37 protein-coding genes and 2 pseudogenes (1 of these 39 only partly in view) are annotated in these 40,436 nt (G+C 58.5%); 19 read left to right on the top strand and 20 right to left on the bottom strand.

Annotated features, from left to right (window positions below; all coding sequences use genetic code 11):
* From CJF39_RS22835 to CJF39_RS12600, 12 genes are all read left to right on the top strand, one after another.
* Positions 1–134 (top strand): hypothetical protein (locus CJF39_RS22835; protein WP_141232187.1); only part of this gene is annotated, 134 nt, incomplete at its 5' end.
* 106 nt (positions 135–240) lie between these two features.
* A complete protein-coding gene (hutH, locus tag CJF39_RS12650) occupies positions 241–1,773 on the top strand; it encodes a histidine ammonia-lyase (protein WP_094993724.1) in 1,533 nt (510 codons plus the stop codon).
* Between the two features lie 74 nt (positions 1,774–1,847).
* Positions 1,848–3,251, top strand: a complete 1,404-nt coding sequence (locus tag CJF39_RS12645; RefSeq protein WP_094993723.1) for an amino acid permease — start codon at positions 1,848–1,850, stop codon at positions 3,249–3,251.
* 28 nt (positions 3,252–3,279) lie between these two features.
* Positions 3,280–4,485, top strand: coding sequence for an imidazolonepropionase (hutI, locus tag CJF39_RS12640; protein WP_094993722.1), 1,206 nt, complete (start codon positions 3,280–3,282; stop codon positions 4,483–4,485).
* A gap of 11 nt (positions 4,486–4,496) precedes the next feature.
* Positions 4,497–5,303: an N-formylglutamate deformylase gene (gene hutG / locus CJF39_RS12635; RefSeq protein WP_094993721.1), complete on the top strand. Its 807-nt coding sequence runs from the start codon at positions 4,497–4,499 to the stop codon at positions 5,301–5,303.
* Positions 5,304–5,492: 189 nt separating this feature from the next.
* Positions 5,493–6,464 (top strand): prolyl aminopeptidase, encoded by a 972-nt coding sequence (pip, locus tag CJF39_RS12630; protein WP_094993720.1) that lies wholly within the window; start codon positions 5,493–5,495, stop codon positions 6,462–6,464.
* A complete protein-coding gene (gene dtd / locus CJF39_RS12625; RefSeq protein ID WP_094993719.1) occupies positions 6,461–6,898 on the top strand; it encodes a D-aminoacyl-tRNA deacylase in 438 nt (145 codons plus the stop codon). The genes pip and dtd overlap by 4 nt, the downstream gene beginning before the upstream one ends.
* Positions 6,899–7,185: 287 nt before the next feature.
* Positions 7,186–8,853, top strand: coding sequence for a glucan biosynthesis protein G (locus CJF39_RS12620; RefSeq protein ID WP_170942679.1), 1,668 nt, complete (start codon positions 7,186–7,188; stop codon positions 8,851–8,853).
* Positions 8,846–11,398, top strand: a complete 2,553-nt coding sequence (mdoH, locus tag CJF39_RS12615; RefSeq protein ID WP_094993718.1) for a glucans biosynthesis glucosyltransferase MdoH — start codon at positions 8,846–8,848, stop codon at positions 11,396–11,398. The genes CJF39_RS12620 and mdoH overlap by 8 nt, the downstream gene beginning before the upstream one ends.
* A 246-nt stretch (positions 11,399–11,644) precedes the next feature.
* Complete coding sequence (locus CJF39_RS12610) at positions 11,645–12,442, top strand: transporter substrate-binding domain-containing protein (protein ID WP_094993717.1); 798 nt, start codon at positions 11,645–11,647, stop codon at positions 12,440–12,442.
* Between the two features lie 145 nt (positions 12,443–12,587).
* Positions 12,588–13,547, top strand: coding sequence for an amino acid ABC transporter permease (locus CJF39_RS12605; protein WP_432760245.1), 960 nt, complete (start codon positions 12,588–12,590; stop codon positions 13,545–13,547).
* Positions 13,540–14,274: an amino acid ABC transporter ATP-binding protein gene (locus CJF39_RS12600; RefSeq protein ID WP_094993715.1), complete on the top strand. Its 735-nt coding sequence runs from the start codon at positions 13,540–13,542 to the stop codon at positions 14,272–14,274. Before CJF39_RS12605 ends, CJF39_RS12600 begins: the two co-directional genes overlap by 8 nt.
* Before the next feature lie 45 nt (positions 14,275–14,319).
* Here the strand turns inward: CJF39_RS12600 and CJF39_RS23700 are convergent, their stop codons facing one another.
* From CJF39_RS23700 to ubiE, 13 genes and pseudogenes are all read right to left on the bottom strand, one after another.
* On the bottom strand, positions 14,320–15,033 hold the full coding sequence (locus CJF39_RS23700) for a methyl-accepting chemotaxis protein (protein WP_432760244.1): 714 nt from the start codon (positions 15,031–15,033) through the stop codon (positions 14,320–14,322).
* Positions 15,034–15,177: 144 nt separating this feature from the next.
* Positions 15,178–16,236, bottom strand: a pseudogene (locus CJF39_RS23695) (methyl-accepting chemotaxis protein); the annotation flags it as partial.
* A gap of 227 nt (positions 16,237–16,463) precedes the next feature.
* A complete protein-coding gene (locus CJF39_RS23690; RefSeq protein WP_414860399.1) occupies positions 16,464–17,327 on the bottom strand; it encodes a methyl-accepting chemotaxis protein in 864 nt (287 codons plus the stop codon).
* Positions 17,319–18,380 (bottom strand): annotated as a pseudogene (locus CJF39_RS23685) (methyl-accepting chemotaxis protein); the annotation flags it as partial. The gene CJF39_RS23690 and the pseudogene CJF39_RS23685, both read right to left, overlap by 9 nt.
* 226 nt (positions 18,381–18,606) lie before the next feature.
* Positions 18,607–19,317, bottom strand: a complete 711-nt coding sequence (locus CJF39_RS12585) for a 16S rRNA (uracil(1498)-N(3))-methyltransferase (RefSeq protein WP_094993712.1) — start codon at positions 19,315–19,317, stop codon at positions 18,607–18,609.
* Positions 19,314–20,108: a twin-arginine translocase subunit TatC gene (gene tatC / locus CJF39_RS12580; protein ID WP_094993711.1), complete on the bottom strand. Its 795-nt coding sequence runs from the start codon at positions 20,106–20,108 to the stop codon at positions 19,314–19,316. Before tatC ends, CJF39_RS12585 begins: the two co-directional genes overlap by 4 nt.
* A 4-nt stretch (positions 20,109–20,112) precedes the next feature.
* Positions 20,113–20,529 (bottom strand): Sec-independent protein translocase protein TatB, encoded by a 417-nt coding sequence (tatB, locus tag CJF39_RS12575; protein WP_094993710.1) that lies wholly within the window; start codon positions 20,527–20,529, stop codon positions 20,113–20,115.
* Between the two features lie 10 nt (positions 20,530–20,539).
* Positions 20,540–20,818, bottom strand: a complete 279-nt coding sequence (locus tag CJF39_RS12570; protein ID WP_019825245.1) for a twin-arginine translocase TatA/TatE family subunit — start codon at positions 20,816–20,818, stop codon at positions 20,540–20,542.
* A 23-nt stretch (positions 20,819–20,841) separates the two neighbouring features.
* The gene (locus CJF39_RS12565) at positions 20,842–21,174 is read right to left on the bottom strand and encodes a phosphoribosyl-ATP diphosphatase (RefSeq protein WP_048364568.1); all 333 of its coding nucleotides are present in this window, start codon (positions 21,172–21,174) and stop codon (positions 20,842–20,844) included.
* The gene (hisI, locus tag CJF39_RS12560; protein ID WP_094993709.1) at positions 21,167–21,568 is read right to left on the bottom strand and encodes a phosphoribosyl-AMP cyclohydrolase; all 402 of its coding nucleotides are present in this window, start codon (positions 21,566–21,568) and stop codon (positions 21,167–21,169) included. The genes CJF39_RS12565 and hisI overlap by 8 nt, the downstream gene beginning before the upstream one ends.
* A gap of 78 nt (positions 21,569–21,646) precedes the next feature.
* Complete coding sequence (ubiB, locus tag CJF39_RS12555; protein WP_094993708.1) at positions 21,647–23,251, bottom strand: ubiquinone biosynthesis regulatory protein kinase UbiB; 1,605 nt, start codon at positions 23,249–23,251, stop codon at positions 21,647–21,649.
* Complete coding sequence (locus CJF39_RS12550; protein ID WP_094993707.1) at positions 23,248–23,871, bottom strand: ubiquinone biosynthesis accessory factor UbiJ; 624 nt, start codon at positions 23,869–23,871, stop codon at positions 23,248–23,250. Before CJF39_RS12550 ends, ubiB begins: the two co-directional genes overlap by 4 nt.
* Entirely contained in the window at positions 23,871–24,641 is a 771-nt protein-coding gene (gene ubiE, locus CJF39_RS12545) for a bifunctional demethylmenaquinone methyltransferase/2-methoxy-6-polyprenyl-1,4-benzoquinol methylase UbiE (protein ID WP_047272976.1), read from the bottom strand. Before ubiE ends, CJF39_RS12550 begins: the two co-directional genes overlap by 1 nt.
* 110 nt (positions 24,642–24,751) lie before the next feature.
* Between ubiE and CJF39_RS12540 the strand changes: the two genes are divergently transcribed.
* The 4 genes from CJF39_RS12540 to CJF39_RS12525 all read left to right on the top strand — a co-directional run bounded on the left by CJF39_RS12540 (position 24,752) and on the right by CJF39_RS12525 (position 27,589).
* Positions 24,752–25,027, top strand: coding sequence for a polyhydroxyalkanoic acid system family protein (locus tag CJF39_RS12540; RefSeq protein ID WP_047272977.1), 276 nt, complete (start codon positions 24,752–24,754; stop codon positions 25,025–25,027).
* 275 nt (positions 25,028–25,302) lie between these two features.
* Positions 25,303–25,620: a hypothetical protein gene (locus CJF39_RS12535; protein ID WP_094993706.1), complete on the top strand. Its 318-nt coding sequence runs from the start codon at positions 25,303–25,305 to the stop codon at positions 25,618–25,620.
* A 764-nt stretch (positions 25,621–26,384) separates the two neighbouring features.
* Complete coding sequence (locus CJF39_RS12530; protein WP_094993705.1) at positions 26,385–26,666, top strand: polyhydroxyalkanoic acid system family protein; 282 nt, start codon at positions 26,385–26,387, stop codon at positions 26,664–26,666.
* Positions 26,667–26,854: 188 nt separating this feature from the next.
* The gene (locus tag CJF39_RS12525; protein WP_094993704.1) at positions 26,855–27,589 is read left to right on the top strand and encodes a phasin family protein; all 735 of its coding nucleotides are present in this window, start codon (positions 26,855–26,857) and stop codon (positions 27,587–27,589) included.
* Between the two features lie 151 nt (positions 27,590–27,740).
* Here CJF39_RS12525 and CJF39_RS12520 read toward each other — a convergent pair whose 3' ends face one another.
* The 6 genes from CJF39_RS12520 to CJF39_RS12495 form a co-directional block, all read right to left on the bottom strand.
* The gene (locus tag CJF39_RS12520; protein WP_432760243.1) at positions 27,741–28,112 is read right to left on the bottom strand and encodes a gamma-butyrobetaine hydroxylase-like domain-containing protein; all 372 of its coding nucleotides are present in this window, start codon (positions 28,110–28,112) and stop codon (positions 27,741–27,743) included.
* A 124-nt stretch (positions 28,113–28,236) separates the two neighbouring features.
* Positions 28,237–29,571, bottom strand: a complete 1,335-nt coding sequence (gene hslU / locus CJF39_RS12515; protein WP_094993702.1) for an ATP-dependent protease ATPase subunit HslU — start codon at positions 29,569–29,571, stop codon at positions 28,237–28,239.
* Between the two features lie 67 nt (positions 29,572–29,638).
* Positions 29,639–30,169: an ATP-dependent protease subunit HslV gene (gene hslV / locus CJF39_RS12510; RefSeq protein ID WP_016783176.1), complete on the bottom strand. Its 531-nt coding sequence runs from the start codon at positions 30,167–30,169 to the stop codon at positions 29,639–29,641.
* A 175-nt stretch (positions 30,170–30,344) separates the two neighbouring features.
* Positions 30,345–31,037, bottom strand: coding sequence for an SPOR domain-containing protein (locus CJF39_RS12505; RefSeq protein ID WP_047272983.1), 693 nt, complete (start codon positions 31,035–31,037; stop codon positions 30,345–30,347).
* A 1-nt stretch (position 31,038) separates the two neighbouring features.
* Complete coding sequence (gene argS, locus CJF39_RS12500; protein ID WP_094993701.1) at positions 31,039–32,775, bottom strand: arginine--tRNA ligase; 1,737 nt, start codon at positions 32,773–32,775, stop codon at positions 31,039–31,041.
* Positions 32,776–32,984: 209 nt separating this feature from the next.
* Complete coding sequence (locus CJF39_RS12495; protein ID WP_094993700.1) at positions 32,985–35,204, bottom strand: primosomal protein N'; 2,220 nt, start codon at positions 35,202–35,204, stop codon at positions 32,985–32,987.
* 217 nt (positions 35,205–35,421) lie between these two features.
* Here CJF39_RS12495 and rpmE point away from each other — a divergent pair, with 217 nt between their 5' ends.
* The 3 genes from rpmE (at position 35,422) to CJF39_RS12480 (ending at position 37,932) form a co-directional block, all read left to right on the top strand.
* The gene (rpmE, locus tag CJF39_RS12490) at positions 35,422–35,649 is read left to right on the top strand and encodes a 50S ribosomal protein L31 (protein ID WP_047272986.1); all 228 of its coding nucleotides are present in this window, start codon (positions 35,422–35,424) and stop codon (positions 35,647–35,649) included.
* 5 nt (positions 35,650–35,654) lie between these two features.
* Positions 35,655–36,482 (top strand): thermonuclease family protein, encoded by an 828-nt coding sequence (locus tag CJF39_RS12485; protein WP_094993699.1) that lies wholly within the window; start codon positions 35,655–35,657, stop codon positions 36,480–36,482.
* 181 nt (positions 36,483–36,663) lie between these two features.
* Positions 36,664–37,932: a malic enzyme-like NAD(P)-binding protein gene (locus CJF39_RS12480; RefSeq protein WP_094993698.1), complete on the top strand. Its 1,269-nt coding sequence runs from the start codon at positions 36,664–36,666 to the stop codon at positions 37,930–37,932.
* Between the two features lie 141 nt (positions 37,933–38,073).
* Here the strand turns inward: CJF39_RS12480 and CJF39_RS12475 are convergent, their stop codons facing one another.
* Positions 38,074–40,436, bottom strand: the 3' portion of a protein-coding gene (locus CJF39_RS12475) for a penicillin-binding protein 1A (RefSeq protein WP_432760242.1). It continues 61 nt past the right edge of the window; only the last 2,363 of its 2,424 coding nucleotides appear in the window; the start codon falls outside the window, past its right edge; it ends in the stop codon at positions 38,074–38,076.

The raw sequence follows: 40,436 nt of genomic DNA, 5'->3' as shown, positions 1-40,436 counted from the left end.
CGGCCGAACGCATTGCCCGCGTGCTGCACAACGACCCGGCCACCGGGGTGATGCGCCACGCCGACGCGGGGTACGACATCGCCATTGACTGCGCCAACGAGCAGGGTTTGAACCTGCCGATGATTAACGGCTAAGCCGTATGTTGATGACGCGCGTGCGCAGGCGTGGATGCGTCCCCCTGCGAGCACGTCAGCCCACAATAAAAACGTCATTTATCAACACGCGTGAAGGAGTATTAACGTGCTTGAGTTAAACCTGATTCCCGGCCAATTGAGCCTTGCCCAGCTGCGTGACATTTATCAGCAGCCAGTGGCCCTCACGCTGGATGAAAGCGCATCGGCGCAGATCGATGCCAGTGTTGCGTGTGTTGAACAGATCCTTGCGCAAAACCGTACCACCTACGGTATCAACACCGGTTTCGGGCTCTTGGCATCGACGAAAATCGCCAGTGATGACCTCGAAAACCTTCAGCGTTCTCTGGTGTTGTCCCACGCTGCGGGGATTGGCGAGCCGATCAGTGACGACCTGGTGCGCCTGATCATGGTGCTCAAGGTCAATAGCCTGAGTCGCGGCTTCTCGGGTATCCGCCGCGTGGTGATCAACGCATTGATCGCCCTGATCAACGCCGAGGTGTATCCGCACATTCCGCTCAAGGGATCCGTGGGTGCATCGGGCGACCTGGCGCCATTGGCGCACATGTCGCTGGTGCTGCTGGGCGAAGGCAAAGCGCGCTACAAAGGTGAGTGGCTGGACGCACGCACTGCCTTGAAACAGGCCGGTCTGGAGCCGCTGACGCTCGCTGCCAAAGAAGGGCTGGCGTTGCTCAATGGTACGCAAGTGTCCACCGCATTTGCGTTGCGTGGCTTGTTTGAAGGCGAAGACCTGTTTGCCGCTGCCATGGCCTGTGGCGGCCTGACGGTTGAAGCGGTGTTGGGTTCACGCTCGCCGTTCGACCCGCGCATTCACGCAGCGCGTGGCCAGCGTGGGCAAATAGATGCAGCAGCCATTTATCGCGACCTGCTGGGTGAAAGCAGCGAAGTGTCGCTGTCCCACAAGAACTGCGACAAGGTCCAGGACCCGTACTCGCTGCGCTGTCAGCCGCAGGTCATGGGCGCTTGCCTGACCCAGTTCCGTCAGGCGGCCGAAGTGCTGGGCATCGAAGCCAATGCGGTTTCGGATAACCCGCTGGTGTTCGCCGAGCAGGGCGACGTGATTTCCGGGGGTAATTTCCATGCCGAGCCCGTGGCCATGGCTGCCGACAACATGGCGCTGGCCATCGCTGAAATTGGCTCGCTGAGCGAGCGTCGCATCTCGCTGATGATGGACAAGCACATGTCGCAATTGCCGCCGTTCCTGGTGGCCAATGGCGGGGTCAACTCCGGTTTTATGATTGCTCAAGTGACCGCCGCCGCGTTGGCCAGCGAGAACAAGGCGTTGTCCCACCCCCACAGTGTCGATAGCATTCCGACGTCGGCCAATCAGGAAGACCACGTGTCTATGGCACCTGCTGCGGGCAAGCGTTTGTGGGAAATGGCTGAAAACGTGCGCGGTGTATTGGCTGTTGAGTGGCTGGCGGCCTGTCAGGGACTCGACTTGCGCGATGGCCTGAAAACCTCTCCGAAGCTGGAAATCGCACGCACCACGTTGCGTGAAAAAGTGGCGTTCTATGAAAAAGACCGTTTCTTCGCCCCTGACATTGATGCAGCCATGCAATTGCTGGCGTCGCGTTGCCTGAACGCGCTGGTGCCTGCGCGGATTCTGCCAAGCCTGTAATCACGTCGCCGCAGAGGGCGTTTAGCCCTCTGTGCGGTGGTGTGCGCCGACAAAAATAATTAAGGACGCGCGAAATGCACAAGCAAGCTCAAGGTTTGAAGCGCGGGCTGACGGCTCGCCACATCCGTTTCATGGCGCTGGGTTCAGCGATCGGGACGGGTTTGTTTTACGGTTCGGCGGCGGCCATTCAGATGGCCGGGCCAGCGGTTTTGCTGGCGTACCTGATAGGTGGCGCGGCCGTGTTCATGGTTATGCGCGCATTGGGCGAAATGGCCGTGCGCGATCCGGTTTCAGGGTCGTTTGGCCATTACGCCAGTACTTATTTGGGACCGATGTCGGGGTTTATCCTTGGCTGGACCTACGCATTTGAAATGATCATCGTGTGCCTGGCCGACATCACGGCGTTCGGCATTTACATGGGGTTCTGGTTCCCCGACGTGGCGCGCTGGATCTGGGTGCTGGGCATCGTGCTGCTGATTGGCGGCCTGAACCTGTGCAGCGTCAAAGTCTTTGGTGAGATGGAGTTTTGGCTGTCGCTGCTCAAAGTTGCCGCTATCGTCGCGATGATCCTGGCCGGTTTCGGCATCATGCTGTTTGGCATCGGCAGCGCGGGCAGTGCAGACGCCGCAGCTACCGGGATCAGCAATTTGTGGTCGTTCGGCGGGTTTATGCCCAACGGCGTAGGCGGGTTGATTGCCTCGTTTGCCGTGGTGATGTTTGCCTTTGGCGGTATTGAAATCATTGGCATCACAGCTGGCGAGGCCAAAGACCCGCAACGTGTCATCCCGAAAGCCATCAATGCTGTGCCGTTGCGTATTTTGCTGTTCTACGTGCTGACCCTGTTCGTGCTGATGGCCATTTACCCTTGGACGCAGATCGGCAGCCAGGGCAGCCCGTTTGTACAAATTTTCGACAGCCTGGGCATCAGCTCGGCAGCGACGATCCTGAACATTGTGGTGATTACAGCGGCGGTGTCGGCAATCAACAGTGACATCTTCGGGGCGGGTCGCATGATGTTTGGCCTGGCCCAGCAAGGCCAGGCACCCAAAGGCTTCGCGCAGATCTCGCGCCATGGCGTGCCGTGGATGACTGTGCTGGTGATGGGTGTGACGTTGCTGGCCGGTGTGGTGCTGAACTACCTGATCCCGGAAGACATCTTCCTGGTGATTGCCTCGATTGCGACGTTCGCCACGGTGTGGGTGTGGCTGATGATTCTGGTCACGCAAATCGCCATGCGCCGCTCGATGACGGCCGAAGAAGTGGCACAGCTCAAGTTCCCGGTGCCGTTCTGGCCGTATGCTCCAATCGCGGCCACCGTGTTTATGGTGTTTATCTTCGGCGTGTTGGGCTATTTCCCTGACACCCGTGCGGCACTGATTGTGGGCGCAGTCTGGATTGCATTCCTGGTCGTGGCGTACCGGTTGTGGGTAAAACCGTTGGCTGCGCATGCGGTCAAACCCCAGCCTGAGTTGTCCTGATCCCAACGATTAACTGCGGAGTGAGTGAATGAAAACGCTTTGGCAACACTGCAATGTCGCAACCATGGCCGGTGGTGCGTACTCGATCATTGAGGACGCAGCCATTGTTACCTGTGAAGGCTTCATTGAGTGGATCGGCCCTCGGTTGCACGCTCCGCAAGGTGCGTACAGTCACACCTATGGCCTAGAAGGTGCGTGGGTGACACCGGGGCTGATCGATTGCCACACGCACACGGTGTTTGGCGGTAACCGCAGCGGCGAGTTCGAACAGCGCCTGCAAGGCGTGAGTTATGCCGAAATTGCGGCAGCAGGGGGCGGAATCGCCAGCACTGTGCGTGCAACCCGTGCAGCCAGCGAGGAGGAATTGTTCGCCAGCGCACGTCAGCGGCTGATGTGTTTATTGCGCGAAGGGGTGACCAGCGTCGAAATCAAATCCGGCTACGGCTTAAGTCTTGAAAGCGAGCGCAAAATCTTGCGGGTGATTCGCCGCCTGGGCCAAACGCTGCCGGTCACGGTACGCAGCACCTGTCTGGCGGCGCATGCGTTACCGCCGGAGTTCAAGGACCGCGCGGACGACTACATTGACCTGATCTGTAATGAAATGCTGCCCGCGTTGGCGGCTGAAGGGTTGGTGGACGCGGTGGATGCGTTCTGTGAATACCTGGCGTTTTCCCCGGCGCAGGTGGAGCGTGTGTTCAAGGTTGCGCAGGCCTTGGGATTGCCGGTCAAGCTGCATGCAGAGCAACTGTCGTCGCTGCACGGTTCCAGCCTTGCAGCACGTTATCAGGCGTTGTCGGCGGATCATCTGGAGTTCATGACCGAAGAAGACGCCATGGCCATGGCCGCGTCCGGTACGGTCGCGGTGCTGCTGCCGGGTGCGTTTTATTTCCTGCGTGAAACCCAGCTGCCGCCGATGGAAGCTCTGCGCAAGCACGGTGTGAGCATCGCCATTGCCAGCGACCTCAACCCCGGCACCTCGCCTGCGTTGTCATTGCGTTTGATGATGAACATGGCCTGCACGCTGTTTCGCATGACGCCTGAAGAAGCGTTGGCCGGCGTCACGTTGCACGCGGCCACGGCGCTGGGCATGGGCGAGACCCATGGTTCGCTGGAACCGGGAAAAGTGGCCGATTTCGTGGCCTGGAACATTGATCGTCCGGCGGATCTGGCGTACTGGCTGGGTGGCGATCTGGACAAACGTGTCGTGCGCAACGGCGCCGACGTAGTGCTTTAGGAGAAAGGCGTGTGGAGAAGGTTCTGACATTCAAACAAGGCCGCGTGCCATTGCTGATCAGCATGCCCCACGCGGGGCTGCGCCTGATGCCTGAGGTCCGGGCCGGGTTAATCCCCGAGGCGCTCAGCCTGCCGGACACGGACTGGCACATCCCCAAGCTCTATGAGTTTGCAACCGAGCTGGGGGCCAGCACGCTGGCGGCCGAGTATTCGCGTTTCGTGATTGACCTCAACCGCCCGCAGGACGATGCACCGATGTACGTTGGCGCGACCACGGGTTTGTTTCCGGACACGCTGTTTACCGGAGTGCCGTTGTTTCGCGAAGGGCTGGCGCCTTCAAAGACAGAGCGGGCCACGTACCTTGAGCAGATCTGGAAGCCCTATCACCAGACCTTGCAGCAAGAGCTGGCGCGGCTGAAGGACGAGTTTGGCTATGCATTGCTGTTTGATGCGCACTCGATCCGTTCATTTATCCCGCATTTGTTTGACGGCAAACTGCCGGATTTCAACCTGGGAACATTTAATGGCGCCAGTTGTGATCCGCAACTGGCCAGCGATCTGGAAGCAATTTGCGCGCAGCACCCTCAATACAGCCATGTGCTGAACGGGCGCTTCAAGGGAGGGCACATCACCCGCCATTACGGGAACCCGGCTGCCAACATTCATGCCGTGCAACTGGAGTTGGCCCAGAGTACGTATATGGAGGAGTTTGAACCGTTTGATTACCGCGAAGATCTGGCGAAGCCCACGCAGGTGGTGCTGAGGCAATTGCTGGAGCGGATTATTGCGTGGGGACAGGCGCGCTATGGGCGTGCCTGAATTCACAGGGCCTCAGCCACAAGCATCAGGAAGATAGACGGGGTTGGGGAGCGCGGCAGGGAAACGCCGCTGATCTTCAACCCTTGTTTCTATAAGGACATGCTCATTGCCGCGAATCGGGTTTATGATGCCGGACGGCAACATTTTTGAAGTCCCCCCAGGGATGACCTCAACCCCATGGAGTGCGCAATGCAGACCTTGTTCCCGCAGATCAAACCCTACGCCCGGCACGATCTGGCTGTCGATGAGCCGCATGTTCTTTATGTCGATGAAAGCGGCACGCCAGATGGCCTGCCGGTGGTCTTCATCCATGGGGGCCCGGGCTCGGGCTGCGATGCCAACAGTCGTTGTTATTTCGACCCCAACAAGTACCGCATCATCACGTTCGACCAGCGCGGGTGCGGGCGCTCCACACCGCACGCCAGCCTTGAAAACAACACCACGTGGGATTTGGTCGCCGACATGGAGCGTATTCGCTCGCATCTGGGGATCGACAAATGGGTGCTGTTCGGTGGTTCGTGGGGCTCTACGCTGGCACTTGCCTACGCCCAAAGCCACCCGGACCGAGTGCATGGGCTGATTCTGCGCGGAATCTTTCTGGCCCGGCCACAAGAAATTGAATGGTTCTACCAGGCAGGGGCTAGCCGACTGTTTCCCGATTATTGGGAAGACTACCTGGCGCCTATCCCTGAAGACGAACGCCATGATTTGCTCTCGGCTTATTACAAGCGCCTGACCGGCAATGATCAGATCGCGCAACTGCACACCGCCAAAGCCTGGTCGACATGGGAAGGGCGCACGGCCACCCTGCGGCCCAATCCGCAGGTAGTAGACCGTTTTTGTGAGACCCAGCGCGCGTTGTCGATTGCGCGCATTGAATGCCATTACTTCACCAACAACGCCTTCCTTGAACCCAACCAACTGATTCGCGACATGCACAAAATCGCGCATTTGCCCGGTGTGATCGTGCATGGCCGTTATGACGTGATCTGCCCGCTGGATAACGCATGGGCGCTGCACCAGGCCTGGCCGGACAGCGAGCTGCAAATCATCCGCGAAGCAGGGCATTCGGCCACTGAACCTGGTATTACCGATGCACTGGTCAGGGCCACCGATGAGATGGCGCGTCGTTTGCTCAACCTGCAACCGGATGAAGCATGAAGGGGCTTTTACAACGGGTTACCGGCGCGCGGGTTGACGTGGCGGGGGAGACAGTCGGTTCGATTGATCAGGGTTTGATGGTGCTGGTGGCCGTCGAACCCGGCGACACCGAGGCCAATGCCGCCAAGCTGTTGCACAAGCTGCTCAATTACCGCGTGTTCAGCGATGCCGAAGGCAAAATGAACCTGTCACTGATGGATATCGGTGGCGGTTTGCTGCTGGTGTCTCAGTTCACACTGGCCGCCGACACCAAAAGCGGGCTGCGGCCGAGTTTCTCTACGGCCGCGCCGCCAGGCCTGGCCGAGTCGTTGTTTAACCACCTGCTGGACGAAGCAAAGCGGTTGCACACGAACGTGGCATCAGGACAATTTGGTGCCGATATGCAGGTCCATTTGGTCAATGATGGCCCTGTGACATTTCTGCTACAAACCTAAAACCCTGAAAAAACGCGTTTTCGTCAGAAAACAGGGTTTTTTAAGCACAAATACTTGCTGACACTAGATGCGTTGTAACGCGGCCTACTAGATAATCGCGCGCTACACAGAGACTAATCCGATGCGTTCGGGGAATCATTCATTCCTTTGAAGGTCGGAACAGTGCTCGCCAACCCGGCATTCAATCGCTGGCGGTTGGTTTCATCATCTGTATTCGGCGAGGTTTGCTCGTGATTGTTAGTCCCTTTAATGCACCAAAAAAGTCTGCCAAGCGGTTACGCAACGCACTGGTGACGGGCTCTGCGCTCTTTTGCTTGTTCGGTGCGGGTCAACTGTGGGCATTCAGTCTGGATGACGTGGCGGCGGAGGCTAAAACCCTCGCCGAGCAGAAGTACCAGGCTCCGCGCAGCAATCTGCCTAACGAATTCCGCGACATGAAGTTCGCGGACTACCAGAAGATTCGTTTCCGCAACGAGAAAGCGCAGTGGGCTGACGACAAAACGCCTTTCAAATTGTCGTTCTATCACCAGGGCATGCATTTCGACACACCGGTGAAAATCAACGAAGTCACCGCCACCAAGGTGGAAGAGATCAAGTACGACGCCAGTCGTTTCGATTTCGGCGATGTGCAATTTGACCCTAAAGCCACCGAGAACCTCGGTTGGGCAGGCTTCCGTGTCCTGTATCCACTGAACAAAGCCGATAAGCAGGACGAAGTCCTGACCATGCTCGGCGCCAGTTATTTCCGTGTTGTCGGTAAGGACCAAACCTACGGCCTCTCGGCCCGTGGTCTGGCGATCGACACGGCCTTGCCGTCCGGCGAAGAATTTCCGCGTTTCACCGAGTTCTGGATTGAACGCCCGAAAGCCGGTGACAAGCACTTGGTGATTTTCGCCCTGCTGGATTCGCCACGTGCGACCGGCGCATATCGCTTCACACTGCGGCCGGGTGTCGACACGGTGGTCGACGTCAAAGCGCAAATGTTCCTGCGTGACAAAGTCGGCAAGCTGGGCATCGCTCCGTTGACCAGCATGTACCTGTTCGGCGCCAATCAGCCGTCGAAGGTCCTCAACTACCGCCGCGAACTGCATGACTCGTCGGGTCTGGCCATTCATGCCGGTAACGGTGAGTGGATCTGGCGTCCGCTGAACAACCCGAAACATTTGTCAGTGAGCAACTTCTCGGTTGAAAACCCGCTGGGCTTTGGCCTGCTGCAACGCGGCCGTGATTTCAGCCATTACGAAGACCTTGACGACAACTACCACAAGCGTCCAAGTGCCTGGATCGAGCCACAGGGTGACTGGGGCAAAGGTACGGTGGACCTGGTCGAAATTCCGACCGCTGACGAGACCAACGACAACATCGTTGCTTTCTGGAGCCCGGAAACCCAGCCTGAGCCGCTCAAGCCTTTCGATTTCGCCTATCGCCTGCACTGGACGATGGACGAAGCCGCCCTGCACCCTAAAGACAGCGCCTGGGCCCAGCAAACGCTGCGTTCGACCGGTGACGTCAAGCAGTCCAACCTGATCCGTCAACCGGACGGCAGCGTGGCGTACCTGATCGACTTCGAAGGCCCGTCCCTTGAGAAGCTGCCTGCAGACGCCGCCGTACGCAGTCAAGTCAGCGTGGGCGACAACGCCGAGCTGGTGGAAAACAACCTGCGCTACAACCCGGAAACCAAGGGCTGGCGTTTGACGCTGCGCCTGAAGGTCAAAGACCCGGGCAAATCCACCGAGCTGCGTGCCGCGCTGGTCAAAGATGAAGAGCCTGCCCCGGCGGCTCCGTTGACCAAGGCTGAAAAAGCCGCCGCCAAGGCTCAGGAAAAGAAAGACCAGCAAAAAGCCAAAGACGCCAAAGCGCCTGCGGGCGAGGCTGCCCCTGCCACCCCAGCGCCAGTCAAGACTGAAAAGGTTTTGACCGAGACCTGGAGCTACCAGTTGCCAGCCGATGAGTAATGCTCAAGCACAGTCAGTCTCGCTCAGCGAGTACCTGGCGCACCTTCCGCTGAGCGATGAGCAGCGCGCCGAACTGGCGAACTGCGCATCCTTCGAGGAGTTGCATGAGCGCCTCTCGGCCCGTCCTGACGCGAACACCGCCGAGGCCGCTCAGGCGTCGGTGGGTTCGCGCCTGAAGCTCAGCACGGCTCAAGCCCTGGAAGACGCCGAAATGCTCGGCGTCGATGCCAGTGGCCGGGTCATGCTCAAGGCCACGCCGCCGATTCGTCGCACCAAAGTGGTGCCCGAGCCGTGGCGCACCAACATTCTGGTCCGTGGCTGGCGGCGTCTGACCGGGCGCAGCAACCCACCCGCACCGCCGAAAGATGAACGCGTGTTGCCCAAGGCGCGCTGGCGTACGGTGGGGTCTATCCGCCGTTATATCTTGCTGATCCTGATGCTCGGCCAGACCATCGTCGCTGGCTGGTACATGAAAGGCATCATGCCGTACCAGGGCTGGTCGTTTGTCGATCTGGACGAAGTGATTCATCAGCCGTTGCTGCAAACCGCGCAACAGGTGCTGCCGTATGCGCTGCAAACCAGCATCCTGATTCTGTTCGGGATTCTGTTTTGCTGGGTGTCGGCGGGTTTCTGGACGGCCCTGATGGGTTTTCTGGAACTGTTGACCGGTCATGACAAGTACCGCATCTCGGGCGCCAGCGCCGGCAATGAGCCGATCCCGCAAGACGCCCGCACCGCCTTGGTCATGCCGATCTGTAACGAAGACGTGACCCGCGTGTTTGCCGGTTTGCGTGCGACCTACGAATCAGTGGCGGCCACCGGTGACCTGGACCGTTTCGATTTCTTCGTCCTCAGTGACAGTAACGACCCCGACATCTGCGTGGCTGAACAGCAAGCCTGGCTTGACGTGTGCCTCGAGACCGAAGGCTTCGGGCGGATTTTCTATCGCCGTCGCCGTCGCCGTGTGAAACGTAAAAGCGGCAACCTCGACGACTTCTGCCGTCGCTGGGGCGGCGATTACAAGTACATGGTGGTGCTCGACGCGGACAGCGTGATGAGCGGCGAATGCCTGACCAGCCTGGTGCGCTTGATGGAAGCCACGCCGGACGCGGGGATCATTCAGACCGCGCCACGGGCGTCGGGCATGGACACGCTGTATGCGCGCATGCAGCAGTTCGCCACGCGGGTCTACGGCCCTCTGTTTACGGCCGGTCTGCACTTTTGGCAGTTGGGTGAATCCCACTACTGGGGCCACAACGCCATCATCCGCATGAAGCCTTTTATCGAGCATTGCGCCCTCGCGCCATTGCCGGGTAAAGGTGCGTTTGCGGGTGCGATTCTGTCCCACGACTTTGTTGAAGCCGCGTTGATGCGCCGTGCGGGTTGGGGCGTGTGGATTGCCTACGACTTGCCGGGCAGTTATGAAGAATTGCCGCCGAACTTGCTGGACGAACTCAAGCGCGACCGTCGCTGGTGCCACGGTAACTTGATGAATTTCCGTCTGTTCCTGGTCAAAGGCATGCACCCGGTTCACCGGGCCGTGTTCCTGACGGGCGTGATGTCATACCTGTCGGCGCCGCTGTGGTTCTTCTTCTTGCTGCTGTCGACAGCGTTGTTGGCGGTCAACACGCTGATGGAACCGCAGTACTTTATGGAACCGCGTCAGCTGTATCCGTTGTGGCCTCAATGGCACCCGGAAAAAGCCGTGGCGTTGTTCTCGACCACCATCGTGCTGCTGTTTTTGCCCAAGTTGCTGAGCATCATCCTGATCTGGGCCAAAGGCGCGAAGCAGTTTGGCGGCAAGTTCAAAGTCACGCTGTCGATGCTTCTGGAGATGTTGTTCTCCATGCTGCTGGCGCCGGTGCGCATGATCTTCCACACCCGTTTCGTATTGGCCGCTTTCTTGGGCTGGGCCGCGACGTGGAACTCGCCACAACGTGACGATGACTCTACGCCCTGGAGCGAAGCCGTGCGCCGCCATGGTCCGCAAACCCTGCTGGGTGCGGCCTGGGCAGCGTTGGTGTTGTGGTTGAACCCGAGCTTCCTGTGGTGGCTGGTGCCGATTGTGGGCTCGTTGATGTTGTCGATTCCGGTGTCGGTGATTTCCAGCCGGGTGAAGCTGGGCCTCAAGTCCCGTGACGCCAGCCTGTTCCTGATCCCTGAGGAATATGCGCCGCCCCGTGAATTGTCGGCCACCGCCGAATACACCCACGAAAATCGTTACCACGCGTTGCACGACGGGTTTATCCGTTCCGTAGTGGACCCGCAGCAGAACGCGTTGGCTTGTGCACTGGCGACCTCGCGTCACCGTCAGGCCGAACCGATTGAGTGGTTGCGTGCCGAGCGGGTGCGTCATGCCTTGAAAGTGGGGCCTGGCGGGCTTAACAACAACGAGCGCATGGCGCTGCTGAGCGACCCTGTTGCTCTGGCACGCTTGCACGCGTTGGTGTGGGACGAAGGCCACGAAGACTGGCTCAATGCCTGGCGCGAGTCGATCGCCGCCGACCCTCATGCGCCGCTGTTGCCGTTACAACCGGCCGCCTGATGCAGACAAACCCCACTTCGGTGGGGTTTTTTTTGGTTATCGCACAGGCCATGGCGCTATGTTCAACAGCAATCGCGGATATATATCCCGATGCGCACAACGCTTTTCTTACGCAAAACCTTTGTGCTCCCTCTGCTCTGAGTTAGCATCCGTCTCCGAGTGGGCGAATGCCCGGCTGTGTTGGCTTTGAGTATCGGGCCCGCCGTTGGCCAACGCCTTTTTTAAGTAGTTTCCGGGGAGTTGATGATGAAGAAGTTTCTGTCGAAACTGATGTTCGGTGTCACTGCACTACTGGCGGTCAGCGCAGCCCACGCAGGCGCTATTGATGATGCGGTCAAACGCGGTACGTTGAAGGTGGGCATGGACCCGACTTACATGCCGTTCGAAATGACCAACAAACGCGGTCAGATCATTGGTTTCGAAGTCGACTTGCTCAAAGCCATGGCCAAGTCCATGGGCGTCAAGCTGGAGCTGGTTTCCACCGGCTATGACGGCATTATCCCGGCGTTGATGACCAATAAGTTCGACATGATCGGCAGCGGCATGACCCTGACTCAGGAGCGCAACCTGCGCCTGAACTTCAGCGAACCCTTCATCGTGGTCGGTCAGACCCTGCTGATCCGCAAGGAACTGGCTGACAAGGTCAAGAGCTACAAAGACCTCAACGATCCGCAATACCGCCTGACCTCGAAGTTGGGCACCACGGGCGAAATGATCGCCAAAAAGCTGATGTCCAAGGCCCAGTATCACGGCTATGACAATGAGCCTGAAGGTGTGCTGGACGTGGTTAACGGCAAGGCCGATGCCTTTGTTTACGACGCGCCTTACAACGTGGTGGCCGTTAACAAGTTCGGTGACGGCAAACTGGTGTTCCTCGATCAGCCCTTCACCTACGAGCCGTTGGCCTTCGGCCTGAAGAAAGGCGACTACGACAGCATCAACTTCATTAATAACTTCCTGCACCAGATCCACGAAGACGGCACCTACGATCGTATCCATGACAAGTGGTTCAAAGACACCACTTGGCTCAAGGACATGGAATAAACGCGGTCTCCTGTAGTCGCTGCCCAAGGCTGCGATAAGGCCCGAGGGCCTTCTGACACCTGGGCTGGCGCGCAGCCCATCGCAGCCTGCGGCAGCGACTTCACACAGTCTGCCGCGCTGACCTCGACGGAAATATTGCAACGTGATCAAACAAAAAAAAGCACAGTGGCCCTGGCATGTGTTGACCGTGCTGGTGCTTATCGGCCTGGCTGGCGCGCTGTATTACGCCACCTCGCTGATGTCCTACGAGTGGCGCTGGAACCGAGTCCCGCAGTACTTCGTCTATCAGGCGGAGGAAGCTCAGCGGGCAGCTGAAACCTCGACGGTGATTGAACTGGTACGCAAAGGCGATCAGGCCGAAGTGGTCTTGCGCGCCGACGATGGCACCGAACAACGCCTGACGGTGGCCGATAACAGCGTGCAACTGGCTGAGGGCGACGACGTTGCCGAAGGCGATGTGATTGGCGTCACCCGACATTGGGCCGCTGGCCCTTTGCTGCTGGGGTTGTGGACCACGGTGTGGTTGTCGCTGGTCTCGGGGGTGCTGGGGCTGATCATTGGCCTGACCACCGGCCTGTGCAGGCTGTCGAATAACCCGACCCTACGCGACCTGTCGACGCTGTATGTCGAGCTGGTACGTGGTACGCCACTGCTGGTGCAGATTTTCATCTTCTACTTCTTCATCGGCACCGTACTCAACCTGTCCCGCGAGTTCGCCGGGATTGCAGCGCTGTCGCTGTTCACGGGCGCGTACGTGGCTGAAATCATACGTTCTGGCGTGCAGTCCATTGCCCGCGGGCAAAACGAAGCGGCGCGTTCATTGGGGCTCAATGCCACCCAGTCGATGCGTTACGTGGTGTTGCCGCAAGCCTTTAAACGCGTGCTGCCTCCGCTGGCCGGGCAGTTCATCAGCCTGGTCAAGGACACTTCGCTGGTGTCGGTGATCGCGATTACCGAGCTGCTCAAGAGCGGGCGCGAAGTCATTACCACCTCGTTCTCGCCGTTCGAGATTTTGTTCTGTGTGGCGGGCCTGTACCTGTTGATCAACCTGCCGCTGTCCAACCTGGCCAGCCGTTTTGAGCGGAGGCTCGCGCAAAGTGATTGAAGTCCGCGAACTGGTAAAAGTCTTCGACACCCGTGGGCAGATTGTCCGCGCGGTGGATAACGTCAGCACCACGGTCGCCAAGGGCGAAGTGCTGGTGGTGATTGGCCCGTCCGGGTCGGGCAAGTCGACGTTTTTGCGGTGCTTGAATGGCCTGGAAGATTTCGACTCGGGCTCGGTCAGCATTGACGGGGTCGACCTCGCCAACCCCAAAACCGACGTAAATGCTTACCGCCGAGAAGTCGGCATGGTGTTTCAGCATTTCAACCTGTTTCCACACATGACCGTGCTTGAAAACTTGTGCCTGGCACAGAAAGTCGTGCGTAAGCGGGGCAAGGTCGAGCGCGAAGCCAAGGCCCGTGCACTGCTGGAAAAGGTCGGTATCGGCCAGAAAGCCAATGAATACCCGTCGCGCCTCTCGGGCGGGCAGCAGCAACGGGTGGCGATTGCCCGGGCGCTGGCGATGGAACCCAAGGTTATGCTGTTTGACGAGCCCACCTCGGCGCTCGACCCGGAGATGGTCGGCGAAGTGCTGGACGTGATGAAAACCTTGGCGTTGGAAGGCATGACCATGGTCTGCGTGACCCACGAAATGGGCTTTGCCCGGGAAGTGGCGAACCGCGTGCTGTTCTTTGACCATGGCAAGTTGCTGGAAGATTCTGCCCCGGAGGACTTCTTCAATTCGCCAAAAGACCTGCGTGCCCAAGCGTTTTTGCGGCAGGTGCTGTAAGTACACGTTGCCCTCTGCCCGTGACAGCGGCAGAGGGCAAGCGGCCTACACTTTGAAACGGCCCACCAACCCTTGCAAATGCGTGCCCAGTCGCGCCAATTCAATGCTCGAAGCAGCCGTTTCCTCACTGGCTGCCGAGGTCTGCTCTGACACGTCGCGCACGTTCAAGACGCTGCGGTTGATCTCCTCGGCCACTGCACTTTGCTGCTCGGCCGCTGCGGCGATCTGCTGGTTCATGCCTTGAATCGTCGAGACCGTACGTGTGATGTTGCCCAGCGACTCACCCGCGCGGCGGGTCAGCTCGACACTGCTGTCGGTCAGGCTGCGGCTGCTGTCCATGCTATTGGCGACTTGCAAGGTGCCACTTTGCAGGCCCGCAATCAGTTCTTCGATTTCTTCGGTTGATTGCTGGGTGCGTTGCGCCAAGCTGCGCACTTCATCGGCCACCACGGCAAAACCGCGTCCCGCTTCGCCCGCCCGGGCCGCCTCAATGGCTGCGTTGAGGGCCAGCAAGTTGGTTTGCTGGGCCACCGATTTGATCACGTCCAGCACGCTGCCGATCTTGTCGCTTTCGCGTTTGAGGTGGCCCATGGCCTCGGTGGAGTGACCGACTTCAATCGCCAGTCTCTCGATCTGGGCGATGGCTTCTCCCACCACCTTGTCACCTTCACGCGCCTGTTGATCGGCGGCAACAGCGGCTTCTGATGCCTCTTCGGCATTGCGCGCTACTTCCTGCACGGTAGCGGCCATTTCATGCATCGCGGTGGCCACTTGATCGGTTTCGACCTTTTGGCTGTTGACCCCGGCGCTGGTCTGTTCGGTGACGGCGGACAGTTCCTCGGCCGCACTGGCGATTTGCGTCACGCCATCGGTAATGCCGCTGATCAACTCCCGCAGGCCCACGGTCATGCGCTGAACGGCGCGTTGCAACTGGCCCATTTCGTCGCGACGCGGTGTGTCGTAGTTGTGTGTCAGGTCGCCTGCGGCCACGCGCTCTACGGTTTCCAGGGTCTGGCGTAGCGGAATCACAATCTGGCGCGTGATGCTCCAGGCCGCGATAGCACCCAGTAGCAGCGCCAGCACAGTGCAGCCGAACAACAGGTTTTTCGCGTGCTGGCTGTCACTGTCGCGCTTGGCAGTTTGCATGCCCGAGAGTTGCTTGCTCAAGTCGATCAGCGTGTTGCCCAGAGCGTGCATGCGCTCGAGCACTTGAGTATTGGCGACCTGAGCGTCACGGAAGCTGGCAACGGCCGCGCGGTAACTTTGCAGCGACTGGCTGGCCTGTTGCAGGTTGGCGATGTGTTCGCCTGGAAGCCGCGCGGGCAGGCTGTCGATTTCTTTGAGGGCGTTGTCGATTGCGTCCAGCGCCGGTTGTTCGGCCTCCGGTTTTGCGCTGTAGGTGTAACCGCGCACTTGGAAACGGGCTTGTTGCAGCAGTCTGCTCAGTTCAACCACGCTGTTGAACTGCGCCACGCTGTCGCCTTGCAGCAGGGCTTTTTCGATGTCTGCCACTTTGGCTACCGCGTTGTCAGCGGTCGCTCCCAGCTGGGTTCGGCTGTTCTCGCGCGCCTGGGTGGCCTGGGTGATGTCAGCCACGGCGCGGCGATAGTCAGCCACGGCTGCCAATTGCTGTTGCACCAGTTCGATATCTGCTGGCTGCGTCAGTTGCCGACGCGACGTCTCCAATGCGTCGTCCAGCCCGGCCAGACTGGCGTTGAGTTCGCCAGGGCCATGTTCGCCCCTGTCTCGCTCGTAATCCAGCCGCGCGATGCGCAAGTCTTTGGTCAGCGCGATGATTTTAGAAATATTCGCCAGCTTATCGCCGCGGTCGATCACAGACACCAGACCGTTCCAGCCTGTGGCGGTAATCAGCAGCGTCAATAGCAACACCAGGCCGAAGCCCAGACTGAGTTTACGATTGACGCTGACATTGCCTAGCGTGTGGGCTAACCAACGGTACATGGCGCAGCTCCTTTTTTTTGACCGACTCGACTCCATAAGAGGCTGTCCCATGTATCGCGGTCTTTTTATTGGTTATCAGGCCATCGGCGCCGCGCCCCATAACTGAAGGCGCAGTTGCTCAGAGTGTGATGGACATCGCAGGCTTTATGCCATCACGCAGTGTAGTTGCTGCCGAACAGCAGCGAGGTTGCGAGTAGGCCGCTGCAAGCAGCCCCTCGCGGCAGGATTTAAACCTTGAACCGGCGTACCAGCCCTTGCAGGTGAGTACCCAGCCTCGCCAGTTCGACACTGGAGGAGGCGGTTTCTTCGCTGGCGGCGGCCGTTTGCTCAGACACGTCGCGCACGTTGAGCACGCTGCGATTGATCTCTTGCGCCACGCTGCTTTGCTGTTCGGCGGCGGCGGCGATTTGTTGGTTCATGCCCTGAATGGTCGACACCGTGCGGGTGATGGTGCTCAGCGATGCACCGGCGCGGCGCGTCAGTTCGACACTGCTGTCGGTCAGCACGCGGCTGTTGTCCATGCTTGCAGACACCCGCTGTGTGCCGTTTTGCAGGCCAACGATCAGCTCTTCGATCTCCTCTGTGGAGGCCTGAGTGCGTTGGGCCAGGCTGCGCACCTCATCGGCCACCACGGCAAAGCCGCGCCCGGCTTCGCCTGCACGGGCGGCCTCAATCGCCGCATTAAGCGCCAGCAGGTTGGTCTGTTGCGACACTGACTTGATGACATCAAGCACGCTGCCGATCTTGCCGCTTTCCTGGCGCAGGTGCGTCATCGCCTCCGTGGATTTCTCGACTTCGGCGGCCAGATGTTCGATTTGTTCCATGGCCTGAGCCACGACCGTGTCCCCTTCACGCGCTTGCTGGTCGGCTGCGACGGCGGCAACCGACGCGTCTTCGGCATTGCGGGCCACTTCGTGCACGGTGGCGGCCATTTCATGCATCGCCGACGCGACTTGGTCCGTTTCGATTTTCTGACTGTTTACCCCGGCGCTGGTCTGTTCGGTCACGGCGGACAACTGTTCGGCGGCGCTGGCGATCTGGGTCACGCTGTCGCTGATGCCGCCGATCAGTTCACGCAGCTCGCCGGTCATGCGCGCAATGGCGTGTTGCACCTGCCCCAGCTCGTCGCGGCGTTGGGTCGGGTGATCCTGGGTCAGATCGCCAGCGGCCACCGCTTCGACAATGCGCAACGTGTGTTGCAGCGGGTTAACGATTTGCCGGGTAATCAGCCACGCCGCCAGCGAGCCGAGCACCAGCGCCAGGACGGCGCACAGCGCCAGCGCGGTTTTGGCATATTGCGCGTCGCTGTCACGTTTTTCGGTTTGCGATTGAGCCAATTGATTGCTCACGTTCACCAGGCTGTCACCCAAGGCTTTGAGCTTGTTTTGTTGTTGGTCGCTGAGCACTTGCGAGTCACGAAACTGCGCAAATGTGTCGCCATAGCGAGTCAGCGCTGTTTTGACTTGTTGCAGCTGCGGGGCGTATTCGGTTGGCAGGGTGCTCGACAGGCGGGTGAGTTCACTTTGGGCGCGGCTGATGGCGTCCAGTGCGGGTTGAGCCGCCTGTGCTTCACCACTGTGGGTGTAGCCGCGCACTTGATAGCGCGCGTTTTGCAGTTGGCGCAGCAACTGATCGACCCGGTTGAGCATGGCCAGGTCATTGCCCTTGAGCACGTCCTGCTCAATGGTGTCGATATGCGCGACGGCACTGTCGGCGCTGGTGCCCAGCAGCGCACGGCTCACTTCACGGGCCTGAGTGGCCTCGTCGATCTGGCTGAAGATTTTTTTGTATTCACCGATGGCTTTCACTTCTTGAGTGATCATCGCCACATCTTGAGACAAGACCAGTTGTGTCCTGGCTTGCTTGAGGTTGTCTTCGATCCGGTTCAACAGATCGTTGACCTCGGTGGGGCCATGTGCGCCATTGTCGCGGTCATAAGAGACGCGGGCGATTCGCAGGTCTTTGACCAGTGCGACGGTGTCGGAAATGGTGCTGAGCTTGTTGCTGCGATCAATGATCGATGCCAGCCCGAGCCAGCCTGTGACGGTAATCAACAGCGTCAGCACCAGCACCAGGCCGAAGCCGAGGCCAAGTTTACGATTGACGCTGATATTGCCCAACGTGGTAGTCAACCAAGTGTTCATGGTGATGCTCCTTATCTGATCGATTCACATCGATACAAGCCGTCCATGGCCACTGAGTATCTTTTTGCGGAGCCTGTCTATCGGCTGCCTGCGGGGCAACTTGAGGGATATGTACGAATTGTATTTATTGCAGGATGTTTTCCAGCAAACGAAACCGTGTTGGATGCCGCTGCATGGGCAGGAGCTGCAATCGGGTGCGAGGCACCCGCAAACAGTGATGAACGCCTTAAAAAAGACGGGCGAGGAGGGCGGTGACGGCAGTTTCGACCCGCAGGATGCGCGGCCCCAGTTGCACCGGTTGCAGGCCGGCGTTGGTCAATAAATCAATTTCGTAAGGGATCCAGCCACCTTCCGGACCGATGGCCAGGGTCACGGCTTCGTCCAGCCCGCGCGGGCATTCAGGGTAATTGCCCGGATGGCCCACCAGCCCCAGCGTGCCTTGCACCAGGGCGGGCAGGCGATCCTCGACGAACGGTTTAAAGCGCTTTTCGATGATGACTTCAGGCAGCACGCTGTCCCTGGACTGTTCCAGCCCGAGGATCAGTTGCTCGCGAATTGCGTCAGGCTCTAGGAACGGGGTCTGCCAGAAGCTTTTTTCAACCCGGTAACTGTTCACCAGTACCACGTTGGGGACGCCCATCGACGCCACGGTTTGCAGCACACGGCGCAACATTTTCGGGCGAGGCAGGGCCAGCAACAGGGTCAGGGGCAGTTTGGCCGGTGGCGGCTGGTCGAGACGGTGGATGACCAGCTCCGCCTCTTTGGCTTCAAGGCGCACCAACTCGGCAGTGCCCATCAACCCGCCAATCCGACCGACTCGCAGGCTGTCGCCAACAGCAGCGCGGTGAACGTCTTGCATGTGTGTCAGACGTCGATCGCGCAGGATCACGCGGTCGGCGGCGATGAAATCAGCCTCTTCGAGGAGCAGCAGGTTCACGCGTGTGGCGCTGGCGGTTGGGCGTTTTGATCGGCCGGTTGATCGTCTGCGTCGCCGCGTTTGTTTTTGCTCACGAGGCTGCCGAACAGAATGCCGATTTCAAACAGCATCCACATCGGGATCGCCAGCAGGGTCTGGGAGAAGATGTCCGGCGGGGTCAGGATCATGCCGACCACAAAGCAGCCGATGATCACGTATGGGCGGATCTTGCGCAGGTAGCTGACGTCGACGATGCCGATCCACACCAGCAGCACCACGGCCACCGGGATTTCAAAGGCGACACCGAAGGCGAAGAAGAGGGTCATGACGAAATCGAGGTAGCTGCTGATGTCGGTCATCATGGCCACGCCTTCCGGGGTGGCGGCGGCGAAGAACTTGAACACCAGCGGGAACACCAGGAAGTAAGCAAAGGCCATCCCGGCGTAGAACAAAAAAATGCTGGAGATCAGCAGCGGCACGGCGATGCGTTTTTCGTGCTTGTACAGGCCGGGCGCAATGAAGCCCCAGATCTGGTGCAGGATCACAGGGATCGCAATGAACAGCGAAACCATCATGGTCAGCTTGAGCGGCGTCAGGAAGGGCGAAGCCACGTCGGTGGCGATCATCGTGGCGCCAACCGGAAGGTATTCGCGCAGCGGCGTGGAAACCAACGTGTAGATCTGCTGCGTGAAGGCGAACAAACCGGCGAAGATGATGAAAATCGCCGCGATGCAGCGCAACAGGCGGGTGCGCAGCTCGGTCAAGTGCGAGACCAGCGGCATCGGCTGGTCATTTTCAGGAATGTCGCTCATGCGCTTAAGGGGCTCGCGGTGGCAGGGTTGGGTCGTGTGGCGCTGCCGGTTCAGGCGCAGGCTCGGACGCGGTTTTGCTCAGGCTCACAGGCGCGGGGCTGGCGGGTTCGGCAGGCGCGGCCGCCACGGGAGTCGCAGGCGGCTCCACCGGTGTGACCGGCTTCACCGCGTCTTGCACAGGCGCCATGATCTTCTTGGCTTCCTCTTCCATCGACAGGATATGTTCGTTGTGCAGTTGCCGACGGATTTCGTCGGCCCCGATTTCACGTTCAACTTCCTGTTTTATCGCGTTGAAACTGCGTTTCAGGCGCCCGACCCACAGACCTGCCGTGCGTGCGGCCCCCGGCAGCCGCTCGGGACCGAGCACCAGCAAGGCCACGAGGCCGACGAGCAGCAGTTCACTGAAGCTGATACCGAACATGGGTTTTGGCTCACACGTCTTTGCGGGTTGGCTCTTCGACTTTTTGTGCCTGCACGTCGATGGTGTGCGGCTCGTTCAAGGTCGACGTGGTGTGCGGCTGCGGCGCGGCAGTAGGCTGCGCAGGCGGCACCACAGGCTCGGCCGGCTTCTCGTCATCGTTCATCGCCTTGCGAAAGCCTTTGATCGACTCGCCGACGTCAGTGCCCAGGTTTTTCAGTTTTTTGGTGCCGAAGACCAGTACCACGACTACCAGAATGACGATCCAGTGTTTCCAGTCAAAAATGCCCATGATCTGTTCCTTTGCAAAAGAGGTTAGGCGGACGGCCGCGAGGCTTTTTCCACGTGGCCGGAGGTGCCGATGCGACGCTCCAGTTCATCCAGCACAGCCTGGGGATGCTGCCCCAATTGGGCGAGCATGATCATGCTGTGGAACCACAAGTCAGCGGTTTCGTAGATCACATCGCTGCAATCGCCGCTGATGGCGGCGTCTTTGGCGGCAATGATGGTCTCTACCGATTCTTCACCGACCTTTTCCAGAATCTTGTTCAAGCCCTTGTGGTACAGGCTGGCGACATAAGAACTGCCTGGTTCGGCATTTTTACGTTCTTCAATGACCTGGGCAACGCGGCTCAAGGTGTCAGTCATGGGAGTGCCCTGCTTGGTAAATGGCGTGCGGGTCTTTAAGGACCGGATCAACGGTCTTCCACTCAGCGTTTTCATACACGCGGTAGAAGCAACTCTGACGTCCGGTGTGGCAGGCGATGTCGCCAATTTGCTCAACCATCAAGATGATGACGTCGGCGTCGCAGTCCAGGCGCATCTCGTGCAACTTTTGCACATGCCCTGATTCTTCGCCCTTGCGCCACAGCTTGCCACGGGAACGTGACCAGTAAATGGCACGGTTCTCGGCCGCAGTCAGGCTCAGTGCTTCGCGGTTCATCCAGGCCATCATCAAGACGCGCCCGGTTTTATGGTCTTGGGCAATCGCCGGCACCAGGCCGTCGCTGTCCCATTTGATCTCGTCCAGCCAGTCTTTCATGTTTGACTCCGACAACGGGCCCGAACCTGATGGCCCGGACCGGCGAATGCACAGTTTGCCAGCCTCACCTGGGGCTGGCTATCGGCGCACGATCAGATACAAGCCCACGGCCAGCATGATGCCAGCGGGCCAATAGCCGAGGGTGTGCAGGGGGCCAACGGAGGCCAGCAAAGCACCTGCGGCCAAATGTCCCGCCCCGAGCAAGCGCAAGAACCAGCTATCCCGAGGTTCAGTGACCACCAGTTTCTGGTTTTTCGCGTGAGGCTGCGAGAGGCGCTCCAGCAGGTCGCGGGTCATGCCAGCCAGATGCGGAATTTGCTCGACCTGGCTGTGCAAGTTGCGCAACAGGGTTTTGGGGCTGACGCGTTCACGCATCCAACGCTCAAGGAAGGGTTGCGCCGTGCTCCACAGATCGAGGTCGGGGTAAAGCTGGCGTCCGAGGCCCTCGATGTTGAGCAGGGTTTTTTGCAGCAACACCAACTGCGGCTGGACTTCCATGTTGAAACGTCGCGCCGTCTGGAACAGGCGCATCAGCACCTGACCAAAGGAAATTTCTTTCAGCGGTTTTTCGAAAATCGGTTCGCACACCGTACGTATGGCCGCTTCGAACTCATTGAGTTTGGTGTGTGCTGGCACCCAGCCCGAATCAATGTGCAATTGCGCCACACGGCGGTAGTCACGCTTGAAGAACGCGAACAAGTTGCGTGCCAGATAGTCCTGATCTTCAGGCGTAAGGCTGCCGACGATGCCGCAGTCGATGGCAATGTACTGCGGGCTCCAGGGGCTCACAGTGCTGACGAAAATATTGCCGGGATGCATGTCTGCGTGGAAGAAGCTGTCGCGGAACACCTGGGTGAAGAAAATCTCGACGCCGCGTTCAGCCAGCAGTTTCATGTCGGTGCGCTGATCGGCGAGGGCGGCCAGGTCCGTGACCTGAATCCCGTAAATGCGCTCCATGACCAAAACTTTCGGGCGACACCAGTCCCAATAAATTTGCGGTACATACAACAGTGGCGAGCCTTCGAAATTACGCTTGAGCTGACTGGCATTGGCCGCTTCGCGCAACAGGTCGAGTTCGTCGTAAATGGTTTTTTCGTAATCGCTGACCACATCCACCGGGTGCAACAGACGGGCATCTGCGCTCAGACGCTCGGCGGTCTTGGCCAGAATGAACAGCCATGCCAGATCAGAACCGATGATCGGCTTGAGACCCGGGCGAACGACCTTGACCACCACTTCTTCGCCGGTCTTGAGCTTGGCGGCGTGCACCTGCGCGACGGATGCCGAAGCCAGCGGTTCGATATCGAAGCGGCTGAACACGTCACTGATTTTGGCCCCCAACTGCTCCTCGATCAGTTTCACGGCCAATTGCGGGTCGAACGGCGGTACGCGGTCTTGCAGCAGCATCAACTCGTCCGCGATGTCGGGCGGCAGCAAATCGCGACGGGTGGAGAGGATCTGCCCGAATTTGATAAAAATCGGCCCCAAATCCTGCAACGCCAGGCGCAACGCAGCGCCTCGGCTGAGTTCAAGCTTTTTGCGCGGGAACCAGCGCCACGGCAACACATAGCGCAGCGACAGCATCCACCATGGCAACGGCAGGGCGAACAGCAGGTCATCCAGTCGGTAACGAATGACAACGCGCTGGATGCGAAACAGACGACGAATGGCAAGCAGCTTCATGCGGGATCGCTGGAATTGAGGGATCGAGAAAGGCGCTCAACGCGCGCTTCCAGTCGGTCCAGGTCGAGTTTGAGTTGGTCCAGTTCGTTAAAGCGCGCTTGCGCTTCACGTTCTCCGACCAACGTGCGGGCTTCTTCGCTCAGGTATTCGGCCAGGTTCTGATTAAGGCTGGCGAACCCGTGTTGATACCAGTTGGCGCGGCTGCGCACATGACCGGCGATCAGGGCGGTCGCGACCGGGCCGATCCAGCGTGAGAGCTCGAACTCCCAGTCCAGCTCCAGATCTTGAAGGATTGCCGCCAGTTCCATCAGCACGTGGCTGTCGCCTTCGAGGTCGACCAGCGGGCCATGTAACACAGCGGTTTTGTCTTTGCTCAAGGCCAGGCGCAGCAAGCTGGACGCCGGGGCGCGCAGGGTGCAATCGGCGTCAGCGGCCCATTGGCCAGCCAGCAGCAATCCTTCATCGCTGGGCAGGATGAACAGCTGCAGCGCGGGGCTCGCGCATTCAACCGCAATAACCTTGCCGGTCAAAGGTCGCATGCGCGCCAGTGCAGTGCTGTCCAGGCGCAAGACACGGTTTACACCGCTCTCGACGCTGGCGAGAAGGCCGCTGAGCAGCATCAGGGCTTGATGCCGCGGTGCAAGGCAACAATGCCCGAGGTCATGTTGTGGTACGTCACACGGTCAAAACCGGCTTCGACCATCATTGACTTCAGGGTCTCCTGATTCGGGTGCATGCGGATCGATTCAGCCAGGTAGCGGTAGCTTTCCGGGTCGTTGAGCACCAGCTTGCCGACCATGGGCATGAACGCAAACGAATAGGCGTCATAGACCTTGGACATCAGGGCGTTGGTCGGTTTCGAGAACTCCAGCACCAGCAGGCGACCACCGGGTTTGAGTACGCGCAGCATCGAGCGCAGGGCGTCCTCTTTGTGGGTCACATTGCGCAAACCGAAAGCGATGGTCACGCAATCGAAGTAGTTGTCCGGGAACGGCAGCTTTTCAGCGTCGGCCTGAACAAACTCGATATTGCCGGCCACACCTTTGTCCAGCAGGCGGTCACGGCCGACTTTGAGCATCGAGGCGTTGATATCGGCCAAGACCACCTGACCGGTGGGACCGACCAGATGCGAAAACTTGCGCGCCAGATCGCCCGTGCCGCCAGCGATGTCGAGCACCTTGTTGCCCGGACGAACACCCGACAGCTCGATGGTGAAACGCTTCCACAGGCGGTGCATGCCGCCTGACAGAACATCGTTCATCAGGTCATATTTGCCAGCTACGGAATGGAATACCTCGGCGACTTTTTCCGCTTTCTGGCTTTCCGGAACGTTTTTGAAGCCGAAGTGTGTGGTGGGTTCGGCATCGCTGCCTTTGCGCTGATCAGTCATATCGCTGTCACCAAAAGAGAATGCTGGCCATTCTAATCCCGGAGGCTGACTTTGTCTTGGCGAGGGTCAATGTAAGTATAGTGAGCGGCTTATTTATGAGGAGAACCGCCATGGCGCACATCAACGTTGAACGCACCCATACCCTTGGCCTGGAGGTCGCACGCGTGAAGGCGCGGGACGTGGTTGCCAAGCTTGAGTCGCAATACGGGCTCAAGCCTCAATGGTCGGGAGACAAGGTCGCCTTCAAGCGCTCAGGTGTGGATGGTGTGCTGGAAATCAGCGAGAACACCGTCAAGGTCGATGTGAAACTGGGCATGTTGATGTCAGCGATGAGCGGCATGATCAAATCTGAAATCGAGCGTTCGCTGGATAAGGCGCTGGCGTGAATTGACATCAGGCTTGCTGCCCCTGCCGTTCCCACTCGGCTGGGTGGCAAGTGGAAGTAAGGGGTGTGAACGCATGTGTTGGAGGCAGTCACTTTATTGTGTGCGAGGCGTCGGCGCTTGACGCTGATGACGTAAGCCATTGAGCGGGAAGTTTCTTAAGTTGTTTATTTGTATAGGGTTTAGTTGAAGGGAGTAGAGGTTTTCTTATTTTTGATAATTTCATGTTTGTGGGTATTGTTTGGCCAGAATTAACAAAGCCAACAGGGAATTATTGAATGTCTGTTTATCGCTATATGGTTGTGCATGCCCCTAAAGTTGATCACAACGAAGCGGTTGAAAAGGCGCGAGCCGTGATCCATGCCTTCGTCAAAAATCGTGAGTCTCTAATCGTCGATGAACAGCAACAGGACGAAGACCTTACCCGGTTTGCCATTCAGGATACGAGCGAGCTGAATGTCGGTTGTATTATTGTCTATCGCAACAGTGTGATGTTCACATTGATGGGGGAAGTTGCAGAGAAAGACAGTTGGAGCATGGAGATTGATGCAGTTGATTTAATGGAAGAAGCCTTCCCCGAGTCGCGTCTGCAATAAGTATTGCCTCCGTACGGTACGCATTGTCGATAACGTCATCCCTTCCAGAAAGGGATGGCGTTTTTGCCTTGCGTGGAACCTGCGTACATGAAATGTGCTGCCTCGGCGGTTTTTTTAGCAGATGAACGGCTTGATTCCTCGACTGTTTGGCAATGCCAGGGCAACAGGGCGTTGGGGCCAGGCGTTCGCTCAAGAACAGGTCGGCGCATAGACGGTATTGACCGCGGTTCAAAAGCAAGCAGGGTACGCTGCCCGAAGGTTTATTTGGCATGAGCAACGCTCCCGACGGATGCTCGCCACACGACGTGCTGGTCTGAAAAGATCAATCCTTGTTTGATTTGTAGTGGTTTATCACTCTTTAAGTACGCTTGGGCGCTCTAAGTTGTAGGGGGTTTTACTTTTAAGCGCTTCAAAGCATGAAGTTAAAGGAATGAAAGATTTGTTAGGTGCATGTTAGAGCACTTGCATTAAAGGTCGGTCATTAGCTTGCTCGTGTTGTGGGTTTTTGGGAGCGCGCTACAGTTATTTATAGCGAATAAAGCAGTGATTATTGAAGGTCGAAGCTTTATTGGTTGCAGTCTTACTTGGAATAGTCCGGTACTCAGTTCTGTCTGTTATCGGTGTCATGTGTGGCTGTGCTGCTCGCCCGGATTGGCGGGAGACTCATTTAATTAAATCAGCGAGATGATGTAACTATTTCTAACAGGCGCCTGGATGGCGTTTGATCTTGGTGATTAACACCTACTATTAAAAGGATTTATTTTATGGCGAATGTAAAGATTACACGTGAGCACAATTTGGGCCTTGATAAGGCATTGGCGAGCGCGCGCGCCCTGGTCGATGGCTTGGCTGAACAGTATGGTTTGACAACCTATTGGTCTGATACGGGCGTGACGGTTAAACATGGGCTGACCGGGATTACCGGTACGCTGGAAGTCACAGACAAAGTGGTGACGGTATTCGTGGAGCTGAATTTTTTACAAAGCGCATTCAAGGGCGTTATTGAGTCCACGATCAATTCGATCCTGAACAAAGAATTGGGTTGAGGCCTGGCGCCTCAAGCTCATACTTCTCGAAAACCATGGCCTTCGCAGGCCATGGTTGTATCTGGCGTAGCCGCCCCTTGAATTACACGGCTTTAGCGTCTAAACCTGTTGGAGGTGAACATTTTGTTCATCTTGATGATTCGACAGTTTGGCTACGTATGTCGCGACTGAACATTGAGGGGAACACGATGGCTGCTAAAAAAACGGCTGCACCTGCAAAAGCTGCACCTGCTAAAGAAAGCCATTCATGGGTAGGCAAAGTAGAAGAATATTCGCGCAAAATCTGGCTGGCAGGTCTGGGTGTGTATTCGAAAATTGACACCGATGGCAGCAAGCTTTTTGACAGTTTGGTCAAGGATGGCGAGAAGGCCGAGAAACTGACCAAGGCCGCTGAACCTAAATCAACCAAATCGGCCACCCGTTCCAAGGTCGAGGATGTAAAAGAGTTGGCCTTGGGTAAATGGGGTGAGCTGGAAGAAGCGTTCGACAAGCGCTTGAGCAATGCCATTTCTCGCTTAGGCGTGCCAAGCCGTGATGAAGTTAAAGTCTTGCAGGCTAAAGTTGAGACGCTGACCAAGCACATTGAAAAGTTGTCGACAGCAGCTGCCAAAGTAGCGGCAACCAAAACGCCAGCAACCAAAACGCCAACAGCCAGCAAGTCTGCACCGGCCAAACCGGCGGTCAAGCCTGCTGCCGCCAAAGCAGCGCCAGCCAAACCTGCGCTCAAGCCAGCAACTAAACCTGCAGCCAAGCCAGCGGCCAAAAAAACACCTGCTGCGCCCAGCAAATCTGCGGCTAAACCGGCAGCTCCCAAATCCGCCACGCAAAAGCCAGCAGCAAGCAAAAAGCCGACGCCACCCAAGACCACAGCAGCCACCCCTCCAGCAGCCACGCCGCAAAAAACTGAAACACCGGCGTCCTGACGAACGCTAAGCTTCGCAGCCGCTGACGAGCAGCACGAGATTGCGCCTGGCGTATGACCCCGCTACGGCGCACCCTCGCAATTAGCCGATGAAAGCCGTTTGGTGTGAGTCGTCAATCACAGCCAGTGTGCAAAGCAGGCAGCCAAGCCTCTCACAACATTAATTTGACGATTGACTCGGACGGATCGCGAGACTTTCCGGCTTTTTTCAGTTCAGCCAGGTAGTCGTCCCAAAGCTCACTCTGACGCCGACCCAGCTCATACAAGTATTCCCACGTGAACAGCCCGCTGTCGTGCCCGTCATCAAAGGTGATCTTTAGCGCGTATTGGCCTGCGTGCTCAACTTTGTTGATCCCCACATTGATCTTGCCCGTTTGCAGGATTGGATTGCCGTGGCCTTGAACCTCGGCGGACGGTGAGTGCACACGCAAGAACTCGGCAGGCAGATGGTATTCCTCGCCTGAGTGGTACTTGAGCGTGAGTGTTTTCGAGGCCTTATGCAGGTTGATGGCGTTCGGAATCATGGTCATAACCGTTGGTCTCCATAAACACCGTAGCCGCGGGTGCAGGTCACGAACAGGCTTCAGTCCTCTTCGCAACCTGCGCCAGCGGCTACAGGTGTCATGTTTGCCCTTGCGGGCACGTGGCTTACAAGATGTAGCGCGACAGGTCTTCGTTTTCTGCCAACTCGCCCAAGTGGCTGTTGACGTACTCGGCATCGATCCGGATCGGCTCTTCTTGTTGCGCGCTGGCGATGTCGCCTGCGCTGAAGGACACCTCTTCCAGCAAGCGCTCAAGCAGCGTGTGCAAACGGCGCGCACCGATGTTTTCGGTTTTCTCGTTCACTTTCCAGGCAATTTCGGCCAGGCGCTTGATCCCTTCAGGCATGAACTCGATGTTCAGGCCTTCAGTTTTCAGCAACTCGCGGTATTGCTCGGTCAATGAGGCGTGCGGCTCGCTGAGGATACGTTCGAAGTCTTCAGGCGACAACGCTTTGAGCTCGACACGGATCGGCAAACGGCCTTGCAGCTCAGGCACCAGGTCGCTTGGCTTGCTCAGGTGAAATGCGCCCGAAGCAATGAACAGGATATGGTCAGTTTTGACCATGCCCAGCTTGGTGTTGACCGTGCAGCCTTCGATCAGCGGCAGCAAGTCGCGCTGTACGCCTTCACGGGAAACATCGGCGCCGCCCACGTTGCCGCGCTTGGCCACTTTGTCGATTTCGTCGATGAACACAATGCCGTGTTGCTCAACAGCTTCCAGCGCTTTGGCTTTGAGCTCTTCGTCATTGACCAGACGGCCGGCTTCTTCGTCACGCACCATTTTCAGGGCTTCTTTGACTTTCAGCTTGCGGCTCTTGCGCTTGCCTTTGCCCATGTTGGCAAACAGGCTCTGCAATTGGTTGGTCATTTCTTCCATGCCTGGCGGCGCGGAAATATCGACGCCAACGGCATCAGCTACTTCGATTTCGATCTCTTTGTCGTCCAGCTGGCCTTCACGCAGGCGTTTGCGGAACAGCTGGCGAGTGTTTGTATCCTGCGGGGCAGCAGCTTCTTCACCAAAGGTACGCGCCGGTGGCAGCAATGCATCGAGGATGCGCTCTTCGGCAGCGTCTTCGGCACGGTGGCGAACTTTGACGATTTCCTGTTCGCGCAACAATTTGATTGCAGCGTCTGCCAGGTCACGAATGATCGATTCGACGTCGCGGCCCACATAGCCCACTTCAGTGAACTTGGTGGCTTCTACCTTGATGAACGGTGCATTGGCAAGTTTGGCCAGGCGACGGGCAATTTCGGTTTTACCGACACCGGTCGGGCCGATCATCAGGATGTTCTTGGGCGTCACTTCAACGCGCAGCTCTTCAGGGAGCTGCATGCGGCGCCAGCGGTTACGCAGCGCAATAGCGACGGCACGCTTGGCATCGTCCTGGCCGATGATATGGCGATTGAGTTCGTGGACGATTTCGCGGGGGGTCATGGACATAGTAGTTGGCGTTCCTCTAGCTGAATGAAGGGCACGAACGGGTCGATGAATTGACCCGCCAAGCGGTTTATTCAGCGAGGTCCTGCTCCTCAATAGTGATGTTGTGGTTGGTGAATACACAGATGTCGCCAGCGATTCCCAAAGCGGTTTCGGCAATTTCGCGGGCCGACAGCTCGGTTTTCATCAGCAGGGCGCGTGCAGCGGCTTGAGCGAATGCACCGCCCGAACCCATGGCGATCAAGCCGTCTTCAGGCTCAACCACGTCACCGTTGCCGGTGATGATCAATGAGGCATCTTTGTTGGCAACGGCCAGCATGGCTTCAAGGCGGCTCAGCGAGCGGTCGGTACGCCATTCTTTGGCCAACTCGACAGCAGCGCGAACCAAATGACCCTGGTGTTTTTCCAGTTGTCCTTCAAAACGTTCGAAGAGGGTAAATGCATCAGCGGTGGCGCCAGCGAAACCGGCAATGACCTGACCGTGATAGAGACGACGGACTTTTTTCGCATTGCCTTTCATGACGGTGTTGCCAAGTGAAACCTGGCCGTCGCCAGCCATGACAACTTTGCCGTGACGGCGTACTGAAACGATGGTGGTCAAGGGAAGAGTCTCCACGCAGCGGGGCGAAAATGCCTGTTGGAGATACATATGGGGGTGCAGTCGAGTATTTCAACTGCGAGAAGGGAATGTGGATGAGCGGTGAAACAACAATCGCCAGCCAACCTGTGCCTGAAGATCCTGAGTGGGATCTGCAGGCACGGCGGGCTGACGAGGGTTAGCGGCGCTGCTGTAGCAACAGGTTACTAAAGCCGCTGCCCGCCAATTGCTTTTGCGCAACGGTGAGCTGGTCGCGGTTGCTGAACGGCCCCACCAGCACGCGGTACCAGGTTTCATCCTTCACTGTCCCGGCTTCGACCGTGGCGGTCTGGCCGAGCAGGATGATCTGGGCGCGCACTTTTTCTGCGTCCGCTTGTTTGCGGAACGAGCCCGCCTGCAAGAAGAACTTGGTGACCGGTGCTGCTTTGGCCACCGGTGGCGCAGGCGGTGGTGTGATGCCGCTCAATGCCGCCTGGGCACGCGCGGTGTCGATCTTGGCCGCTTCAGCCGGAGTCACGGGTGCCAGCGGCGCGGTTTGCGGCGTCGGCGGGGTTTTCTCCGGCACGGCTTCTGGCGGCACGATCACTTCAGATTCAGGCAGCAACGTGTAGAAGTCGTACTTAGGCTTGGCCGGTTGCGTCGGGCTTGGCGGTGTTTTATTGGCTTGCGCCGTTTGCGAAGCCTTCTGCTGCTCTTGCTTGACCCGTTTGACGTCATCGCCCTTGCCGGGTTCGAGTTTCATCAGAAACACGATAAATGCCCCCACGGTCAGGCCGATGGCCATCCACAGCCAACCGGGAATCGGTTGCTTGGCGGGCGCCTGATACCGACTGGCGCCGCGCTTGGGTGCAGGTTTTTTCTTGGCGGCCAACTTACATGCGCTCCAGAGTTTCCAGGCCCAGCAATTCCAGACCTTGCTTGAGGGTACGGCCCGCCAGGGCTGCCAGGCGCAGGCGGCTTTGCTTTTGTGTTTCGTCTTCTGCATTCAGGATCGGGCAGTTCTCATAGAAGCTGGAGAACAGGCCGGCCACTTCGTACAGGTAGGTACACAGAATATGCGGCGTGCCTTTCTCGGCAACGTTGTTCAGCACTTCGCCGAACTGCGCCAGCTTGGCTGCCAGCTCGAGCTCTTGAGGCGCTTGCAGCACGATGTGACCTTCAACTTCGTTGAAGTTTTTGCCCAGTTTGCGGAACACGCCCGCCACACGGGTGTACGCGTACAGCAAGTAAGGCGCGGTATTGCCTTCGAAGTTCAACATCAGATCGAAGTTGAAGCTGTAGTCGCTGGCACGGTGCTTGGACAAGTCGGCGTATTTGACCGCGTCGATGCCGACCACTTTGGCGATGGCGCGCAGTTCTTCTTCCGGCAGCTCCGGGTTTTTCTCTTTAACCAGCGTGTAGGCGCGCTCTTTGGCTTCGTTGAGCAGGTCGATCAGTTTGACCGTGCCACCGTCGCGGGTTTTGAACGGGCGGCCGTCAGCGCCGTTCATGGTGCCGAAGCCCATGTGCTCCATGTCCATCGGGTGCGTCACGAAACCGGCCTTGCGCGCTACGGCGAACACTTGCTGGAAGTGCAGGGCCTGACGCTGGTCGACGAAGTACAACGCGCGGTCGGCTTTGAGGACGCCGCTGCGGTAGCGGATGGCCGCCAAGTCAGTGGTGGCATACAGGTAGCCGCCGTCGGCCTTGACGATGATCACAGGCAGCGGCTCGCCTTCAGCGTTTTTAAACTCATCGAGGAACACGCATTGTGCGCCGTTGCTCTCGACCAGCATGCCTTTGGCCTTGAGGTCGTTGACCACGTTGATCAAGTCGTCGTTGTAGGCACTTTCGCCCATGACGTCGGCCATGGTCAGTTTGACGTTCAGCAGTTCGTAGATTTTCTGGCAGTGTGACAGCGAGATGTCCTTGAACTTGGACCACAGCGCCAGGCAATCCGGGTCGCCGGCTTGCAGCTTGACCACCAGGCTACGGGCACGGTCGGCAAACTCGGGCGACTCGTCAAAACGCTGTTTAGCGGCACGGTAGAAGTTTTCGAGGTCAGACAGCTCGTTGCTGGTGATCGGGTTCTCTTCCAGATAGGCCATCAGCATGCCGAATTGGGTGCCCCAGTCGCCTACGTGGTTCTGACGGATCACTTCGTCGCCCAGGAACTCCAGCACGCGGGCTACGCCGTCGCCAATGATGGTCGAACGCAGGTGGCCAACGTGCATTTCTTTGGCCAGGTTGGGGGCGGACATGTCGATGACGGTGCGCATGGCCGGGGTGGCCTTGCGCACGCCGATTTTTTCGTCGGCCAGCGCGGCATCGAGACGCGATGCCAGCGCCTGGGTGTTCTGGAAGAAGTTCAGGAAACCGGGGCCGGCGATTTCAGTCTTGCTGATTTGTTCATCGGCCGGCAGGGCAGCGATGATTTTTTCAGCCAGGTCACGCGGCTTCATGCCCGCAGGCTTGGCCAGCATCATGGCGATGTTGCTGGCGAAGTCACCGTGGGTTTTGTCACGGGCGTTTTCCACCTGAATCGCTGGCGTCAGGCCTTCAGGCAACACACCTTCTGTGACGAGTTGAGCAAGGGCTTGTTGAATAAGCTGGCGAATGGTGTCTTTCATGGTCTTCTCTTTCGACCGCAAGCGCGGTAGCGCTTCATTGCGCAGGTGGAAAAACTGGGCATTATCCGTTGCCGGGTCGGCCTTGCCAACCTTGGCAGTCGGGTAATGGATCTGTGGTGGCGATCCCTTCGTGATCCGGGATCCGTTCACACCTTCAAGGGTGCCTATATAGATAGGGGCGCAGTTGCTCTCGATCAACAACTGTGCGGTCAATAGAGGTCAACCGGATCAACGTCCAGCGACCAGCGCACTTGTCGTCCGCCAGGCATTTGTTCGAGCACCAACAGCCATTGACTTAGCAACCGGTGCAACGGCGCACGGGCATTGGCCTGCAACAATAATTGAGCGCGGTAGCGCCCGGCACGGCGTTCCATTGGCGCGGGCACTGGGCCAAGCAGTTCGACGCCGGTCAGGTTCAGTTCGCCCAACAGGCGTTCGGCCTCGCTGCACGCTTCATCCAGAAACCCTTCGGCCTGCCCCGGTTTATGGGCTTCGGCCCGCAACAAGGCCAGGTGCGCGAACGGTGGCAACCCGGCCGCGCGGCGTTCACTGAGCGCTTGCTCGGCAAAGGCGAAGTAGCCTTGCTCTGTCAGCTGGATCAGCAGCGGGTGGTCGGCCAGGTGGGTCTGGATAATCACCTTGCCCGGCTCTTCGGCGCGCCCGGCACGTCCGGCCACCTGCACAATCAACTGCGCCATGCGCTCGCTGGCGCGAAAATCACCGGAAAACAGACCACCATCGGCGTCCAGAATTGACACCAGTGTGACCCGCGGGAAGTGATGGCCCTTGGCGAGCATTTGCGTGCCGATCAAAATGCACGGTTTGCCTTTCTGGATGGTGGCGAACAGTTGGTTCATCGCATCTTTGCGTGAGGTGCTGTCGCGGTCGACACGCAGCACCGGGTAGTCCGGGAACAAAATCCCCAGCCGCTCTTCGGCGCGCTCGGTGCCCGCGCCAACGGGGCGTAAGTCAACCTTGCCGCATTGCGGGCAATTGCGCGGGACACGTTCGACATAGCCACAGTGGTGGCAGCGCAACTCCCCCGAGCGCTGATGAACGGTCATGCGCGCATCACAGCGCTGGCACTCCGACATCCAGCCGCAGTCATGGCACAGCAACGTGGGTGCAAAACCCCGGCGATTGAGGAACACCAACACCTGCTGACCTGCTGCCAGCGTCTGACCAATCGCTTGTTGCATCGGCCCGGAAATGCCGCTGTCCAGCGGACGACTTTTTACATCGAGCCGCAGGAAGCGTGGCTGTTTGGCTCCACCAGCGCGTTCATTCAGGCGCAGCAAACCATAACGGCCGGTGTAGGCGTTATGCAGGCTTTCCAGAGACGGGGTGGCAGATCCGAGCACGATCGGGATGTTTTCCTGTCGTGCTCGCACCAGTGCCAGGTCGCGGGCGTGATAACGCAAGCCTTCCTGCTGTTTATAAGAGCCGTCGTGTTCTTCGTCGATGATGATCAGTCCCGGGTTTTTCATCGGGGTGAACAGTGCCGAGCGGGTGCCAATAATAATGTCGGCTTCGCCATCCCGGGCGGCCAGCCAGCTTTCAAGGCGTTCACGGTCATTGACCGCCGAATGCACCAGCGCGATGCGCGCATTGAAGCGCTGCTCGAAGCGGGCCAGGGTTTGCGGGCCGAGGTTGATCTCCGGGATCAGCACCAGCGCTTGCTTGCCGGCTTCCAGCGTCTCGCGGATCAGCTGCAAATACACTTCGGTCTTGCCGCTGCCCGTTACCCCGGCCAACAAAAATGCGTGAAAGCTGCCGAGCCCGGCGTGGATGGCCTCATACGCGGCCCGCTGTTCACTGTTGAGTGGCAGTTCGGGCTGCGCCAGCCAGTGCTCGTGGCGCTCGCTTGGGGCATGACGGCGGATTTCCACGGTGACCAGCTCTTTGGCCAACAACAGGTCCAGGCTGTCTTTGCTCAGCATCAGCTTGCTCAACAACTGATGTGCAACGCCATGCGGATGCTGCGACAAGGTCGCCAGCGCCTCCCGTTGACGGGGTGCACGGGCGATGCGCGGGTCGTCCAAGCGAGCGCCGGGAGCCACCTGCCAAAAGCGTTCCTGACGCGCTTCGGCCAATTCGCCCTGACGCAACAGAACCGGCAATGCCCAACTCAGGGTGTCGCCCAGGCTGTGCTGGTAATACTGCGACGTCCACAGGCAAAGTTTGAACAGCGAAGGGGGCAGGGGCGCGGTGGTATCAAGCAGTGCAATCGCGGGCTTGAGTTTGTCGGCGGGCACATCGCTGTGATCGACCACTTCTACCAACATGCCAATCATCTCGCGTCGACCGAACGGCACCCGCAAGCGCATGCCCGGCTGCAGTTGATCGCGGCGTACGCCCGCAGGCGCCCGGTAATCAAACAAGCGGCGCAAGGGGGAAGGCAGGGCAAGGCGCAAAATGGCGTCGGGCACGCGGGGCTCTCAAGTGATGAACGGCAAAGATGGCCCGGAGACTAGCAGACAAAGCACTTCGGGACTAAAAGGCAGGCCGTTTAAAGATGAATGATTTTGGAGGGAGCATGCTTGGCCGCTTGCGTCAATGCAAAGGTCTGGTATTATCGGCGCCCTAATTTACGTGCGGTATTCAACAATGGTGTTGAGTGGCGGCACGCTAGCCTGAGGAATACCCATGAAAGCCGATATCCATCCAGCGTACGAAGTCATCGAAGTAACTTGCAGCTGCGGCAACAAGTTCGAAACCCGTTCGAACCTGTGCAAGCCACTGAACACTGACGTATGCAACGAGTGCCACCCGTTCTACACCGGTAAGCAGAAAACTCTGGACGTTGGCGGTCGTGTTGATCGTTTCAAAACTCGTTTCGGTGCTTTCGGTACTACCAAAAAAGCCGCCGAGTAAGGCGTATGACTCTGGACAGGCTCTTGGGTCTGACCGGGTTATTGAAAAAGGCGTCCCTTGCGGGCGCCTTTTTTGTGCCCGCGATTTGGCTTTCTTGCGTTCAGGCCGAGGTATTGTGCCCGGCGGCGCGTGCTGTAACGCCAGCTCAGGTGGAGCGCGTGGTCGACGGCGACACCCTGCGGCTCAAAGACGGTCGCAGTGTGCGGATGATCGGCCTCAATGCGCCGGAAACCGGTAAAAAAGGCCAGAGCGCCGAGCCCTATGCTGATGCTGCCCGCAAGCGTTTGCAGGCCTTGGTAGCACGTAGCGACGGACGCGTCGGGTTGCTGATGGGCAAGCAGGCCAAAGACCGCTACGGTCGCACGCTTGCCCACGTGTTCGGCGCGGATGGCAGCAATTTTGAAGCGCAACTGCTGGCCGACGGCCTCGCCTATCAGGTCGCAATTGCGCCCAACGTAGAACTGCTGGCGTGCCAACAAACGGCCGAACAGCGCGCGCGTTCGGCCGGGGCGGGGTTGTGGCGGCATTCGCCAGTGCTGGCGCCGTCGCAAATCAGCCGCTCGGGCTTCGTGCTCGTGAGCGGTACAGTGCGCAACGTTCAACGCAATCGCGGTGGATTTTGGATCGACCTTGATGGGGGTTTGGTGTTGCACATTGCACCCAATCATTTGGCCAGTTTCGACCCAAAAACCCTATCGCGATTGCAGGGAAGGCAACTAGAGGCGCGCGGTTGGGTGCTTGATCGCTCGCGCCGGGGTAATTTGAAAGCGGGGCAGGCACGCTGGATGTTGCCTTTGACGCATCCGGGAATGCTAAAAGTCGGTTTTCGCTAAAAATTGTAGACAATTTTAAATGTAGATTGTGAACACTCAAGCCCTTGCTGGCTGCGGGTCTTGGCCCAAAGTCGTAGGGTAAAGCCCTTGACACTGCTGACCGGCCAGTCTTGTCGGGACTTTACGACACGCGTATGCTCGGCGATCCGTCTGTCCAACAGCAAAAAAGCGGAATGCCCACATGTCTGATTTGAAAACCGCCGCTCTCGAATATCATGCCCAGCCCCGTCCAGGGAAACTGAGTGTCGAGCTCACCAAAGCCACCGCAACTGCCCGCGATCTCGCGTTGGCATACAGCCCGGGTGTAGCCGAACCAGTGCGCGAAATCGCCCGCGATCCCGAGCTGGCCTACAAGTACACTGGCAAGGGCAACCTGGTTGCCGTTATTTCCGACGGTACCGCCATTCTGGGCCTGGGTAACCTCGGTCCATTGGCTTCCAAACCTGTGATGGAAGGCAAGGGCGTACTGTTCAAGCGCTTCGCCGGTATCGATGTGTTCGATATCGAAGTCGATTCCGAGAGCCCTCAGGCTTTCATCGACACGGTTAAACGCATTTCCATCACCTTCGGCGGTATCAACCTCGAAGACATCAAGGCCCCTGAGTGCTTTGAGATCGAACGTGCTCTGATCGAGCAGTGCGACATCCCGGTATTCCACGATGACCAGCACGGTACTGCAATCGTGACCGCAGCCGGCATGATCAATGCCCTGGAAATCGCCGGTAAAACCCTGTCTGACGCCAAAATCGTCTGCTTGGGCGCTGGCGCTGCAGCCATCTCCTGCATGAAGTTGCTGGTGAGCATGGGTGCAACCATCGAAAACATCTTCATGGTTGACCGTACCGGCGTGATTCACTCCGGCCGTGATGACCTGAACCAGTACAAGGCAGTGTTTGCCCACGCCACCGAGAAGCGTTCCCTGGCTGACGCCCTGGAAGGCGCTGACGTGTTTGTCGGCCTGTCCGGTCCGAACCTGCTGAGCGCTGAAGGCCTGAAATCCATGGCGGCCAACCCGATCGTGTTCGCATGCTCGAACCCGGACCCGGAAATCGCCCCGGAACTGGCGCACGCCACCCGTGACGACGTGATCATGGCCACCGGCCGTTCGGACTACCCGAACCAGGTCAACAACGTGCTGGGTTTCCCGTTCATCTTCCGTGGGGCACTGGACGTTCGCGCCAAGCGCATCAACGAAGAGATGAAGATCGCTGCGGCCAACGCCCTGCGCGAACTGGCCAAGCTGCCAGTGCCACAGGACGTGTGTGACGCCTACGGCGGTATCAAGCTGGAATTCGGTCGTGAGTACATCATTCCGAAACCAATGGACGCTCGCCTGATCACCGTGATCTCCGACGCTGTGGCCAAAGCCGCCATCGAGACCGGTGTTGCAACCCTGCCGTACCCGAAGAACTACCCGCTCAAAAGCGTGGATGACGTGTTCAACGGCTAAATTGCGACAGCGCTAAACAAAAAGCCCCGGCACGCGAGTGCCGGGGCTTTTTTGGTTCTGCAGAAGGGGCATCCCAGCGTGCAGTGTTTAAGCGTGAGAGGCCGATCCCTTGGGGCTCGGCCTCTGGTGGGTGCGATACCGTCAGAACAGGTCGATCGGGGCGCCATCCTCAGCGGGCAGCGGGCTGCCTGGTGCAACGCCATTGCCCAGCTCGCTGTTGGACGGTGGCGTGTCTTCACTTTTGAACAGTTCAAAGTACGCACCCGGTGTGCCCGGTGACGCGACGCGGCCGCTGATTGGGTCAACCCGCAGGCTGAGAATCCCTTCGGGCTCGGCCTGGGTATGCGCCGGTTTGCCTTTCAGCGCGCCGCCCATGTAGTTGATCCAGATCGGCAGCGCTACCGTGCCGCCATATTCACGGCGTCCAAGACTTTCGGGCTGGTCGAAACCGGTCCATACCGTGGTCACGTAATCGGCGTTATAGCCCGAGAACCACGCATCCTTGGATTCGTTGGTCGTACCGGTTTTACCGGCCAGATCAGTGCGGCCCAGCGACAAGGCGCGACGGCCGGTACCGAGCTTGATCACGTCCTGCAGCATGCTGGTCAGGATATACGTGGTGCGCCCGTCGACGATGCGCTCGGCCACGGCCTGGGTTTCAGTAGTTGGCAGGCCCGGCGCGGCATTGATCGTGTCGATGGTCAGTTCTTCGGCTTCAGGCGGTACATCCTTGCTGGCGTTTTTCGGTACGCTCGGCGGGTTGGCCACGAACAGGGTCTCGCCGTTACGGCTTTCTATCTTGTCGATCAGGTAAGGCGTGATTTTGTAACCGCCGTTGGCAAAGGTGCTCCAGCCCATGGCGATCTCCATGGGCGTCAAGGTCGCGGTCCCCAGCGCCAGCGACAGGTTGCGCGGCAAGTCCTGTTTGCTGAAACCAAATTTGCTGATGTAGTCGACGGTCTTGTCGACGCCCAGGCTCTGTAGCAGGCGGATAGACACCAGGTTGCGCGACTTGTACAGCGCTTCGCGAACACGGATAGGGCCGAGGAACGTGTTGTTGTCGTTTTTCGGCCGCCAGACTTTGTCCTGGTAGTCGTCAACAAATACGATGGGCGCATCGTTCACCAGCGTGGCAGCGGTATAGCCGTTATCCAGTGCCGCGCTGTAAATGAAAGGCTTAAAGCTCGAACCCGGCTGACGCTTGGCCTGCATTGCACGGTTGTAGTTGCTCTGCTCAAACGCGAAACCGCCCACCAATGCGCGGATGGCCCCATTGTTCGGGTCAAGTGAGACCAGCGCGCCTTGTACTGTCGGCACCTGGCTGAACTTGAAACTGCCATCGGGTTGTGGCTGGACGCGAATCAGATCGCCCACCTGCGCCACGTCGGCTGGCTGCTTGGGCATCGGGCCCATGCTGTTGGTGTTCAGGAAGCGTCGTGCCCACTTCATGCTGTCCCAGCTCACGCGGCCTTCACCCGTGCGGGTCAGGACGTGCAGGCCATCTTTGTCGACCTCGGTCACGATGGCAGGCTCAAGCCCGCTAATCGGGCGCTGCTTGGCCAGCTCTTGCTTCCATACGGCCAGCGTCTTGCCCGGGAAGCGTGATTCAGGGCCGCGATAGCCGTGGCGCTGGTCGTAGGTAATCAGCCCGTCTTCGACAGACTTGTTGGCCAGTTCCTGCAAGTCGCTCGGCACCGTGGTGGTGACGCGATAACCTTCTGTGTAGGCCTCGCTGCCATAACGACCGACCATTTCGGCGCGGGCCATCTCGGCAATGTAAGGGGCGTTCACTTCCGGTGTCGGCACGTGATAACTGGCGTTGACCGGCTCGGCAATGGCAGCTTCGTAGCTGGCCTGATCGATTTTGCCCAACTTGTACATGCGGCCCAGAATCCAGTCGCGGCGCTCTTTGCTGCGCACCGGGTTAGCCAGCGGGTTGAAGCGCGAGGGGGCTTTGGGCAGGCCTGCGATCATGGCCATTTGCGCCAGGCTCAAATCGCGGATCGATTTGCCGTAATACACCTGGGCGGCCGATTCGATGCCGTAGGCGCGATTACCCAGGTAAATCTTGTTCACGTACAGCTCAAGGATTTCGTCCTTGGTCAGCTCGCGTTCGATTTGCAGTGCCAACAGGATTTCGTTGGTTTTGCGGGAAAAGCTCCGCTCACTGGATAGGAAATAGTTCTTCGCCACCTGCATCGTGATGGTGCTACCACCCGATTGTATGTGTCCGCTTTTTACCAACTGGGTGGCGGCACGCATCAGGCTGCTGGGGTCGACCCCGTAATGATTGGCGAAGTTGTCATCTTCAGCCGACAGCAAGGCATTAATGAAATTGGGGGGAATGTCGGCGAACTTGATCGGAGAGCGGCGCATTTCGCCAAACTCTGCAATCAACTTGCCGTCGCTGGTGTAGACCCGCAAAGGAATCTGCAACTGGATGCTTCTCAACGACTCTACAGACGGCAAGCCAGGGCTAAGATAGAGAAACGCGCCGCTTAACC

This window comes from Pseudomonas lundensis, from assembly GCF_002269125.1.
Taxonomy (GTDB): Bacteria; Pseudomonadota; Gammaproteobacteria; order Pseudomonadales; family Pseudomonadaceae; genus Aquipseudomonas; species Aquipseudomonas lundensis_A.
The sequence above is the reverse complement of the archived record's forward strand: the minus strand, read 5'-3'. Positions and strand labels throughout refer to the sequence as shown.

What these genes read in the sequence shown, in the direction of transcription:
- CJF39_RS12520 (WP_432760243.1), bottom strand. Translation starts at nt 28,112, where the DNA reads ATGATTCCGAACGCCATCAACCTGCATAAGGCCTCGAAAACACTCACG.
- tatB (WP_094993710.1), bottom strand. Translation starts at nt 20,529, where the DNA reads ATGTTCGGTATCAGCTTCAGTGAACTGCTGCTCGTCGGCCTCGTGGCC.
- CJF39_RS23690 (WP_414860399.1), bottom strand. Translation starts at nt 17,327, where the DNA reads ATGACCGGCGAGCTGCGTGAACTGATCGGCGGCATCAGCGACAGCGTG.
- CJF39_RS12525 (WP_094993704.1), top strand. Translation starts at nt 26,855, where the DNA reads ATGGCTGCTAAAAAAACGGCTGCACCTGCAAAAGCTGCACCTGCTAAA.
- CJF39_RS12565 (WP_048364568.1), bottom strand. Translation starts at nt 21,174, where the DNA reads ATGACTGACACCTTGAGCCGCGTTGCCCAGGTCATTGAAGAACGTAAA.
- ubiB (WP_094993708.1), bottom strand. Translation starts at nt 23,251, where the DNA reads ATGAAGCTGCTTGCCATTCGTCGTCTGTTTCGCATCCAGCGCGTTGTC.
- hisI (WP_094993709.1), bottom strand. Translation starts at nt 21,568, where the DNA reads ATGAAAGACTGGCTGGACGAGATCAAATGGGACAGCGACGGCCTGGTG.
- CJF39_RS12645 (WP_094993723.1), top strand. Translation starts at nt 1,848, where the DNA reads ATGCACAAGCAAGCTCAAGGTTTGAAGCGCGGGCTGACGGCTCGCCAC.
- CJF39_RS23700 (WP_432760244.1), bottom strand. Translation starts at nt 15,033, where the DNA reads ATGCATGAAATGGCCGCTACCGTGCAGGAAGTAGCGCGCAATGCCGAA.
- tatC (WP_094993711.1), bottom strand. Translation starts at nt 20,108, where the DNA reads ATGAGCGACATTCCTGAAAATGACCAGCCGATGCCGCTGGTCTCGCAC.
- CJF39_RS12480 (WP_094993698.1), top strand. Translation starts at nt 36,664, where the DNA reads ATGTCTGATTTGAAAACCGCCGCTCTCGAATATCATGCCCAGCCCCGT.
- pip (WP_094993720.1), top strand. Translation starts at nt 5,493, where the DNA reads ATGCAGACCTTGTTCCCGCAGATCAAACCCTACGCCCGGCACGATCTG.
- CJF39_RS12530 (WP_094993705.1), top strand. Translation starts at nt 26,385, where the DNA reads ATGGCGAATGTAAAGATTACACGTGAGCACAATTTGGGCCTTGATAAG.
- CJF39_RS12550 (WP_094993707.1), bottom strand. Translation starts at nt 23,871, where the DNA reads ATGCTGCTCAGCGGCCTTCTCGCCAGCGTCGAGAGCGGTGTAAACCGT.
- rpmE (WP_047272986.1), top strand. Translation starts at nt 35,422, where the DNA reads ATGAAAGCCGATATCCATCCAGCGTACGAAGTCATCGAAGTAACTTGC.
- hslU (WP_094993702.1), bottom strand. Translation starts at nt 29,571, where the DNA reads ATGTCCATGACCCCCCGCGAAATCGTCCACGAACTCAATCGCCATATC.
- CJF39_RS12610 (WP_094993717.1), top strand. Translation starts at nt 11,645, where the DNA reads ATGAAGAAGTTTCTGTCGAAACTGATGTTCGGTGTCACTGCACTACTG.
- argS (WP_094993701.1), bottom strand. Translation starts at nt 32,775, where the DNA reads ATGAAAGACACCATTCGCCAGCTTATTCAACAAGCCCTTGCTCAACTC.
- CJF39_RS12535 (WP_094993706.1), top strand. Translation starts at nt 25,303, where the DNA reads ATGTCTGTTTATCGCTATATGGTTGTGCATGCCCCTAAAGTTGATCAC.
- hutI (WP_094993722.1), top strand. Translation starts at nt 3,280, where the DNA reads ATGAAAACGCTTTGGCAACACTGCAATGTCGCAACCATGGCCGGTGGT.
- mdoH (WP_094993718.1), top strand. Translation starts at nt 8,846, where the DNA reads ATGAGTAATGCTCAAGCACAGTCAGTCTCGCTCAGCGAGTACCTGGCG.
- CJF39_RS12485 (WP_094993699.1), top strand. Translation starts at nt 35,655, where the DNA reads ATGACTCTGGACAGGCTCTTGGGTCTGACCGGGTTATTGAAAAAGGCG.
- ubiE (WP_047272976.1), bottom strand. Translation starts at nt 24,641, where the DNA reads ATGACTGATCAGCGCAAAGGCAGCGATGCCGAACCCACCACACACTTC.
- dtd (WP_094993719.1), top strand. Translation starts at nt 6,461, where the DNA reads ATGAAGGGGCTTTTACAACGGGTTACCGGCGCGCGGGTTGACGTGGCG.
- CJF39_RS12570 (WP_019825245.1), bottom strand. Translation starts at nt 20,818, where the DNA reads ATGGGCATTTTTGACTGGAAACACTGGATCGTCATTCTGGTAGTCGTG.
- CJF39_RS12540 (WP_047272977.1), top strand. Translation starts at nt 24,752, where the DNA reads ATGGCGCACATCAACGTTGAACGCACCCATACCCTTGGCCTGGAGGTC.